Raw genomic sequence first — 56,619 nt, forward strand, 5'->3', positions numbered from 1 at the left:
CTCGCTGTTTCAGTGGGCCGCTCAGCGGCGGCGGCTCACTCCAGGCCCTTGATGACGATCGCGTCGGTCGGCGGCGCCGTGTGGTGCGGATCGACGTAGACGTCCGGCTCGATGTAGATCACCCGGGCCGCCGGAACGGCCTGGCGGATGCGCTGCTCGATGACGTTCGTCGCGGCCGCGACCTCGAGCAGTCGCTGATCGGCGGCGAACCCCAGCTTCGCCGCGACGAGCAGCTCGTCCGGCCCGAGGTACAGGGTCTTCATGTGGATGATCCGCTCGATCTCCGGGCCCGCCGTGATCGCCCGTTCGATCTTCTCGACGTCGGCGTCGTTCGCGCCCTCGCCGACGAGCAGGCTCTTCGTCTCGATGCCGAGCACGATCGCCACGACGATCAGCAGCGTGCCGATCATGAGCGTGCCGATCGCGTCGAACAGCGGGTTGCCCGTGAGGATCGTGAGCCCCACGCCGAAGAGGGCGAAGACGAGGCCGAGCAGCGCCGCGACATCCTCCAGCAGCACCACCGGCAGCTCCGGCGCCTTCGCCCGGCGCACGAACTGCACCCAGCTCTGCCGGCCGCGCAGCGGGTTCGACTCCTTGATCGCGGTGCGCAGCGAGAACGACTCGAGCACGATCGCGATCACGAGCACCAGGATCGGTAGCCACGGCACCTCGAGCGGGTGCGGGTGCTGGATCTTCTCGATGCCCTCGTAGATCGAGAACAGGCCGCCGACGGAGAACAGGATGATCGCGACGACGAAGGCGTAGACGTAGCGCTCCCGGCCGTAGCCGAAGGGGTGCTCCTTGTCGGCCGCGCGCCGCGCCTTGCGGCCGCCGAAGATCAGCAGCAGCTGATTGCCCGAATCGGCGAAGGAGTGCACCGCCTCCGCGAGCATCGAGCTCGAGCCCGAGAACGCCCACGCGATGAGCTTCGTGATCGCGATGCCGAGATTGGCGAGGAAGGCCGCGATGATGGCTTTGGTTCCGCCCGATGCGCTCATGGATCGATTCTAGGAGTGGTGGATGCCGCGAGCGTGATGGGCTCTGCCGATTGCGCCCGATGCGCTCATGGATCGATTCTCGGAGTGGTGGATGCCGCGAGCGTGATGGGCTCTGCCGATTGCGCCCGATGCGCTCATGGATCGATTCTCGGAGTGGTGGATGCCGCGAGCGTGATGGGTTGCGCCACCGACGCCGGCTCTGTGGCGGCGTCAGTCGATCTGCTGGAGGTGCGTGGTCGACGTGCCGAGGTTCTGGGCGAGCCGTTCGAAGCGCTCCGGCTTGGTGCGTCGCCAGTGCCTCGCGAGCAGCACGCCGCCGAGGAACAGCAGCGGCGTCGGCAGGATCAGCGCCCCGTTCACCAGGACGCCTTCCAAGCCGCTGATGATCGAGAAGTTCAGCACCACGACGACCCAGGCGATCGCGAGACCGATCGCGCCGACGAGGGGCGCGACGATCACGCGCCACGGGTGGTGGCCGCGCCGATCCCGCACGAAGTAGGCGACGACGGCGAACCCCGCCACCGCCTGCGCGAAGATGATCGCCGCGACGCCCGTGGCGTACACGACCATCGCGAACACCAGGAACGGGTCGGCCCCCGTCACCGCGCAGAGGGCGATCGGCACCATGGCGATGGCCGAGACCGCGAGGCTCGCGTTCGCCGGCGAGCCGTGCTTCGGGTGCACCCGGCCCAGCACCGCGGGCAGCGCGCCGTCGCGGCCCAGCGAGAACAGGTAGCGCGCCGAGGCGTTGTGGAACGCCATGACGCAGGCGACGAAGCTCGTCACGACGAGCACCGACAGCACGACGGCCGCCCAGTGCCCGAGGTAGGTGTCGGACGCGGCGAAGATCATGTCCTGGAAATCGTCCTGCGCGGCCGCCTCGAGGACCCCCTCGGTGCCGAACGCGACCGTGTACAGCCAGAACGCGAAGGAGTAGAAGATGCCGAGGAAGCCGACGGCGATGTACGTCGCGAGCGGCACGGTGCGCTCGGGGCGCTTCGCCTCCTCGGCGTAGATCGCCGTGCCCTCGAAGCCCACGAAGGCGCCGAAGCCGAGCACGAACAGCGCCGCGGCGCCGGGGACGAAGAGGTGCGCCGGGTTGTACGACTCCGCCGAGGCCGGCTCGGGGCCGCCGGTGACGAGCACCGCGACGGAGAGGAGCACGAGGATCGCGACCTCCGCCGTGAGCAGCACCGCGAGCAGGCGCGCACCCGCCTCGGCGCTGCGCCGACCGAGGAAGGCGACGAGCACCCAGCCGAGCAGGGCGCCGATCGTCCAGTGCACCTCGACGCCGAAGATCGTGCGCACGCCGATGCTCGTGAAGATGCCGATGAAGCCGAAGAAGCTCGCGGTGAGCACGACGTAGGCGAAGGTCGTGACCGCGGCGATGCCGAGCCCGGCGGGCCGGCCGAGCCCGCGTCCGACGTACGCGTAGAACGCGGCGGCGTTCGTGACGTGCTTGCTCATGGCCGTGAAGCCCATCGCGAAGCAGATCAGCACCGCGGCGCAGATCAGCATGGCGAGCGGGCCGCCGAGGCCGCCGAGCCGGAAGTTCGTGGGCCCCGAGCTCGCCGCCACGGTCAGCGGCGCAGCCGCGGATACCACCAGGGACACGACCGCGAAGATGCCGAGCCGACCCGGCCGCAGTCGCTGCGGCGCTCCGGGGCCTGAGGTTTCTTGGGATCGGACTTCGGTCACGGTGGGACTCCTTCGCCGTCGCGCTCGCTCGCGCTCGTGCGCGATGGGACTGAGGGCGACGGTAGCGAGGCGCCGGGATACCAGTCATGCGTTCCAGCGTCACTGCGCGCGATCGGTCAACCGCTGTGCGCGCATCGTCAAGCGATGCGGCTCGCCGGGCCGCTCCTAGGATGGGCGCATGACTGCCGACGCGCCATCCCTTCCCGTCATCGCGTTCCTCGGCGCCGGATCCATGGCGCGCGCCGTGCTGCACGGCCTCCTGCAGCCGGGCGTCGCCGTCGACGGCATCCGCGCCACCAACCGGAGCGCCGTGAAGGCCGCCGAGCTCGCCGAGCTGCCCGGCGTCACCGCCTTCGCGACGGAGCAGGATGCCGAGGCGAACCGCCGCGCGGTCGCCGGAGCCGGCCTCGTCGTCGTCGCCGTGAAGCCCGCGATGGTGCCGGAGCTGCTGCGCGAGATCGCCGATGCGCTCGAGCCGGGCACCGTCGTCGTCTCCGTGGCTGCCGGGGTCACCGTCGCGACGTTCGAGTCGATCCTGCCCGAGCACGTCGCCGTCGTCCGCACCATGCCGAACACGCCCGCCGTCGTCGGCCGCGCCGTGACCGGCGTCTCCGCGGGCACGCGCTCGAGCGACGCGGAGCTCGCCCTCGTCGTGCGCCTGTTCGAGACCGTCGGCGAGGTGCTCGTCGTGCCCGAGGCGCAGCTCGACGCGCTCTCCACGATCTCGGGCTCGGGCCCGGCGTACGTGTTCTACCTCATCGAACAGCTCACCGCCGCCGCCGTCGCGAAGGGCTTCACAGCCGAGCAGGCGGCGACGATGGTGCAGGGCACCTTCCGCGGCGCGTGCGAACTGCTCGCCGCATCGGGGGAGGAGCCCGCCGAGCTCCGCCGCCGCGTGACGAGCCCGAAGGGCACCACCGAACGGGCGGTCGCCGTGCTCGAGTCCGCCGGGTTCGAGGAGATCTTCGCCCGCGCGACCGACGCCGCGCTCGCCCGCGCGCGCGAACTCGCCGCCGGCGCATGAGCGCCGTCGTGCCGCCCGCCGCCGGGCTGCGTTTCCCGGGCGAGCCGCGCTTCGCCTGGCGCGGCGTCATGCTCGACGTCGCCCGGCGGTTCCGGCCGCTGCCGGAGCTCTTCCGCTTCGTCGACCTCCTCGCCGCGCACCGGATCACGGTGCTGCAGTTGCACCTCTCCGACGACCAGGGCTGGCGCTTCGAGGTGCGGGCGTACCCGAGGCTGACGGAAGTCGGCGGGCGCCGCTCCGAGACGCAGCTCGGCCACGGCCCGGCATCGACCCTCGACGGGGTGCCGCACGAGGGCTGGTACCGGCAGTCCGAGCTGCGCGAGCTCGTCGCCTACGCGGCGGAGCGGGGCATCCGCGTCGTGCCGGAGCTCGACGTCCCCGGGCACGCGAGCGCGATCCTCGCCGCGTACCCCGAGTTCGGCGTCGGCGGTGCCGAGGCGGTGGCGCGGCGCGTGCGCGAGCCGTGGACGCGCTTCGGCATCAGCGACGAGGTGCTGAACGTCGAGGACGAGACCCTCGCCTTCGTCGGCACCGTCTTCGACGAGCTCTGCGAGGTCTTCGACGACGAGATCGTCGGCATCGGCGGCGACGAGGTGCGCAAGGACCGCTGGCGCGCCGACCCGCGCACGCAGCGGCTCATGGCCGAGCGGGGCATCGCCGACGAGGAGGAGCTGCAGGCGTGGTTCCTCGGCCGCGTCGCCGACGGGCTCCGCGCCCGCGGTCGGCGCGCCGTCGGCTGGGACGAGATGCTCGAGGGCCGCGACCCGGCGCCCGATGCGATCGTCGCGTCGTGGCGCGGCCCGGTCGGCGCCCGGCTCGGCGCGCGCCTCGGCCACGACGTCGTGCTCTGCCCCGACCTCTGGACCTACTTCGACTACCGCCAATCGGATGACCCGGCCGAGCCGATCCCGGTCGGCACCGTGCTCGCCCTGGAGGACGTGGCGGGCTTCGACCCGGTGCCGGCCGCCGAACCCGCCTGGTTCGCCGAACGGGTCGTCGGCGTGCAGGCGAACGTCTGGGCCGAGCACCTCGACGGGCCGGAGCGGCTCGACTACGCGGTGTTCCCGCGGCTCGGAGCGTTCGCCGAGGTCGCCTGGACGGGGCATCCGCTCGATCCGGCGGACTTCGCCGCGCGGCTGCCCGCGTACCTCGCCTGGCTCGACGAGCGCGGCGTCGGGTACCGGCCGCCGTCCGGGCCTCGGCCCGAGCAGCAGCGGCCCGGAGTTCCCGGCGTGCCGCGCGACCGGGCGTCGCGCATCGCGGAGCTCGAGCGGCTCACCGCGGGGCTCGCGAGCTCCTGAGACGTGGAACGCGGATGGATGTCTCGGCCCCGCGCTGCACGGCAGGCCCGAGCTACGATCGCGCGACAGTCTCGGCGGCGTCGAACGCTGCGGCAACTGCCTGCTGGAACTCGTGGTTAAGCAGGTAGTCCGCCGCCGTCTGGGCGAGCGCGATCGCGGCATCTGCGATCGTATCGTCGGCAGTGCGACTGACTGCGAGCTCCGCGAACTCTGCGGTGTGCAGGGCAGTGCCAGTTGGACCGATCGAGACCATCGGGTGGATGCTCGGTATGCGAATGCTGACGTTGCCCATGTCAGTCGAGCCGGCACCTGTGTCCAGTGCCGCTCCGAAAGAGGCGGCGCCACGTTCCCTGCCCGACAGGTGCGTCATGAACCGGGTAGCGAGCGGGTCGTTGCTCCGCAACGGCAGGCTCGGCGCATCGTCCCACTCTGCGGTCGCGACGGTGCCAGTCAGCAGCGCAGCGCCATCGAACACAGCCTGGGCGCGCCCGATCAGCGCGGTCAGGCCGGGCTCGCTCGGCGACCGAAGATAGAAGCGGGCAGCGGCATGCTCGGGGACGATGTTCGGAGAGTGGCCGCCATCGGTGATGATGCCGTGGATCCGTTCGCCGGGGCGCAGGTGCTGCCGGAGTGCGGCGATTCCCTGGTAGGCGGCCACCACTGCATCGAGCGCATTCAAACCCTCGTCTGGGGACGCCGATGCGTGCGCCGCCCGCCCCCGGAAGGAAACGGCGACCTCAGTCAGACCCAAGACCGGCATCGCCGCAACATCGGGGCCGGCGTGCGGGTGGATCATGAGTGCGGCGTCGACATCATCGAAGGCGCCGGCTCGGGCCATGTGTTCCTTGCCGTTGCCGTTCTCTTCAGCCGGCGTTCCGAGCAGAACGATGGTCCCCGCGAGCTCGTCGGCGACCTTGCGAAGCGCGAGGAAAGCGCCGACGGCGGTGGCAGCGATCACATTGTGCCCGCAGGCATGGCCGAGAACGGGCAGCGCGTCATATTCGGCGAGAATCGCGATAGTCGGCCCTGGGCCGGCGGCTCCATCGAACCGCGCTACGAGTGATGTGTCCAGCCCGAATACGGCGCGGGAGGATTCGATCCCGTGTGCAGCGAGGACGTCGGCGATGCGCGAAACTGCGCCGACCTCGTCGAAGCCGAGCTCGGGGTTCGCGTGGATGGCGTGGCTGAGCGAGATCAGCAGGGGATGCACCGACTCCACCGCGGACTCGATCTGAGGAAGACTAGGGGCCAGGGTCACGGATGCCGATGGTAGGCGCATGACGTAGCGGACGTCAATAGGGTCCGTGCGGATCCAAATTACGGAGGGTGGAGATGGTGCAGCCTGGAATCGGCGAGCTCGGTGATCGCCGGGGAGCCGAATCCTGGCGGCTTGTCGCCGAGATGCTCAGGAAGCGCATCGCGCTTGGTGGCATGGAACCGGGCTCGAAACTACCCACAGAACGCGAACTGTCAGCGATTCTCGGGGTCGGGCGGAACACGGTCCGGCGGGCAGTTCGCCAGCTCGCTCAGGACGGGCTCGTTGTCACCACGCTTGGACGCTCGGGCGGGACCCGCCTGGCGGATGGCGTTCGGCTGGGGGAAGTGAGCGTCGGCGAGCGCGCGGTCGTCGCCGCAGAGTTTCGGGCTGCGATCCGCGACTACATGGAGTACCGGATCATCTTGGAGCCGGCCGTGGCGCGGCTGGCCGCGGAGCGCGGGCCGACTGCGGCGAGGCGTTCGCTGGTGGAGATGTTCGACGAGGAGATCGCGGACGACGCCGATTACCAGCGCATCGATACGCGTTTCCACTTCGCGATCGCGGAGGCCGCCGGCAACGAACCACTCCGGCGGGCCGTCGAGGACGCGCGTATGGAGATGTTCGTGCGTGGGAACGCTCTCTGGCTCGGAACCGAATGGTCACTCGTCTACCGCGAAGGAATCAGTGGGGCGCAGATCTTCGAGCACGAGCACCGCGCGCTCGCGCTGGCGATCCTGGCGGGAGACGGGGATGCGGCTGAGCGGCTGATGCGCGCCCACCTGGTCGAATCGCGTGACGAGTTCTATGCCCTCGTCTCGCATTTTGAACGGCTCGGCGTCTGACGCATCGCATCGTCCCCTGAACCTCGAGTCGAACGATCGGTCGGCACGAATTCGGGCTTGACGCGCCCGGGCGATGGGTCGTAGCTTCCTATTTGGGTTCGTATGGATCCAAATAAGACTCTGGAGATGAAGTGCACACGTCCGACCCCGCTCTGACCGATGTCGTCCTCGAGCACGTGCGCCGCCGCCTCGCCGCAGACCCTGCACCGCTGGGGCGCAGAGGCGACGCCCACGAACTCGCTGCAGGGCTGGACGGCGCGATCGGTGCGGAGCCGCTCGGCCTCGACGCAGCGATGCGCCTCTACGTCCAGCACATCGAACCGACGATCGCCTCGAGCCGCAGCCCCCGCTACCTTGCCTACATTCCGGCGGCGCCGACGCCGGCAGCGACCGCCTTCGACATGCTCGTCTCCGCCTTCGCGCTGCACGGGGACGGATGGGAGGACTGCTCTGGAGCGATCGCCGCTGAGAACCAGGCGCTCCGAGTCATCGCCGACCGTGCAGGACTCCCGGCGGGGGCGGGCGGGTGCTTTGTCAGCGGTGGATCGGCTGGCAATCTCTCGGCGCTGGTGGTCGCTCGCGACAGCCGTCCTCCGGTGACCCGGCCCAGGATCGCCGTCACTGCCGAGACTCATTCCTCAGTCGCGAACACGCTGCGGATCATCGGGGTCGAGCCCTTCCTCGTGCCGGTCGAGGATCATCGGTTGACCGGAGCCGCGCTCCGCGCCGCACTCCTCGAGGACGAAGCGCCCGAGACAGTTATCGCCGTCGTAGCGACCGCCGGAACCACCAACGCCGGCATCATCGACGATCTCGAGGGGATCGCGGAGGTTGCGCGAGAACTCGGGATCTGGTTCCACATCGACGCCGCGTACGGGGGAGGTGCGTTGTTCTCGGATCGACTCCGGCCCGCGTTCGCCGGGATCGAGCATGCGGACGCCGTGGTCATCGACCCCCACAAATGGCTGTTCACTCCGTTCGACTGCGGCGCCGTTCTCTATCGGGACCCCGCCAAGGCGGCGGCGGTGCATACCCAGGAAGCGGAGTACCTCGGGAATCCGAACGCAGGCGAGTGGAATCCGAGCGACTATGCCTATCACCTCACGCGTCGAGCGCGGGGCCTTCCGCTGTGGTTCTCTCTGGCGACCTACGGCATCGACGCATACGGGCGAGCTGTCGACGCCGGCCGCGCCTTGGCGCTGGCGACGGCAGCGCTCATCGAAGCGAGCGACCAGCTCGAGCTCGTGCGCGAACCAGGGCTCTCGGTCGTACTGTTCCGACGCCACGGTTGGGGACAGGGCGAATACGAAGCGTGGGGTGAGTTGCTGTTTGCCCGAGGACTCGCGTATGTCGCGCCGACGAAGTGGGAGGGGCGGCCAGTCGGAAGGCTGGTGTTCATCCATCCCGATCTCACCTTGGACGTGGTCCGCGAGATCCTCGCGACGCTCGAGGAGCCGACACCGACAGTTGCGCGCCGAGGGTCGCTCGCCCAGGTCGCTGAGTAGCGCGACCGACACAACGGTACGAAGGGTAGGAAACACGTGACAATGGAGTCAGAGACGCGAACAGCCGCTGCGCCGCCGCAGGCAGACGCTGTCGGTGGGGTCGTACTGGACCGAGTGAGCAAACGATACGGCGGCCAGGCGGCGGTCGACGACCTTTCCCTTGAGATCAGGCCTGGGGAGTTCCTGTCGTTGCTCGGGCCATCCGGCTGCGGAAAGACGACAACACTACGGATGATCGCCGGATTCGAGCACCCGGATGCAGGAGATATTCGAATCTCGGGGCGTTCGGTGATCGGCCAGGCTCCGTACCGCCGGGACGTGAACACCGTCTTCCAGGCATACGCGTTGTTTCCCCACATGACCGTCGCCCAGAACGTCGCGTATGGATTGCACGAACGTCGGGTGGCTCGAGTCGAGCTGCGCGCGCGTGTCGCTGAAGCGCTGGCGATGGTGCAGATGCGCCGATTCGCGGACCGGAAGCCGTCCCAGCTCTCCGGAGGTCAGCAGCAGCGGGTCGCCTTGGCAAGGGCGCTCGTGAACCGGCCCGCCGTTCTCCTTCTCGATGAGCCATTGGCTGCGCTCGACCGAAAGCTCCGCGAGGAGATGCAGCTCGAACTCAAACTCATTCAGGCGAAGCTCGGTCTCACGTTCGTCTTCGTGACGCATGACCAGGCCGAAGCGCTCTCCATGAGCGATCGGATCGCCGTCATGCGCGACGGACGGATCGAGCAGCTCGACGATGCCACCACGATTTATCGTGCGCCGGTGTCGGCCTATGTCGCATCGTTCGTCGGGCAGCAAAACTTCTTCAGCGGGGTCGTCTCCGCCGTGGGAGGCGAAGTGCAGACGTCGTATGGGCCGATCTCGACCGTGTCGACCGGGCTGAGCGTGGGCCAGCGAGTCAGAGCAGCGGTCCGACCAGAGTTCGTGGAGCTCGCAACGGGCTCGCCTCCCGGCGATACCAACCGGGTTGAGGGGCGGCTGATCGGTGTTTCGCACCTCGGTGAGGCCCAGCAGTACCTCGTTCAGCTCGGCCCGGAGCTGTCGGTGATCGCGAGAGTCGCGACGCCGCTCGCGCCGAAGCTCCAGATCGGCGAGTCAGTTTGGTGCAGTTGGCGAGCCGAGTCGGTGCAGCTGTTCCCTGACGACGAGCCGATTGCCACCGGGTCGTTGAGTGCCCCGACCACAACCGCAATCCCGGCGCAGTGAAGCGCCCGACGAGATCCCGGAGAACCTCAATGTCCGATCAACAGCCCATCCGAATCCTCGCGGAGCGCTCCGCCGTCCCCGGCGTTCTCCGCTCGCTTTCGCGTCGGCAACTGCTTTCGATGACCGCGATCGCCGCGGGCGGCCTGCTTCTCGCCGCCTGCAGCGACGGTGGCAGGCCAAGCCCGGGCGCCGTTGCCCGGCCGACCGGAGGCCCGCTCGAAGACCAGCTCTCGATCTACAGCTGGGCGGACTACGACGACCCCGCGCTTCTCTCGGCCTTCACGAGCGCCAGCGGGCCGAAGATCATCGTCGACTCCTTCGGTTCGAACCCGGAGCTCGTCGCCAAGCTCACTGCCGCCAAGGGCACGAGTGGATATGACGTCGTGGTGCCGAGCAGCAACTACATTCCGCAGATGGCTGCGAACGGCCTGCTGATGAAGCTCAACAAGGAGCTTCTGCCGAACTTGGCGCACATGGACACCCAATTCGCCGTGGAGTCGGATCCCGATTCCGAATACGCGATCTGCAAGGCCTGGGGCACCACCGGCTTCGTCTACGACACAACGGTTATCAATCGGGAGCTCAAGACCTGGGGCGACTTCATGGACGCTGCGGCGAACGAGGCGAGCGGGAAGACGAGCGTGCTCGATGATCCTGGCGAGCTGCCAGGCATCTATTTCTGGGCGAACGGCATCCAGTGGGAGACGAACGACGAGGAGCACCTCGCGGCCGCAGAGGACTATCTCGTCAACACCCTCGCCAAGCACGTGTCCGTGTTCGACTCGAATCCCGCGAATGGGACGATCCCGCAGAGCACTGCGGTGTTGATCCAGGCATGGAACGGCTCCGCCCGCCAGGGCATTATGGCCTCGAGCACTCCGGAGAAGTGGAGGTGGGTGCTGGGTGCTCCGAACACCGAGATCTTCATGGACACGTGGGCGGTCAGCGCGACCGCACCCCACCCTGAGGCTTCGCACGCCTTCATCAATTTCATGCTGAAGCCGGAGAGCCAGCTCGCGAACGTCGCCTACATGGGCTCGCATACAGGCGGGGCCGGTATCGAAGAGCTCGCGCGTGCGGAGGGCCTTCCGTATCTCGACATGATCTTCTACACGCCCGAACAGGTTGCGACGATGCAGCCGAGCACCACTACCGAGGGCATCGCCCGGCGCGTCGACATCTACAACAAGATGAAGGCCGCCGCCAGTGCGTAGAGCCGTAGCGCCCGGCTTCGCGCTGGCACTGCCTGCGTGGATCTGGTTGGCAGCGTTCTTCGTCGCGCCCGTCGGCGTCGTGTTTTGGTACAGCTTCGGCTACAAGCCAGGACTCTTCGGCACACACGCGAACGATGTGCTCTCGCTCGACCGCTACGCCGAAGTCCTCACTCCAACGTTCTTCGACACGTTCGCGAACACGCTTTGGGTCGGCGTGCTCGGGACCGCATTGTGCTTCGTGGTCGGCGCTCCGATCGCCTACTGGATGGCCCTCAAGGCACCAGCGCGCGTGAAGGGTCTCTTGATTGCGCTCGTCATGGTGCCGTTCTGGACGAACTTCCTCGTTCGCACGATAGGTTGGCTGATCCTGCTCTCACCGGAGGGCTGGCTGTCGAGTCTGCTGCAGGACCTAGGGTTCGAACCGCTCGGTGTTCTGCAGACGCGTTCGGCGGTCCTGCTCGGGGTCGTATACAACTACTTGCCGCTCATGATTCTGCCGCTGTTCGTTGCGTTCGACCGTGTCGGCGATGTCGTCCGCGAGGCATCAAGTGACCTCGGAGGCACTCCGCTCCGCACCTTCGCGCGGGTGACGTTCCCGTTGGCTCGGCCCGGCATCATCGTCGGCGTGCTGCTCGTCTACATCCCGCTGATGGGCGACTACCTGACCGCCGTCGTGCTCGGCGGTGCCAAAGGCAACATGGTGGGCCAGATGCTCGCGTCTCAGTTCCAGACCGCGCAGAACTGGGCGCTGGGCTCGGCGATGGCGATCATGCTCGTCTTGATGATCGTTCTCTCGATCGTGGCGCTGGGCGCTCTGGCCCGGCTCATCGCAATTCCCGTCAGAGCGCGGTATCGAGTGGACCTCATGGAGGAAGTCGCATGACGGCACGGGAAATGGCTCGCTCAACGGGAGTGCCCGCCGCGGCGAGCGCTGCGAGGCCCGGTCCGGCCGTGCACCGGCACCGCACGCCGATTAGGCACCGCCTGTTGTTGGCCTGGAGCCTCGTCGGCTTCGCCTTCCTGTTCGCGCCGATCGTCGTGATCGTGGCGTACTCGTTCAACACGGGTCGGTTGCTGGTCTCGTTCGAAGACTTCGGAATCGAGAGTTATCTCGCCCTCTTCCAGAAGCAAGTGCTCAGCGACGCTGTCTCTGTATCGCTGCGGGCGGCAGGTCTCTCGTCACTGATCGCATCCGGCCTCGGGACACTCGCCGGCATCGCGCTGGCGAGGAGGCCCGGCGGCTGGACCGTCTGGTTCGTCGGGATTCTGCTTCTCGTGGCGGTGACGCCCAGCATCGTCGGTGCGGTCGCTCTGCTTCCATGGTTCGTATTCCTGGGGCAGGATCTCGGGTTCGGGGTCTTCAATGACGGCATCGCACGGCTAACGATCGGGAGCTCTTTGTTCTCCGTGGCGGTCGTGGCCTATTTGGTCAGGGCGCGTCTCATCGGCATGCAGGCCAACCTGGAGGAGGCTGCCGCGGATCTCTACTCGACACCGTTGCGGACGCTGCGAAGAGTAACGTTGCCACTCGCGATGCCGGCTATCCTCTCCGGCTTTCTGCTTTCCTTCACCTTCAGCCTGGACGACACGATCGTGGCCGCGTTCGTCCAGGTGTCTGGCACCACCCCATGGCCCGTATATGTGCTGAGCGCGCTTCGCAGCGGGTTGCGGCCGGAGATCGCCGCTCTCTCGACGGGAATGCTCTTGCTGACCCTGTTTGCGCTTCTGGTCGTGGCGATCATTCTGAAGCGGGCCGGTGATTCCACGGCCGACATTGCGAAGACGATGGCTGGAGGTTCGTAGCGAACGTGGAACGCGGGGCCGGCCAGCGATGGCCGACCCCGCGTCCGGGTCTCCCGGGACGATCCCGGGTCTCGGGGCTAGCCCGCGTGCTTCGCGTCGCGCGACCGGGCCGCGCGAGCGGCGGTGCGCACGAGCCGGAACGCGATGAGCATCGCGCCGGCGATGGCGACGGCGGCAGCGCCGGAGAGGAGTCCGGCGAGCGCGGCACCGTCCGTCGCGGGCGCCGTGCCCGAGTCGAGACGGCCGAGGTAGCCGAACGTGAATCCGATGATGAACACCCAGGTCGCGACGATGATGGTCGCGGGGATGGTTCCGATCCTTCGCATGTCACCTCCTTTGCATGACCCGCCAGTATAGCCGATGGATCTGAGGAAAGGCCTGAACAGGGCGAGTTTCGTTCCGGGTGTCGATTTCCGGGGCCCGAGTTCGTCACCATGGTGTGACGATCGTCGTCACGGCCCGCGAGCGGGCTGACAGCTGGGAGACACCATGACCGACACGTACGTCTACCTCATCCACGAGCCCGACTGGGACTCCGACGCCTACCTCTCGGGCACGGGCGTGCCGGGCGGCGACCCGGAGGCGAACTTCCCCGCGCACAAGGCGTTCCAGGAGGCCGTCGCCCGGCTCGGCGCCCGGCTCGTCGGCGGCTCCGCCCTGCAGAACGCGAAGTACGGCGGCCGCGTGACGCCCGGGTCCGGCGACCGCCTCGAGGCCGACGCGGTCTACTCCGACGGGCCGTACCCGGACACGAGCGAGGTCGTCTCCGGCTTCTACCTCGTCGAGACCGACGACGAGGCGCTCGCCCGGCGCATCGCCGCGCTCGTGCCGACCGGCGGCCACGTCGAGTGGCGCAAGGTCTTCCCCACCTCGTGACCGCCTCCGCCGCCGGCCTCGGCGAGGACTTCGCCGACGCCTGGCCGCGCGTCGTCCGCGCGCTCGCCGCGTACACCGGCAGCCTCGACGACGCCCAGGAGTACGCCGCCGAGGCGATGGCGCGGGCCGTCGCCGAGGCCGGCGGCGGGCGGTCCATCGGCTCGCTCGCCGCCTGGTGCACGGCCGTCGGCAAGCGGGCCTTCCTCGACGACCGCCGGCGGCGCGCGACCGAGCAGCGGCACGCCGAGCGCGAGGCCGCCGAGCTCTCGGCCCGCCCGCGCCAGGCGGAGTGGGCGGAGCCCGAGGCATCCGCCGGCGCCCCGCCCGGCGACGCGCTCGACGACCGGCTCGCCCTGCTCTTCGTCGCCTGCGACCCCGCGCTCACCGAGCAGGCGAGGCTCGTGCTCGCCCTCCGCGTCGTCTGCGGCCTCGACGTGCCGCGCATCGCGGCGCACCTCGGCGTGCAGCCCTCGGCCGCCGCGGCCCGGCTGACCCGCGCGAAGCGGGCCCTCGCGGAGGCGCGGGGGAGCTTCCGCGTGCCGGAGGGGCCGGAGCGCCGCGCGCGCCTGCCCGTCGTGCTCGCGAGCGTCGCCGGCATGTTCACCGTCGCCCACCGCGACGTGCTCGATCCCGGCTCGCCGCTCGACGACCTCGGCCGGCAGGCGCTGTCGATCGCCGACGCGCTCGTCGCCGAGTTCCCGGACGACGCCGAGGTGCGCGGGCTGCGCGCGGTCGTGCGGCTCGGCCTCGCGCGGCGAGCGGGACGGGTGGATGCCGAGGGCGCGGCGGTGCCGCTCGACGAGGCCGACCGGCGGCGCTGGGACGCCCGGCTCATCGAGGCCGGTCTCTCGGACGCCGCGGCCGCCGCCGACCGGGGCGACGGGCGCTTCGTGCTCGAGGCCGCCATCGCCGGACTGCACACCGCGGCGCCGAGCTTCGCCGAGACCGATTGGACGCGGGTGGTCGCGTTCTACCGCGCGCTCGAACGGGTGTGGGGTGCGCCCTCGGTGACGGTCGCCCGCCTCGTCGCCGAGCAGCAGCTGGCGCTGTTCAGCCCGCCCTCGGGGGAGCGCACCGCGGCGCTCCGCGCCGTCGAACGGGAGCTGCGGGTGCTCGCCGCGGGCGCCGCGCCGTACGCCGCGCTCGACGCCCGACTCGCGCTCGCCGACCTCGCCCGGCGCACCGGTCGCCGCGAGGAGGCCGCCGAACGCTACGCCGCGCTCGCCGCGGAGGTGCCGACCGAGGCGGTGCGGCGGCTCTGCGAGCGACGCGCGGCGGGCTGAGGCGTCAGCGTTCGAACACCGGCACGCCGTCGACGAAGGTCTGGTCGACGCGCGCCGCGCCGATCTCCTCCGCGGGGATCGCGAGCAGGTCCCGGTCGAGCACGGCGAGGTCGGCGGCGAAGCCGGGCGCGATGCGGCCGGTGTCGTCGAAGCCGTTCACATAGGCGGAGCCGGCCGTGTACGCCTCGAGGGCGGTCGCGACGTCGAGGGCCTGGCCCGGCAGGAACGGCTCCGCGCCGGAGCCGGGATGTCCCGCCGGCAGCGCGCGGTTCACGGCGACGTGGATGCCGGCGATCGGGTCCGGCGTGGAGACCGGCCAGTCGCTGCCCGCCGCGAGCCGCGCCCCGGCCGCGTGCAGCGAGCCGAAGGGGTACTGCTGCCCGGCGCGCTCCTCGCCGAGCACCGGCACGGTGTGCTCGACCATGAGCGGGTCGTTGCAGGCCCAATAGGGCTGGATGTTCGCGGTGACGCCGAGCTCGGCGAAGCGGGGCACGTCGGCCGGGTCGACGAGCTGCACATGGGCGAGGTGGTGCCGGGGATCCGGGCCGCGCCGGGTCGCCCGCGCCGCGGCGACGGCGTCGAGGCTCTCGCGCACGGCGCGGTCGCCGATGCCGTGGAAGTGCAGCTGGAAGCCCTCGGCCTCGAGCCGGACCGCGATCTCGCGGAGCAGTCCGGGGTCGACGAAGGACAGCCCGGACTCGGCGTGCACGGCACGATACGGGGCGAGCAGTGCCGCCGTGCCGGACTCGATGATGCCGTCCTGCATGATCTTCACCGCCGGCGTGCTGAAGCGGCGGCCGCGGAAGCGCTCGCGGCGCCAGGCGAGCTCGGGGATCTGCTCGAGCCCGCGGGTGCGGTCCCACCAGAGCGCCCCCGCGACCTTGGCGGTGAGCCGCCCGGCGCGGTCGGCGCGGAGGTACGCCTCGGCAGGGTCCTCGCCGTCCTCGGCGCGGGAGAGGATGGCGTCCTGCCAGGCCGTGATGCCGAGGGCGTGCAGGTGCTGCTGGGCGCGCAGCACGGCGGCGTCGAGCTGCTCGGGGGTGGCGTCGGGCAGGATCGCGAGCACTGGGGCCACGGCCCCCTCGAGCAGGAAGCCCGTGGGTCGGCCCGAGGCATCCCGCTCGATGCGTCCGTCGGCCGGGTCGGGCGTGCTCGCATCGATGCCGGCGGCCGCGAGCGCGGCCGAGTTCACCCAGGCGCGGTGGCCGTCGTTGCCCCAGAGCAGGAGCGGGCGGTCGGGCACGACGCGGTCGAGCAGCGCGGCGGTCGGCGGGCCGTCGGGGAAGGCGGACTGCATCCAGCCGGCGCCCTGCAGCGTCGCATCGTGGGGATGGCTCGCCGCGTACGTCGCGACCGCGGCGAGGTACTCGTCGACGGTCGTGAGCCCGCCGAGGTGGCAGCTGGAGAGCTCGAGGGCGCCGAAGACGGGGTGCGCATGCGCGTCCTGGAAGCCGGGCACGAGGAGACGTCCGCCGAGGTCGACGGTGCGGGTGCCGGGGCCGGCGAGCGCGAGCAGGCCATCGTCGCCGACCGCGACGATGCGTCCCTCGCGCACGGCGACGGCGGTCGCGGGCGGGGCGCTCGCGGGGGATGCGTCGGGGCCGGCTCCCGTGAAGACGCGGCCGCCGTGGAAGACGAGTTCGGGGGTCATCTGGACGTCGTTGCTCCTCTCCGGACCGCCCGGGAGCGCACTCCGAAGCGCCGAGTCGCGTCGGGTCGAGAATCTGAGCATCGCTCTTGACCGCGCTCGGCGAGGGGCACTACCGTCGGACCGTGCCGGATCGTTCCGGCACGAGTCATCGTAGGGATTTCTGGAGAGGAACACAATGACGTACCCACCCCGCCGGCCGGCCGAACTGCCGCGCTTCCGCGGACTCGACGGCAACCCGCAGCTCGCACCGAGCCCCGTGCCCGGGACCCCGCGGGAACTGGTGGACCACGGCTTCGCCGAGCTCACGGTCGGCACGGCGGAGTACGCCGAGGGGCCCACCGGGGTGACCGTCATGCGGCTGCCCGACCACGCCCGCGTCGCGACCGACTTCCGCGGCGGCTCGAAGGGCATGAGCGGCGGTTACCAGGTCGTCGAGGCGATCTGCTTCGCCGGCGGCTCGGTCTACGGCTTCGGCGCGGCGACGGGCGTCGCCGAGGCGCTGCTCGCCGAGCGGGACAACGACGTGTCCTTCCCGCGGCTCTCGCTCGTGAACGGCGCGATCATCTACGACTTCTCGGCGCGCAACAACGCCGTCATCCCCGACGCCGCCCTCGGCAAGGCGGCGCTCGCGAACGCCGTCGGCGGCACCGTGCCCGTCGGCCGCGTGGGCGCGGGCGTCGCGGCCACCGTGGGCAAGATCGACTGGTCCCGCGCGGAGTTCGCCGGGCAGGGCGCGGCCTACCGCGAGATCTCCGGGATCAAGCTCCTCGTCGTCACCGTGGTGAACGCCGTCGGGGCGATCGTCGACCGCGAGCAGCGCGTGGTGCGCGGCAACTACGACCCGGAGACGGGCGAACGGCGCCACCCGGCCGAGGACTACGCCGCGGCGTTCGCGGGCGCGGCGATGCCGGCGACCGAGCTCGGCAACACGACCATCACCGCGGTGTTCACGAACGTGCGGCTCGACGACCGCCAGCTCGACCAGTTCGCGAAGCAGGTGCACAGCTCGATGCACCGGGCCATCCAGCCGTTCCACACCAGTCAGGACGGCGACGTGCTGTTCGCCGTCACCACCGACGAGCTCGACTTCCCCACCGAGACGAGCGCCGAGCTGGGCGTGCACCAGCTCGCGCCGAGCGCGCTCGGCGCGGTCGCGTCGGAGCTCGCCTGGGACGCCGTGCTGAGCGCCGCCGCATGATCATCCGACGACACGAATCCGAGACCCGCGACCCCGCGATCCGCGGGGCCGAGATCGGCGAGCGCTTCGCCGCCCAGATCGCCGAGTCGCTCGACGGCTACTGGCGGCTGTTCCGCGCGAAGGGGATCGACGAGGGCGCGGCCCGCGACGCCGCCCGCCGCATCCTCGACGACGTCGCCGACTGGTCGCCGAGCCTCGCCAGCGAGCTCGCCGGCCTCGCCGCCGGCGCCGGCCTCGAGGCCTGGGAGGCCGCGCTCATGAGCGGCCGAACCGAGATCATCGCCCTCGCCGAGCCGAGCGGGCCGGGGGAGTGCTCGACCGGGGTGTTCCTGCCGGCCGACGGGCAGGCACCCCGCACGCTGCAGATCTGGGACTGGTACACGCACCTCGCGACGGAGTCGCTCGCCTGGTCGTACGTCACCGACGCCGGGCGGCGGGTGCACGGCTTCACCGAGCTCGGCATCCTCGGCAAGATCGGGATCAACGACGCGGGCGTCGGCAGCCACATGAACATGCTGAACCACCGGGCGGATGGCTCGGTGCCCGGCATCCCGCTGCACCTCGTCGCCCGGCGCATCCACGACGAGGCCGCGTCGCTCGACGAGGCGATCGAGCTCGTTCGCGGCACCCGCTTCGGCGCCTCCACCACCCTCACGGTGGTGAGCTACGACGGCGAGCGGCCGCGGGCCGCGTTCCTCGAGGCGACGCCGGTCGGCGTGGCCGTGATCGAGGGGGCGCCCGGCGAGACGATGCGGCACACGAACCACTTCCTCGACGCCGGGCTCGCGCGCGGGGAACGCAACCCCGACATGAGCGACACGCACGCGCGGCTCGCGATGCTCGACGAGCGGGCGACGGCGTTCCAGGCGATCGACCCGGTGGCGAGGGCCGCGCAGCTCGTCGAGGGACTGCCCGACGGCGGCCCGGTGTGCATCTTCTACCGCGACGAGGTGCACCCGGAGTTCAGCTGCGAGACGAAGGCGACGTTGTCGCTCGACTTCGACGAGCGCGTGCTGCGCTACCGCGCCGGCACGCCGGCCGCGGTGCGCGACGAGGGCTGGGAAGTGATCTGAGCCGGCCTCAGCGCCGCTCGAGCAGCACCATCACCTCGAAGTGACTCGTCTGCGGGAACATGTCGAACACCCGCGCCCGCACGGGCCGGTACGACGGCATCGCCCGCAGGTCCTTCGCGAGCGAGGCCGCGTTGCAGCTCGAGTAGAGCACGTGCGAGATGCCCGCGCTCTGCTCGAGCCAGCCGGCGAGCTCGGCGCCGATGCCGCGCCGCGGCGGGTTCACCACCACGAGGTCGGGCGCGGACGACGCCGCGAGCGCGAACTCGGTGGCGTCGCCGGCGGCGAAGCGCAGCCGGTGGAGCGCGGCATCCGTGCGGCTCAGCTCCGCCGAGGCGACGGCCTCGACGCTCGTCTCGATGCCGGTGATCTCGGGGCCGGTGCCCCCTGAGCCGGCGCCGCCGGGACCGCCGCCGGCGAGGTGCAGCGCGAAGCCGCCGACGCCCGAATAGAGGTCCCAGGCCGAGTCGGGGGCGAGCTCGCGGATCCAGTCCCGCGCCTCCGCGTAGAGCGCCGCCGCGATCGCCGTGTTCGTCTGGAAGAAGCTCTGCGGCCGCAGGTGCATCGTGACGTCGTTGAGCCGCATCGGCAGCGTCTCCTGCTCGGTCAGCACGAGCTCGGCGTCGCCCTCGAGCACCGCCTTGTGCTCGGGCAGCAGGTTGACGGTCACGACGCGGGCCTGCGGCAGCTCGGCGAGGAGCGCGGGCAGGTGCTTGCGGATGCGGGCGACCGGCTCGGTCGAGCGCAGCACGAAGCGCACCATGAGCTCCCCGTCGGGCGACTCGGTGACGATGAGGTGCTTCAGCTCGCCGCGCCGGGCGGCGAGGTCGTAGGGGGCGATGCGCGCGAGCGTGATGAACCTGGCCAGCACCGGGAACGCCGCCCGGTGACCGGGCGAGCAGATGCCGCAGGCCTGCAGGTCGACGCCGTGCCCGTCGGCGTCGAGGATGCCGATCGTGGGCGCGTCGACCGTGCCGCCGACGACCATCTTCGCCTTGTTGCGGTAGTCGCGCTCGCCGGAGGCGACGGGCGGATGCCACGCGCCGACGCCGAACGGCGCGAGCAGCTGCTCGGCGTGCGCCTGCTTCGCGGCGAGCTGGTCCGGGTACGGCTGCCCCATGAGGGCGCACGAGGTGCAGCGCCCGGCGTCGAAGTAGCCGCAGTCCACCCGTCAAGCGTAGGCCGCGCGCGGGCCGTCGCCGGCGCTACGGCTCGAAGCGGTAGCCCATGCCGGGCTCGTTCAGGAAGTGGCGGGGTTCCGCCGGCACCGGTTCGAGCTTGCGGCGCAGCTGGGCGACGTAGAGCCGCAGGTATCCGGCGTCGTTCGCGTGGTACGGCCCCCACACCTCCGACAGCAGCATCTCGCGGGTCAGCAGGCGGCCGGGATGCTTCAGGAAGAGTTCCAGCAGGTGCCACTCCGTCGGCGTCAACCGCACCGCGCCGGTCGAGCCGCCGGTGCCGCCCGCCCCGTCCGCGCGGCGGATCGTCTTCGCCGCGAGGTCCACCTCGAGCTCGCCGATGCGGTGCACCGCGCCGGCGTCGTCCTCGCCCGCCGGGCGGCGGGAACGGGCGCGGATCCGCGCGAGCAGCTCGTCCATCGCGAACGGCTTCGTCACGTAATCGTCGGCGCCCGCGTCGAGCGCCTCGACCTTCTCGCCCGAGTCCGTGCGCCCCGACAGCACGAGGATCGGCACGCTCGACCAGGCCCGCACCGCGCGGATCACGTCGAGGCCGTCGACGCGCGGCATGCCGAGATCGAGCAGGATGAGGTCCGGATGCCCCGAGGCCGCCTGCTCGATCGCCTCCGCACCGTCGCGGGCGTGCAGCACCTCGTAGCCGCGCGCCGCGAGCGTGATGCGGAGCGCGCGCTGCAGCTGCTCGTCGTCGTCCGCGAGGAGGATCCTCATCGCACCGGCCCTTCCTCGCCCGCCGACGTCGTCGGCGCGGCATCCGCCGCAGCCCCGGCATCAGCCGCCGGCAGCGTCACCACCATCGTGAGCCCGCCGCCCGGGGTGTCCTCCACCTCCAGGGTGCCGTCCATCCCCTCGACGAAGCCCTTCGAGAGGGCGAGGCCCAGGCCGAGGCCCGTCTCATTGTCGGTGTCGCCCAGCCGTTGGAACGGCGTGAACACGCCGTCGCGGCGCTCCACCGGGATGCCGGGGCCGCGGTCCACGACGCGCAGCTGCACCCGCCCGCGGAACCCCGACGCCGCGATCCGCACCCGCTCCCCGGACGGCGAATGCCGCACCGCGTTCGCGAGCAGGTTCACCACCACCCGCTGCAGCAGCCCGGCATCGGCGAGCAGCGGCGGCACGCCATCGGCGAGATCCAGCTCGACCTCGCCCGGGCCGAGGCCGAGCTCGTCGAGCGCGGGGAACACCACGTCCGCCGTCTCGACCGGCGCGAGCCGCACCGCGAGCGCCCCCGCCTGCACCCGGCTCACGTCGAGCAGGTTCGTCACCAGCTCGGCGAGCGAGTCGAGGCTCTCCGCCGCGGTGTCGAGCAGCTCCGCGCGCTCATCCGCTGGCAGCCGCAGCTCGGGGGAGCGCAGCGCGCTGATCGCCGCCGATGCCGAGGTGAGCGGTCGGCGCAGATCGTGCCCCACCGCGGCGAGGAGCGCCGAGCGCACCTTGTCGGTCTCGGCCAGTTCGGAGGCCTCCTCGGCCGCGGATGCGAGGGCGCCGTGCTCGATCGCGGCGTCCAGCTGGGTCGCGATCACCTGCAGCAGGCGGCGCTCCGAGGCATCCAGGTCCGGTCCGTGCAGTTCGAGCGTGCCGCGCTCGCCGATCGGCACGAGCGAGACCCGGTCGTCGCGGGTCGGCTCGCCGTCGGCGACCCGCGGCTCCCCGTCGAGGAGCAGGCGGACCCCCGCGAGCCCGAACGCCTCGCGCGTACGGGTGACCATCGCCTGCAGCGCGTCCTCGCCGCGCAGCACGCTGCCGGCCATCGTCGCGAGCAGCTGCGACTCGGCCGCCGCCCGCTTCGCCTCGCGGGTGCGGCGCGCCGCCTGGTCGACGACGTAGCTCACGAGCAGGGCGTTCGCGACGTAGAACACGAGCGCGAGGAACTGTCTCGGATCGGCGATCGTCAGCGTGTGCACTGGCGCCACGAAGAGGAAGTTCAGCGTGATCCCCGAGAGCACCGCCGCGAAGAGCCCCGGCCAGATGCCCCCGATGAGCGCGACGACGATCACGAGCAGCTGGTACGCGAGCACGTCGCTCGTGATCGAGGTCTCCGTGTGGAACTGCAGCAGCACCCAGCTGAGCAGCGGTCCCGCGACGAGCGCGACCGCGAAGCCGATGAGGAGCCGCGTGCGGCTGAGCGCCCCGCCGATCCGCGGCAGCGAGAGGGCCGCGCCGGCCGCCGCGTGCGTCACGATGTGCACGTCGATGTCGCCGGACTCGCGGATCACGGTCGCGCCGATGCCCGGCCCCGAGAACGCGGCGGCCAGCCGCGAGCGGCGGCTCACCCCGATGACGAGCTGCGTCGCGTCGACCGAGCGGGCGAACTCGACGAGCGCGCGGGGCACGTCCTCGCCGACGACCTGGTGGAAGGTGCCGCCGAGCTGCTCGACCAACGTGCGCTGGGCGTCGAGGGCGCCCGGATGCCTCGCCCGCATGCCGTCCGGCCGGGTCACGTGCACGGCGATCAGCTCGCCGCCGGAGGAGCGCGACGCGATCCGCGCCCCGCGGCGGAGCAGGGTCTCGCCCTCCGGGCCGCCCGTGAGCGCCACGACCACGCGCTCGCGCGCCTCCCACTTGTGGCTGATGCCGTGCTCGGCGCGGTACGCCTTGAGCGCCGAGTCCACCTCGTCGGCGAGCCAGAGCAGGGCGAGCTCGCGGAGGGCCGTGAGGTTGCCGAGCCGGAAGTAGTTCGAGAGGGCGGCGTCGATCCGCTCGGCCGGGTAGACGAGCCCGCCCGAGAGCCGGTCGCGGAGCGCCTGCGGCGCCAGGTCGACGACCTCGATCTGATCGGCCGCCCGCAGCACCCGGTCGGGGATCGTCTCCCGCTGCGGCACCCCGGTGATCTGCAGCACGACGTCGCCGAGCGACTCGATGTGCTGCGTGTTCACCGTCGAGATGACGTCGATGCCGGCGTCGAGCAGCTCCTCTACGTCCTGCCAGCGCTTCTCGTGGCGCGAGCCCGGCGCGTTCGTGTGGGCGAGTTCGTCGACGAGCGCGACCTCGGGCCGGCGGGCGAGGAGCGCGTCGAGGTCGAGCTCCTCCAGCGGCATCCCGCGGTGGGTGCTCACCCGGCGGGGCACGAGCTCGAGCCCCGCCGTCATGGCGGCGGTCGCCCGCCGGCCGTGGGTCTCGACGAAGCCGACGACGACGTCGCGGCCCTCGCCGAGCAGCCGCTTGCCCTCCTCGAGCATCGTGTACGTCTTGCCGACGCCGGGCGCGGCGCCGAGCAGTACCCGCAGCCGACCCCGTCGCATACCGGTCAGTCTCCCACCAACTCGGCGAGCGCGAGGTTCAGCCGCAGCACGTTCACCGTCGGGTCGCCGAGGTAGCCGGCGTCGCGGCCCTGCACGAAGCGTTCGACGAGCGTGGCGACCTCGGTCTCGGGCAGCCCGCGCGCCTCGGCCACCCGGGCCACCTGCAGCCTGGCGTAGGCGGGGCTGATGTGCGGGTCGAGGCCGGATCCCGACGCCGTCACCGCGTCGACCGGGATCTCGCCCGGCGCCGCACCGTCGGCCTCGCCGATCGCCGCCTGCCGCTCGCCGATCGCGGCGACGAGGTCCGCGTTCTCGGGGCCGTAGTTGCTGCCGCTCGAGGCGCCGCCGTCGTAGCCGTCGCCCGCCGCCGAGGGGCGCGGCTGAAACCACTCGGGCAGCGCCGCGCCCTCGGCATCCGCGAACGACTGCCCGATGAGGGCCGAGCCGACGACCGCGCCGTCGGCGTCGCGCACGAGCGAGCCGTTCGCCTGCGCCGGCAGGGCGAACTGGCCGATGCCCGTGACGACGGCGGTGTAGCCGACGCCGAGCACGAGGGTCAGCACGAGCATCGCGCGGAGCGCGACCCAGTGGGTGCGGAGGGTGGAGCGGGTGGTGCTCATGGGACGGTCCTTTCGTTCCGGGCGGGTCAGAACCCGGGGATGAGGCTGACGAGGAGGTCGATCAGCTTGATGCCGATGAACGGCGCGATGATGCCGCCGAGGCCGTACACGAGCAGGTTGCGGCTGAGCACGGCGCTCGCTCCGCCCGCCCGGTACTTCACGCCGCGGAGCGCGAGCGGGATGAGGAAGACGATCACGATCGCGTTGAAGATGATCGCCGAGAGCACCGCCGAGGCCGGCGAGTGCAGCTGCATCACGTTCAGCACCGCGAGCCCCGGGAACACGCCCGCGAACATCGCCGGGATGATCGCGAAGTACTTCGCCAGGTCGTTCGCGATCGAGAAGGTCGTGAGCGCCCCGCGCGTGATGAGCAGCTGCTTGCCGATCCGCACGATGTCGATGAGCTTCGTCGGGTCGGAGTCGAGGTCGACCATGTTGCCGGCCTCCTTCGCCGCGGAGGTGCCCGTGTTCATCGCCACGCCGACGTCGGCCTGCGCGAGCGCGGGCGCGTCGTTCGTACCGTCGCCGGTCATCGCGACGAGGTTGCCGCCCTCCTGCTCGCGGCGGATGAGGGCGAGCTTGTCCTCGGGCGTCGCCTCCGCGAGGAAGTCGTCGACGCCGGCCTCCTTCGCGATCGCGGCGGCGGTGAGCGGGTTGTCGCCCGTGATCATGACGGTGCGGATGCCCATGGAGCGCAGCTCCGCGAAGCGCTCGGCGAGGCCGTCCTTCACGACGTCCTTCAGGTGCACGACGCCGAGCACGCGGGTCGCGCCGTCCGGCGCGCGCTCCGCGACGACGAGCGGGGTGCCGCCCGAGGCCGAGATCGCCTCCACCCGTTCGTCGAGCTCGGCGAGCAGGGAGGAGGGCTGGCGCCCGGATGCCTCGACCCACGCGAGCACCGCGGATCCCGCGCCCTTCCGCACGATCCGCCCGTCGGCGAGGTCGAGCCCCGACATCCGCGTCTGCGCCGTGAACGGCACGACCTCGCCGGCCGGCTGCGCGTCGCCCGAGGCGGGGAAGGCGAGGCCGCGCTCCGCCGCGAGCTCGACGATCGAGGCGCCCTCGGGCGTCGGGTCGGCGAGCGAGGCGAGCGCCGCCGCGCGGACGAGCTCGGCCTCCTCGACGCCGGGCAGCGGCACGAAGGCGCTCGCCCGGCGGTTGCCGTAGGTGATGGTGCCGGTCTTGTCGAGCAGCAGCGTGGTGACGTCGCCGGCGGCCTCGACCGCGCGGCCCGACATGGCGAGCACGTTGCGCTGCACGAGCCGGTCCATCCCCGCGATGCCGATCGCCGAGAGCAGCGCGCCGATCGTCGTCGGGATGAGGCAGACGAGCAGGGCGACGAGCACCGGGATCGAGGCGGGCAGCGCCGCGTAGGAGGCGATCGGGTTGAGCGTGAGCACGACGACGACGAAGACGATCGACAGGCTCGCGAGCAGGATGTTCAGCGCGATCTCGTTCGGCGTCTTCTGCCGGGCGGCGCCCTCGACGAGCGCGATCATCCGGTCGACGAAGGTCTCGCCCGGCTTCGAGGTGATGCGCACGACGATGCGGTCGGAGAGCACCCGGGTGCCGCCCGTGACCGCGCTGCGGTCGCCGCCGGACTCGCGCACGACGGGGGCCGACTCGCCCGTGATCGCCGACTCGTCCACCGAGGCGATGCCGTGCACGATGTCGCCGTCGCCCGGGATGAGCTCGCCCGCCGTGACGACGACGAGGTCGCCCAGCTGGAGGGCCGCCGAAGAGACCTCGGCCGTGCGGCTGCGCTCGGCGCCCGGGTCCGCGACCTCGTCGTACCGCTCGACGCGGTGCGCGACGGTGTCGCTGCGGGTGCGGCGGAGCGACTCGGCCTGCGCCTTGCCGCGGCCCTCGGCGACCGCCTCCGCGAGGTTCGCGAAGAGCACCGTGAGCCAGAGCCAGGCGGCGATCGCCCAGGTGAACGACCAGGGCACCTCGCTGCCGCCGGAGGCGTGCGGCCCGCCGAGGAAGGGTTCGGCGATCGCGAGCAGCGTGGTGAGCACGGCGCCGAGCTCGACGACGAACATGACGGGGTTCCGCCACATCCGGCGCGGGTCGAGCTTGCGCAGCGCGCCGGGCAGCGCCTGCCCGAGCTGGGCGGTGGTGATGAGGGACATGGGTCAGTTGAGCCCTTCTGCGAGGGGTCCGAGGGTGAGCACGGGGAAGTAGGTGAGCGCCGTGACGATCACGGTGACGCCGAGGAGGAGGCCGACGAACTGCGGTCGGTGCGTCGGCAGGGTGCCGGCGGTGGCCGGGACCTTCCGCTGCGCCGCGAGCGAGCCGGCGAGGGCGAGCACGAGCACGATCGGCACGAAGCGGCCGAGCAGCATCGCCACGCCGAGCGCGATGTTGAACCACGGCGTGTTCGCCGTCAGCCCGGCGAAGGCCGAGCCGTTGTTGTTCGACGCGCTCGTGAAGGCGTAGAGCACCTCGCTCATGCCGTGGATGCCGGGGTTCCAGATCGAGGTCGACTCCACGTCCTCCCGGACGCCCGGGAGCGCGAAGCTCAGGGCGGTGCCCGCGAGCACGAGCGTCGGCGTGACGAGGATGTACAGGCTCGCGAGCTTGATCTCGCGCGGCCCGATCTTCTTGCCGAGGTACTCGGGCGTGCGGCCGACGAGCAGTCCCGCGATGAACACCGCGATCACGGCGAGCACGAGCATGCCGTAGAGGCCGGAGCCGACGCCGCCGGGGGCGACCTCGCCGAGCATCATGTTCAGCATCGGCAGCATGCCGCCGAGCGCCGTGTACGAGTCGTGCATCGAGTTCACGGCACCCGTCGAGGTGAGCGTCGAGGTCGTGCCGAACAGCGTCGAGCCGAAGATGCCGAAGCGCGTCTCCTTGCCCTCCATCGCACCGCCGGCGAGCTCGGGCGCCGTGCCGCGGCCGGCGGCCTCGAGGGCGCTGAGCGCGACGAGCGAGAGCACGAAGAGCGTCGCCATGACCGCGAGGATCGCGTAGCCCTGCTTGTTCGACCCCACCATGCGACCGAAGGCGCGCGGCAGGGCGAAGGGGATGGCGAGCATGAGCACGGTCTCGAACAGGTTCGTCCATGCGGTGGGGTTCTCGAAGGGGTGCGCCGAGTTCGCGTTGAAGAAGCCGCCGCCGTTCGTGCCGAGGAGCTTGATGACCTCCTGGCTCGCGACCGGGCCGCCGGGCAGCTGCTGGCTGCCGCCGGAGAGGGTCTGCACCTCGGTGAATCCCGCGAAGTTCTGCACGACCCCGCCGGCGAGGAGCACGACGGCGCCGACGATCGCGAGCGGCAGCAGCACCCGCAGGCAGCCGCGCACCAGGTCGACCCAGAAGTTGCCGATCGTGGGTGAGCCGTGCCTGGCGAAGCCGCGCACGAGCGCGATCGCGACGGCGATGCCGACGGCCGCTGAGACGAAGTTCTGCACGGCGAGCCCGGCGAGCTGCACGGTGTAGCCCATCGTCAGCTCGGGGGAGTACGACTGCCAGTTCGTGTTGGCGACGAAGGAGGCCGCGGTGTTGAACGCGAGCCCTTCCGGCACGGCGGGCAGGCCGAGCGAGTACGGCAGCACCGCCTGCGCCCGCTGCAGGGCGTAGACGAGCAGCAGGCCGACGAGCGAGAAGGCGAGCACGCCGCGGAGGTACGCGGGCCAGGACTGCTCGGCGCGCGGGTCGACGCCGATGAGGCGGTAGAAGCCGCGCTCGACGCGCCAGTCGCGGTCGCTCGTGTAGGTGCGGGCCAGGTAGTCGCCGAGGGGGCGGTACAGGAGGGCGAGGATCAGCGCGAGGGTGGCCGCCTGCAGGGCGGCGAAGAGGACCTCCATCAGAACCGCTCGGGCTTCACGAGGGCGATGACCAGGTAGATGACGGCGGCGATGCCCAGCGCGGCGGCGAGGAGCTCGAAGACGATCACAGCTTCTCGACCCCCTTGGCGATGAGGGCGACGACCGCGAACACGGCGAGGATGCCGAGGATGGCGACGACGTCGAGCACGGGGACTCCAGGATCGGGCGCCGCCTGCCGCGGTCGCGGCGGGCGGGCAGCGGTTCGGCTGCACCTGCGATGCAACACCCGCGGCGGCGGCCGAGCGGCGGTCCTCACGGTTCCCTAACGCCCCGCCCGCCCCATCCCTACGCGCCCCTCACGCTCGTGGTTCGCTGAGCCTGCCCTGGTTCGCTGAGCCTGTCGAAGCGCCCCTCGACAAGCTCGGGGAACCATCTGGTTCGCTGAGCCTGTCGAAGCGACGGCCGCACCCCTCGACAAGCTCGGGGAACCACCTGGCCCGCTGAGCCTGTCGAAGCGCCCCTCGACGAGCTCGGGGAACCACCTGGCCCGCTGAGCCTGTCGAAGCGCCCTCGACGAGCTCGGGGAACCACCTGGTTCGCTGAGCCCGTCGAAGCGATCGCACCCCTCGACAAGCTCGGGGAACCACCTGGCCCGCTGAGCCTGTCGAAGCGATCGCACCCCTCGACAAGCTCGGGGAACCAGCCGGCCTACTCCCCGCGGCGCAGCGCCTCGCGCTCGCCCTCCCACTCCTCGAGCAGCTCCGGCATCCGCGCCGCCATGAAGCGGAAGAAGCCGGCCATGTCCCGCCCGCGCGCGGCCGCGGCGTCGTCATGGGCGTCGTCGGCGATCTCGTCGATGAGCTCCGCGAGCCGCGAGTAGATCGGCAGCCCGCTCGTGAGCACCGCGTGCCAGGTGTCGTCGAACAGGCGGTAGCGGTCGCGGCGGCTGTCGGGGCTCGAGATGCGCTGGGCCATCCGCGCCGTCTGCAGGTAGCGCACCGCGCCCGACACCGCGGCGGCGCTCACGCCGAGCCGCTCGGCGAGCTCGGCCGCGGTGGAGCCCTCGGCGGGCGAGGCCACGAGGGCCATCAACACGCGCGAGGGCATCCGCGGCATCCCGGCGGCGGTGAGCATCGCCGCCCCCTCCTCGGCGGCGGCGATCGCGCGGTGCCGGCCGCGATCCTCGGATGCCGTCACGCGTCCCTCCTCATGTCGATCCGCCGCTCAATCGCCCGCCGCGAGCTCGCGGCGCCGCATCAGGCCGAGCGCGAGCACGCCGCCCGCGGCGACGACGCCGAGCAGCCACCACAGCCCCTTGGCGTCGACCCCGTCGGTGGTGGCGACGGGCGTCACGGCGACGGGCGACAGGTTCGTCACCCAGTCGGGCAGCCCGAACAGGGGGCCGAACATCCCCAGCAGCAGCGCGACGAGCACGAGCACCCAGCCGAGCGCGATCGTGAGCCGCGGCGCGAGCACGAAGACGAGCGCTGTCAGCACCAGGAACACCGCCGCCGCGGCGAGCTGCCCCGCCCCGGCGACGAGCGCGTCCCAGGCGAGCGAGGCGTCGGCGCCCTTCGCCTGCACGCCGAGCCAGGCGCCGAGCACGGCCGCCGCGCACACGGCGACCGCGGCGCCGAGGCCGACGAGGAGGAACGCCCAGAGCCAGCGCACCCGGCCGACGGGCGCGGCGAGCACCTGCTCGGCGGTGCCGTGCGTCTCCTCCTGACGGGCGCGCGTGACGGTCTGCACGGCGGCGCACGCGGCGAGCACCCCGACGATCGTGAAGAAGATCACGACCATGCCCTGTTCGAGGCTGCCGCCCTTCGACAGCGCGGCGAAGAGCTCCTCGACCGCGGGGATCTTCGTGCCGATCTCGTCGATCACCGCGCCGAGGCTCGTGGCGAGCACCCCGGTGAGCAGGCCGCCGACGGTCCAGCCGACGACGGAGCCGCGCGCGAGCCGCCAGACCAGGCCGAGCGGCGAGCCGAGGCTCGCGGGCGCCTCCAGCCGGCCGGCGCGTTCGGCGATGAAGCTGCCGTCGAGGTCGCGCAACCGCTGCAGCGCGAAGGCGAGCGCGGTGAGCGCGACGGCGACGGCGGCGCAGAGGGCGAGCGGCCACCAGGCGTCGTCGGCGAAGGGCCGCGCGTTCTCCGCCCAGCCGAACGGCGAGAGCCAGGTGAGCCAGGAGCTCTCGATGCGCTGCAGATCGCTCGACGGCGTGCCGAGGGCGTTGCCGAGCCCGCAGACGAGGAAGCTCCCGAGCAGCACCCAGACGCCGAGCGAGTTCGCGCCGCGCGAGGTGCGCATGAGCTGCGCCGCCACGAGGCCGACGCCGAGGAACACGAGCCCGACGGCGGCCGCGGCGATCCCGGACACGATCGAGCCGAGCGGGGCGTAGCCCGCCCCGGCGAAGCAGGCGGCGACGAGCGCGGCGAGCGCGAGGTTCGCGCCGATGCCGTGCAGCACCGTCGCGACGAGCGGCGCGGTGCGCCCGGCCGGGGTCGCGGCGACGAGCTCCGCCCGGCCCAGCTCCTCGTCCATGCGGCTGTGCCGCACGGCGAGGAAGCTCGACATGAACGCCGCCATCATCGCGAGGAACGGCAGGATCAGGAACAGCGTGAAGGCGTCGAGCTCCGCCCCGGACGGCAGCCCGCGGAAGAGCATGATGACGGGGTTCGCGGCGACCGCGGCGAGCACCTCCTGCCGGTCGGCCTCGGTGCCGTAGGACTGCTGCACCCCGCCGACGGCGGCGAGCGCGAGCAGCGCGGTGCCGCCGACCCAGAGCACGAGCTGCCAGCGGTCGCGGCGCAGGCGCTGGCCGAGCAGCGCGCCGAGGGCGCTCATCGCCGCGCCCCCTCCCTGGCGGTGTGCGAGGACCCGGCGGATGCCTCGACGGCGGATGCCGCGCCGTCGCCGATCTCGTCGCCGTAGTGCCGCAGGAACAGCTCCTCGAGCGAGGGCGGCTCGATGCGCAGGCCGCGCACGTTCCGGCTCGCGAGGGCGGGCAGGATGCCGGCGACGCGATCGCTGTCGACGGTGAACCGGGCCCGCCCGTCGGCGACGGCGGCGTCGTGGATGTCGGGGAGGCCGGCGAACGCGGTGTCGGCCGAGGCATCCGCCGCGCCCGAGGCATCCGTTCCGTCCGCCGCATCCGCCGCGTTCCCCGCGTCGAACGACACCTCCGTGCGGGTGAGGTGGCGGAGTTCGGCGAGCGTGCCGCTCTCGACGACGCGGCCGGCGCGGATGATCGACACCCGGTCGCAGAGCTGCTCCACCTCCGACAGGATGTGGCTCGACAGCAGCACGGTCGCGCCCGAGGCGCGCACGCGCGCGACCTCGCGGCGGAACACGAGCTCCATCAGCGGGTCGAGTCCGCTCGTCGGCTCGTCGAGGATGTAGAGCTCGGCGGGCACTGCGAACGCGGCGATGAGCGCGACCTTCTGCCGATTGCCCTTCGAGTACGCGCGGCCTTTCTTGCGCGGGTCGAACTGGAAGGCCTCGACGAGGCGGGCCTTCTCGGCCCGGTAGCCGGGGTCGCGGTGCGCGGCGCCGCGCAGCCGGGCGAGGAAGTCGACGGCCTCCCCGCCGGAGAGGTTCGGCCAGACGCTGACGTCGCCGGGCACGTAGGCGATCCGCCGGTGCAGGGCGACGGCGTCGCGCCAGGGGTGCGCGTCGAAGACGCTCGCCACCCCCGAGCTCGCGCGGGCGAGGCCGAGCAGGATGCGGATGGTCGTGGACTTCCCCGCGCCGTTCGGGCCGAGGAATCCGTGCACCTGGCCGGCGTCGACCTCGAGGTCGAGCCCGTCGAGGGCGCGGGTGCGACCGTAGCGCTTCACGAGGTCGCTGGTGCGGATGACGGTGGTCATGCGCGCGACGCTACGCCGATTTCACGAATTCGTGAATCTTCCTAACGGAATCCTTACGCCCGAGTCGTGGAGGCCGCCCGCGCGCGTCCGCTATTCGAGCGCCGCGAACTTCTCGATGTCGCCCTCGGTGCCGGTCACGATGATGAGGTCGTGGTTCGACACCACCGTCTTCTCCGTCGCGTAGGTGAACGGCTTGCCCGGGCTCTTCACGCCGACCACGGTGACGTTGTGCTTCGTGCGCACGCCCGACTCGGTCAGGTTCTTGCCGCGGATCGGCTTCGGCGGGTACATCTTCACGAGCGCGAAGTCGTCGTCGAACTCGATGAAGTCGAGCATCCGCCCGCTGACGAGGTGCGCGGTGCGCTCGCCCGCCTCGCGCTCCGGGTAGATGACGTGGTTCGCGCCGATGCGCTGCAGGATCTTGCCGTGCGAGGCGGAGATCGCCTTCGCCCAGATCTGCGGCACGCCGAGGTCGACGAGGTTCGCCGTGATGAGCACGGACGCCTCGATCGAGGAGCCGACCGCGCAGACCGCGGTCGAGAAGTCCTGCGCGCCGATCTGCTTCAGCGCGTCGATGTTCTTCGCGTCGGCGACGACGGCGTGCGTGACCCGCTCGGCCCACTTCTGCACGAGGGACTCGTCGGTGTCGACGGCGAGCACCTCGCGGCCGAGCCGGTCGAGCTGCCCCGCGGTCGCGGCGCCGAAGCGGCCGAGCCCGATCACGAGGACGGGGGCGTTGTGCTTGATGCGATCAACCAACGATGGGCCTCTCTTCCGGTCGTTTGAACAGCTGCCGGCGGGTGCTCGCGGCGAGCGCTGCGGCGAGGGTGACGGTGCCGACGCGTCCCATGAACATCGTGCCCGCCATGACGTAGACGCCCTCCGGCGGCAGTTCGGCGGTGAGCCCGGTCGACAGTCCGCAGGTCGCGAAGGCCGAGATGACGTCGAAGAGCACGTTCTCGAACGGCGCCTTCGTGATCTGCAGGATCGCGATGGAGGCCGCGGCGACGATCGTCGCGCCCCAGAGCACGACCGAGACCGACAGGCGCAGCATGTCGCGCGGGATGCGTCGGCCGAACGCCTCCATCGAAGGGGCGCCGCGCGCCTCGGCGACGGCCGCGAGGAACAGCACCGCGAGCGTCGTCACCTTGATGCCGCCCGCGGTGGACGCGGAGCCGCCGCCGATGAACATCAGCATGCTGCTGACGAGCTGGCTGGAGCCGTAGAGGTCGTGCATGTCGACGGTGGCGAAGCCGCCGGATCTCGTCATCGCGGACATGAAGAACGACTGGAAGATCGTCGGCCCGGCATCGAGGTGGCCGTAGGTCTTCGGGTTGGCATGCTCGAGCAGGATGAACATCGCCGCGCCGGCGATGAACAGGATCACGGTCGTGGTGAGCGTGAGCTTCACGTGCACGCTCCACTTGCGCGGGGTGCGCCACGCCTTCGCGAGCGCGAAGATCACCGGGAAGCCGAGGCTGCCGAGGAACACGCCGACCATGAGCAGCGACTGCATCCAGTAGTCGTGCTCGAAGGGCGCGAGGCCGCCCGGGTTCGGCGAGAAGCCGGTGTTCGTGAACGCCATCGCCGAGTAGTACAGGCTGTACCAGATCGAGTGGCCGACGTCGTATCCCGCGGCGAGCATGCTCGGCATGAGGCCGATCGCGAGCGCCGCCTCGATGACGAGGGCGCTCACCGCGACGGTGAACAACAGCCCGCCGACCTCGCCGAGGCGGATCGCCTGGCGCTCCGCCACGGGGCCGACGTGCAGCCGTGAGGGGTTCGTGTCGCTCGCGGCCATGAGCTTCGCCCGCAGGCCGAGGCGCCGCGAGATCACGAAGCCCAAGGTCGTCGCGAGGGTCAGCACGCCGATGCCGCCGATGTTCACGCCGAGGTAGACGAGCCCGTGCCCGAACGGCGACCAGTAGGTCGCCATGTCCACGGTCGACAGACCCGTCACACAGATGACCGAGACGGCGGTGAACAGCGCGTCGTGCAGCGGCGCGGAGGGTGCCTCGCCGGCCCGCGCGATCGGCAGGGAGAACAGCAGCGTGAAGACGAGGATGAGCGCCGCGAAGACGAGGATGGCGAAGCGGGACGGCGAGTGCTTGACCAGGCCGTCGACGGCGTCGCGGACGACCCCGAGCCAGCTGCGGCTCCCGCGACCGGGGTTCCCGATCGTCGGCCGTGCGTGCATCGAGCCCCCTCCAGCCTTGCGTGACGCGTGTGTCATGGTACTCCCCGGCGCGAGTGGCTACCCTTGCACCATGGCGGACATCTTCGACGTGGTGGCGGATTCGACCCGGCGAGACATCCTCGCCGTGCTTCTCGAGCGCGAGCAGAGCGAACCGTCGTCCGGCGGCGAGATCAGCGTCTCGGAGATCGTCGCCGCCCTCGGCGTGAGCCAGCCGACCGTGTCGAAGCACCTCAAGGTGCTCCGCGAGGCGGGGCTCGTCGCCGTGCGCGAGGAGGGCCAGCACCGCTACTACCGGCTCGACCGGGAGCCGCTCGAGACGATCGAGGACTGGCTCATTCCGTTCACGGCATCCGATGCCGCCGCCGATGCCGCGACCCTCGCGAGCGCCGCGATCTCGCTGAACGACGACCAGCGCGCCTTCGCCTCGCGCCTCGGCGCCGCGTTCGCCGAGACCGCCCAGCGCGTCACGCAGGTGGTCAAGCGCAAGTAGCCCTGGTTCCCCGAGCTCGTCGAGGGGCCTTGGCTCCCCGAGCCTGTCGAGGGGCGCTTGGTTCCCCGAGCCTGTCGAGGGGCCGAGCTCGTCGAGGGGCCGAGCTTGTCGAGGGGCCCGCTGGTTCCCCGAGCTTGTCGAGGGGTCGAGCTTGCCGAGGGCGCTTCCGACAAGCTCAGCGAACCAGGTGGTTCCCCGAGCTTGTCGAGGGGTCGAGCTTGTCGAGGGGCCGCTTCGACAAGCTCAGCGAACCAGATGGTTCCCCGAGCTCGTCGAGGCGCTTCGACCGGCTCAGCGAACCAGATGGTTCCCCGAGCTTGTCGAGGGGCCGGGCTCGTCGAGGGGCCGCTTCGACCGGCTCAGCGAACCAGCTCAGCGCAGCGGCTTGATCATCTCCAGCTCGAGGCCGCCGGGCGCGAGCTCGTACTGGCGGCTGCGGCCGGTGAGCGTGAAGCCGAGCTTCTCGTAGAACCGCCGCGCCCGCGCATTCGTCTCGTGCACCTCGAGCCGCAGGGTGTCGCCGAGGCCGAGCGCCCAGCGCTCCACCCCGTCGAGGAGCGCCCGGGCGACCCCGTGCCCGTCGCCGCGGCGGTCGGGGGCGACGAAGACGCCGACGAGCATCGGTCCCGTGGCGGCATCCGGCACGTACCCGCCCATCGTGCCGATCCAGCGCGCGCCCTCGATCGCGACGAGCGCGGTCTGCCCGGCCGTCTCGCCGCGGCGGGCGCGGAGCCGCCAGCCCGCCTCGTCGACGTCGAGCGCGTGCTCGAGCGTCTCGGCGTAGGCGATCGGCTCGTCGCGGAGCATCTCGAGGCGGAGGGCGCGCACTTCGCGCCAGTCGTCCTCGCGGGTGGAACGGACGGTGAACGGCGTGCCGGGCATCCTCCGACGCTACCCGAGGCCCGCGGTCGGGGCATGCGGATGGATCGGGTAGACTACCCCGAGGCTCTTTGGGCCCTCGGCTGCGGCACGCGCGGCCGACACGATCTTCAGTGAGGTTTCGATGGGTTCCGTCATCAAGAAGCGTCGCAAGCGCATGGCGAAGAAGAAGCACCGCAAGCTTCTTCGCAAGACGCGCCACCAGCGTCGCAACAAGAAGTAGTCGTTCCGACTACGGCTGAGCGTCAGGTCTGCGGACCTGGCGCTTTTCGCTGTCTCCGGATGGGTCGCTGAGCCTGTTCCCGGATGGTTCGCCGGGCCTGTCTCCGGATGGTTCGCTGAGCCTGTCGAAGCGCCCCTCGACGGGCTCGGGGAACCACCTAGCTCGCTGAGCTTGTCGAAGCGCCCTCGCCCCTCGACGAGCTCGGGGAACCACTTGGTTCGCTGAGCCTGTCGAAGCGCCCGTCGCCCCTCGACAAGCTCGGGGAACCATCGGGCCCCCTCGACGGGCTCGGGGAACCAGCGGGCCCCTCGACAAGCTCGGGGAACCAGCGCGCCCCTCGACGGGCTCGGGGAACCAGCGCGCCCCTCGACGGGCTCGGGGGACCAGGGCGGCGCGTAGGCTGAGGGGATGGCCCGAGACCTCCGCCTCACCCTCGTCGGCAAGCCCGGCTGCCACCTCTGCGACGATGCCCGCGAGGTGATTCGGGCCGTGCGCGAGGAGCTCGCGGCCCTCCCCGACGGGCCGACGATCGCGTTCGACGAGCAGTCGATCCTCGACGACGAGGCCCTCGCGCAGCGCTTCGCCGAGGAGATCCCCGTCGTGCTCATCGACGGCGAGGTGCACACCTACTGGCGGGTCGATCCGGTGCGGTTGAAAGCGGCGCTCCTCGGCTGACCGCGCGTTCCCCCTCTAGCCAAACTCCGGTCGGGCTGGCTAGGTTGGCCCAGAGAGGGCGGCCGACAACGTCCGCCCATGGTGATCTGGGGGGAGCATCGTGGCACGAGAATTCCGTGGACGCATCGAGCTGGACTTTCGGGACTCGCAGGCGGACTGGGACGCCTTCCTGCCGAACCGCGCACCGAAGGGCTCGCCGAACGTGCTCGTCGTGCTGTACGACGACACGGGCATGGCGGCGTGGTCGCCGTACGGCGGGCGGATCCAGATGCCGACGATGGAACGGCTCGCGAAGAACGGCCTGACGTACTCGCAGTGGCATACGACGGCGCTCTGCTCGCCGACGCGCTCGACGTTCCTCACCGGCCGCAATCACCACCTCAACGGCTTCGCGACGATCTCCGAGTCCTCGACCGGGTTCCCCGGCTACAACTCGCACATCCCGCCGTCGAACGCGACGATGGCGAACGTGCTGCGGGATGCCGGCTGGTCGACGTTCTGGGTCGGCAAGAACCACAACGTGCCGATCGACGAGTGGACCGCGGGCGCCTCGAAGAAGAACTGGCCGCTCGCCCAGGGCTACGACCGCTTCTACGGCTTCATCGGCGGCGAGACGAACAACTGGTACCCCTCGCTCGCCGAGGACAACCGCTACATCGACCAGCCCTACCTGCCCGAGGACGGCTACCACCTGTCGAAGGACCTCGCCGACCAGGCGCTGAAGATGATCCGCGACGTCAAGCAGACGGAGCCGGACAAGCCCTGGTACCTCTGGTTCTGCCCCGGCGCGAACCACGCCCCGCACCACGCGCCCGAGGAGTACATCGCCAAGTACAAGGGCAAGTTCGACGACGGCTACGAGGCCTACCGCGAGTGGGTCCTGCCGCGCATGATCGAGCGCGGCATCCTGCCGGAGGGCACCGCCCTCACCGAGCTCAACCCCATGCCCGACGGGACCTTCTCGCAGACCGACGAGGTGCGCCCCTGGGCGTCGCTGAACGACGAGGAGAAGGCCATGTTCTCGCGCATGGCCGAGGTCTACGCCGGCTTCAGCGAGTACACCGACGCGCAGGTCGGCCGCATCATCGACTACCTCGAGGAGTCGGGCCAGCTCGACAACACGATCGTCATCTACTGCGCCGACAACGGCGCGTCCGGCGAGGGCAGCCCGAACGGCTCGGTCAACGAGGGCAAGATCTTCGGCGGCTACCCCGACGACGAGGCCGAGAACCTCCGCATGGTCGACAAGCTCGGCTCGCCCGAGACGTACAACCACTACCCGACCGGGTGGGCGGCGGCGTTCTCGACGCCGTACAAGATGTTCAAGCGCTACACGTACCAGGGCGGCGTCGCCGACCCGCTCGTGATCTCGTGGCCGAAGGGCATCGCCGCGCGCGGCGAGGTGCGCCACCAGTACCACCACTCGACCGACATCGTGCCGACCATCCTCGAGGCCTGCGGCGTCGCGTTCCCCGACACGTACAACGGCATCGAGCAGACGCCGCTGTCCGGGGTGTCCATGGTGCCCTCCTTCGACGCGGCGCCCGACGCCCCCTCGAACAAGCAGACGCAGTACTACGAGATGTTCGGCCAGCGCGGCATCTGGCACGAGGGCTGGAAGGCCGTCACCGTGCACGGGCCGGTGAGCGGCAAGGGCAACTTCGACGACGACGTGTGGGAGCTGTACCACACCGAGGTCGACCGCTCGGAGTCGAACGACCTCTCGGCCGAGCACCCCGAGAAGCTCGAGGAGCTGAAGGCGCTGTGGCTCGAGGAGGCGAAGAAGAACAACGTGCTGCCGCTGAACGACCTGCAGATCATCGGCAACCCGAAGGACTTCGAGACCTTCGTCGCGATGGAGTTCCATCAGCCGGCGCCGCCGTCCGGGCGATTCGTCTACTACCCGGGCACGAGCGAGGTGCCCGAGCGCAGCGCGGCGAACGTGCACGGCGGCTCCTACAAGATCGCCGCCGAGATCGAGTTCACGCCCGAGACCGAGGGCGTCATCTTCGCGCACGGCTCCCGCTTCGGCGGCCACGCCCTCGTCGTGAAGGACGGCCAGGTGCACTACGTGTACAACTTCCTCGGCATCCCGCCGGAGGACCGCGTCTCCGCGCCCGTGCCGACCTCGGGCAAGCACATCATCGGCGTCGAGTTCGTGAAGGAGGGCGTCGGCGACTACCGCGAGCCGAAGGGGCCGGTGAAGCTCTACATCGACGAGCAGCAGGTGGGCGAGAAGCAGATCCGCACCGTGCTCGGCCACTTCTCGCTCTGCGGCGAGGGGCTCACGATCGGCCGCGACAGCGCCGATCCGGTGTCGTCGCTGTACGGCTACGGCTTCGACTTCACGGGCGGCGAGATCTCCCGCGTGGTCTTCGACATCGCCGACGACACGTACGTGGACCTGGAGGCGCACCTCGCCGCGGCGTTCGCGCGGGACTGAGCGGATGGCGGAGCGGCTGGCCTCCTGGGCCGACACCCCGACCCGGGAGGCCATCCTGTCGTTCATCGACCGCGTCGCGCACGGCCCGGACGCCGTGCCCGAGGCCGAGCGCGTCGCGGTCTTCGACAACGACGGCACGCTGTGGACCGAGAAGCCCATGCCGACGCAGCTGCACTACATCGTGGAGCAGTGGAAGCAGCAGGCCGCCGCCGACCCCTCGCTCGCCGAGAAGCAGCCCTACCGGGCGGCCGTCACCGGCGACTTCGCCTGGCTCGGCGGCGCCCTCGACCGGCACTACCAGGGCGACGACACCGATCTGAAGCTCCTGATCGGCGCCGTCGTCGGGGTCACCGACGGCATGAGCGTCGAGGACTACGCCGCCTCGGTGTCGCGCTTCTACGAGGAGGCGAAGCACCTCACGCTCGGCACCCCGTACGCCGACGCCGTCTACGCGCCGATGATCGAGCTGCTCCGCGAGCTCGAGGCGAACGGCTTCACCGTGTACCTGGTGTCGGGCGGTGAGCGCGACTTCATGCGGCCGATGACGGAGCAGTACTACGGCATCCCGCCGGAGCGCGTCATCGGCTCGGCGCTCGGCCTGCGCTTCGACGAGGACTCGGGGGAGGTGCGCTACACCGCCGGCCTCGACTTCTTCGACGACGGGCCCGAGAAGCCGGTGCGCATCTGGAGCCGCATCGGCCGTCGCCCGCTGCTCGCCGGAGGCAACTCCAACGGCGACCTCTCGATGCTCGGCTACGCGCGCGCCGGCGGCGGCCTCGCCCTGCTCGTGCACCACGACGATGACAGCGGCCGGGGCGACGCCCCGTACGACGCGGGCGCCGAGCGGGCGCTCGCCGAGGCATCCGATCGCGGGATCACCGTGGTGAGCGTGAAGCGCGACTGGTCGCGCATCTTCCCGGAGGGCTGAGCGGATGGCCCGTGCCGCCGTCGCCCGCCGCGGGCGCCTGCTGCTGCCGACCCTGGAGGGGTACCGGCCCGCATCGATCCCGCGAGACCTGCTGGCCGGGCTGACGGCCGGCGCCGTCGTCGTGCCGCAGGCGATGGCGTACGCGACCATCGCGAATCTGCCCGTGCAGCTCGGGCTCTACACCTGCATGGTGCCGATGTTCGTCTACGCCATGCTCGGCGGATCCCGGGCGATGAGCGTGTCGACGACGTCGACGATCGCGACGCTCACCGCGACGACGCTCGTGAGCGCGGGCGTCGCCGCCGGCTCCGACGACCCGGTGCCCGACCTCATGGCGCTGACGCTCCTGGTCGGCGTGCTCCTGCTGCTCGCCCGGCTGCTGAAGGCCGGCTCGGCCGTCGAGTACATCTCGAAGGCCACCATCATCGGCGTACAGGTGGGCGTCGGCGCGACGGTCGCCGTCGGCCAGCTGCCGAAGCTGCTCGGCGAGGACGCCGAGTTCAGCGGGCACGGCTTCCTCCGCTCGATGGTCGCCGCCGTCGAGGCGCTGCCGGGCGCGAATCTGCCGACCGTGCTGCTGTCGGCGGGCTCCATCGTCGTGCTGTTCCTGCTCAAGCGCTTCGCGAAGCGGGTGCCCGGGCCGCTCGTCGTGGTGGTGGCCGGCATCCTGCTCGTCTGGCTCGCCGGCATCGACCGGCTCGGGGTCGAGCTGATCGCGGCGGTGCCGCAGGGCTTCCCGCCGTTCGAGCTGCCCTCCTTCGCGCACCTCGGCGGCATGCTGCCCGGCGCGCTGGCGATCGCCGTCATGGCGTTCCTCGAGTCGGCGGCGGTGGCGCGCGGCATCCGCAAGCCCGGCGAGCCGCAGATCGACAGCAACCGGGAGCTGTTCGCGACCGGCGCGGCGAACACCCTCGGGGCCTTCTTCCAGACGCTGCCGGCCGCGGGCGGCTTCTCGCAGAGCGCCGTGAACCAGGGGGCGGGCGCGCGCTCGCAGCTCGCCTCGCTCACCACGGTCGTGCTCGCGGTGCTCGTCGCCCTGTTCCTCGGGCCGGTGCTGAGCCTCCTGCCGCAGGCGACGCTCGCCTCGCTCGTCTTCGTCGCCGTCATCGGGCTCATCGAGATCGGGGCGATCGTCGAGCTCTGGCGCACGAGCCGGAACGACTTCTGGATCGCGACGCTCACCGCGGTCGTCGGGCTCACCACCGGGCTGCTCTACGCCGTGCTCGTCGGCCTCGTCGCGACCTTCGTCGTGATCCTCCGGGAGCTCAGCCGGGTGCGCATCGAGGCGGGGGAGCCGCGGGGCGGGGTGCTGCCGGTGCGACTCCTCGGCGGCATGTTCACCGCCAACGCGCTCGCCTACGAGCAGGCGGTGCTCGCGCGGGCGGGCGAGGCCGTGCCGGGGGAGCCTCCCATCCGCGCGGTCGCGCTCGAGCTCACGCGGCTCGAGACGACCTCGATCACCGTGCTCGACATGCTCGCCGACCTCGATCGTGAGCTCGACGGCATGGGCGTCGAGCTGCGGCTCGCCGCGGTGCCGGAGTCCGGGGCGGCGATGGCCCGGCGCGGTGCGTGGTTCGCGGGGATGGAGCGCGCGGGGCGGGTCTACCCGACGCTCGAGGCGGCGACGGCGGGGTAGCCGCCCCGATGCGCGCGCCGTCGTTCAGGTGGTGCGGTCGTTCAGCGCGCGCAGCGGAAGCCGATGTGCGTCGTCGCGGAGTCGTCGGCCTGCGGCGAACGGGCCGAGGGGCGGTAGCGCAGGCAGTAGTCCGGCGAGCAGAGGTGCGAGCCGCCCTTGAGCACCCGCCGCGGGATGCGCGAGCCGGGCTCGGCGGAGGCGGCGGCGAGCAAGTTCGGTCGGGCGCCCGCGTCGACGGCGGCATCGGCCGCGCCGGGCACGACGTGCCGCTCGGTGTAGTAGTCGCTCGTCCACTCCCAGACGTTGCCGGTCACGTCGAAGAGGCCGTAGCCGTTCGCCGGGAACGTCTTCACCGGGCTCGTGCCCACCCAGCCGGCCGCACCGGTGTTGCGGTAGGGGAAGGAGCCCTGCCAGCGGTTCACCATCAACCGGCCGTCGGGGTGCTCCGCGTCGCGCGGGAATTCCTCGTCGCCCCAGGCGAAGCGGGCGCCGTCGAGGCCGCCGCGCGCGGCGAACTCGAACTCGGCCTCGGTGGGCAGGCGCTTGCCGGCCCAGGCCGCGTAGGCCGAGGCATCCTCGAACGACACCTGCACGACCGGATGCGTCGGCCGCTCGACGAGGGCGTCGAAGCTCGGCTCGCCCTCGGGGGCCGCGCCGAAGGGATGCCGCCAGCTCGCGCCGGGGCCCCAGCGCCACCACTGCCGCCAGTCCCGGAGGTCGACCGGGCCGGCCGTGGGCGTGAAGACGAGGCCGCCGGGCACGAGCTCGGCCGGGTCGGCGCCGGGGAAATCGGCCGGGTCGAGCGGACGCTCGGCGACCGTCACGTAGCCGGTGTCCTCGACGAACGCGGCGAACTGCTCGGTCGTGACCGGGTGCAGGTCGAACTCGAAGCCGTCGACGGTGCGCTCGTGCACGGGCGACTCGTCGGCGTAGAACTCGTTCGAGCCCATGCGGAACGTGCCGCCCTCGATCCGGAGCATGGGCGTGGTCGCGACGGTCATGCTCCGAGCCTACGGCCGGCGCGGGCCATCCGCCCCTCTGGAGCCCCCACCCGGCAAGCGGTCAGTATCTGCGGGTGCGCGGCGATCGGGACCCGCGAATAGTGACCGCTTGCCGGGAGTGTGCGTCGGTGCGCCTAGGGCAGCAGGCGGGTCGGGCCGCGGAAGAGGTACGTGGTCTCGCGGATGGACGACTCGCCCAGCATCAGCATCAGCACGCGCGCGAGGCCCATGCCGAAGCCGCCGTGCGGCGGCACGCCGTAGCGGAAGAAGTCGAGGTAGAACGAGAGCTCCTCGGGCTCGAGCCCCTTCTCGCGGGCCTGCGCCTCGAGCACCTCGACGCGGTGCTCGCGCTGCGCGCCGGTCGAGATCTCGACGCCGTTGAAGATCAGGTCGTACGAGTTCGTGAGCGACGGGTCGCCCTCGTGACGCATGTGGTAGAACGGCCGGATGCTCGACGCGTAGTCGGTGAGGAACACGAACTCGTGGCCGTAGGTCTCGCGCACGTACTGCGAGATGCGGCGCTCGCCCTCGGGGTCCATGTCGTCGTCGGCGCGGGGGATGACGTAGCCCTGCTCGGCGACGATGCGCTTCGCCTCGGCGAGCGGGATGCGCGGGAACGGGCGCTGCGGCACCGTCACCTCGACGTCGAAGAACTCGCGGATCTCGTCGCCGTGCGTGTCGGCGACCGCCTGGAAGCCCGCGGCGAGGAGCTCCTCGTGGAGCGCCATGACGTCCTCGTGCGAGTCGATCCAGCTGAACTCGGTGTCGATCGAGGTGAACTCGGTCGCGTGCCGGGAGGTGAACGACGGGTCGGCGCGGAACGCCGGCCCGACCTCGAAGATGCCGCCGAAGCCGGCAGACTGCGCCATCTGCTTGAAGAACTGCGGGCTCTGTGCGAGGTACGCGACGGTCTCGAAGTACTCGAGCTGGAACAGCTCGGCGCGCGACTCGGACGCGCTCGCCATGAGCTTCGGGGTCTGGATCTCGATGAAGCCCTTCTCGACCCAGACGGTGCGCAGCGCGTGCAGGAAGGTGGTCTGCACCCGGAAGATGAGGCTCTGCTTCGGCTGGCGCAGGTCGAGGAAGCGCCAGTCGAGCCGCTTGTCGAGCGAGGAGTCGGCGGCGATGGGCGTCTCGAGCGCCTCGCTCACGACCTCGAGCGTGCCGATCTTCACCTCGAGCCCGCCGAGCTTCACGCGCTCGTCGTGCTTCAGCTCGCCCGTGACGCGCACGAAGGTGCCGTGCGAGAGCGCCGAGATGGACTCGGTCAGCGCGAGCGCGGCGGCGGAGCCGGGGCCCTCGGCGGGCGCCTCGCTCGGCTCCTGGGCCCCTGAGTCCGTCGAAGGGCGCGTCGCCGGGTTCACGAGCTGGGCGGCGCCCGACTCGTCGCGCAGGATGATGAACTGCACCTTCTTCTGATCGCGGACGGTCTCCACCCATCCGGCGACGGTCACGGGGCCGTCGGGAAGCGCGGCCAGGTCCTGGATGAGGGTGCGGTGAGTCACCGCACTATCCTACCGGCGTGCCGCCGAAGGCGGAGTCTCGGCGGATTCAAAGGGAGCGCCAACCTAGACTTGGACCCGTGCCGGCCGAGCAGATCCATCTCGTGCGCCATGGCGAGGTGTCGAACCCCCAGGGCGTGCTCTACGGTCGGCTGCCCGGCTACGGGCTCTCGGATCTCGGCCTCCGCATGGCCGAGGCGGCCGCGGCCGACCTCGTCTCCCGCGGGCGTCCGGTCAGTGCGCTCGTCGTCTCCCCGCTCCAGCGCACCCGCGAATCCGCCGCGCCCATCGCCGCGGCCTTCGAGCTCGAGCCGATCATCGACGAGCGGGTCATCGAACCGACGAACCGCTTCGAGGGCACGCGCATGCGCGGCCCCGGCGGCTCGCTCCGCAGGCCCGCGAACTGGCCGGCGCTGATGAACCCGTGGCGTCCCGGCTGGGGCGAGCCGTACCGCGCCGTCGTCGCGCGGATGGTGGCGGCGATCGTGGATGCCTCGGCCTCCGTCGACGGCGGCGACGTCGTCGTCGTGAGCCACCAGATGCCGATCTGGATGACCCACCTGCACCTCGCCGGGCAGCCGCTCGCGCACGACCCGAGGCGGCGCCGCTGCGCGCTGTCGAGCATCACGACGCTCGAGCCCTCCTCGTCGGCGGCGCGCGGCCTCGTCGAGATCGGGTACCGGGATCCGGCCGCAGCCCTCGCGGCCGGTGCGAGCGATGTAGGAGCAGTCTGATGAAGAAGCTGGTGGCCGCCGCAGCCCTCGCGGCGGCCTCGATCGTGGTGCTGGCCGGCTGCTCGAGCGATCCCCTCGCCGAGCAGTACCGCGAGGGCAGTGGCAAGAACTACATCGCCGGCGACGGCACGATCTCCGAGTTCGACGAGGCCTCGCGCGGCGAGCCCGTGTCGTTCTCCGGCCCCACGGTCGACGGCGGCGGCTTCGACTCGGCCGACATCGCCGGCGACGTGACGGTCGTGAACTTCTGGTACGCCGGCTGCGCGCCCTGCCGGGCCGAGGCGCCCATCCTGCAGGAGGTCTACGAGGGCTACGGATCGGGAGCGGACGAGGTGAGCTTCGTCGGCGTGAACGTGCGCGATCAGGCCGGCACCGCGAGCTCCTTCGAGCGCGACTACGGCGTGCACTACCCCTCCATCCTCGACGTCGACTCCGGCGACGCCCAGCTCGCCTTCGCGGGCGACGTGCCGCCCGCGGCGGTGCCCACCACGCTCGTGCTCGACCGCGAGGGCCGGGTCGCCGCGCGCGTGCTCGGCGAGCTGCAGGACGCGTCGATCCTGCGCGGCCTCGTCGACAAGCTCCTCGAGGAGCAGTGACGCACGTGAGCGATCCCGGAGGCCGGCGATGACGCCCGGCGAGCTCGTCTTCAGCGGGCAGTTGCTCGTGGCGATCCCGATCGCGATGGCGGCCGGCATCATCTCCTTCCTCTCGCCGTGCGTGCTGCCGCTCGTGCCCGGCTACCTCGGCTACCTCGGCGGCTTCACCGACGCCTCCGCCGACGCCGCCGCCGAGCGGCGCAACCGGCGCCGGCTGCTGCTCGGCGTGCTGCTCTTCATCGCGGGCTTCACCGTCGTGTTCCTCGTCTACACCTCGCTCGCCGGCGCGGCGGGCGCGTGGCTGCGGGCCTGGCAGGACCCGATCACCCGCGTGCTCGGCGTCGTCATGATCGTGATGGGGCTCGTCTTCGTCGGCCAGTTCACCTTCCTGCAGCGGCAGCTGAAGCCGAGCTGGCGGCCGGCCACCGGCCTCGCCGGGGCGCCGCTGCTCGGCGTCGTGTTCGGCATCGGCTGGACCCCGTGCATCGGCCCCGCGCTCGCGGCCGTGCTGAGCCTCAGCCTGAACGCCGAGTCCGCGTGGCGCGGGGCGCTGCTCGGCCTCGCGTACTGCATCGGCCTCGGCATCCCGTTCCTCCTCGTCGCGTTCGGCTTCGGCTGGGCGACCGGGGCGCTGGCGTTCCTCCGCCGGCACATCCGCACCATCAACCTCATCGGCGGCGGCCTGCTCATTCTGATCGGCGTGATCATGGTGTCCGGGCTCTGGACCGCGTGGATGAGCGATCTGCAAGGGGTGATGAGTGGTATCGACCTCGTCCTCTGACCGCGACGGCGGCGTCGACCCGCTGCGGCCGGCCGACCACGTCGACTCGCCGGAGCCCGCCCCGGGCGACGGCCCCGGCGTCGCCCAGCCGAAGCTCGGCTTCGTCGGCTGGCTGCGCTTCGGCTGGCGCCAGCTCACGAGCATGCGCACGGCCATCCTGCTGCTCCTGCTGCTCGCGATCGCGGCGGTGCCTGGCTCGCTCGTGCCGCAGCGCTCGAGCGACCCGAACGGCGTCACGCAGTACTTCACCGACCACCCCGACACGGCGCCGGTCCTGGACTCGTTCCAGATGTTCGACGTGTACACCTCGGCGTGGTTCTCCGCGGTGTACCTGCTGCTGTTCGTCTCGCTGATCGGCTGCATCATCCCGCGCACGAAGCACCACTTCGAGGCGATGCGCGCGCGTCCGCCGCGCACGCCGGTGCGACTCGGCCGGCTCGCCGGCTACACGACGCGGCCGCTCCCGGACGGGGTGGATGCCGAGACCGCCGTCGCCGAGGCCACGAAGCTGCTGAAGCAGGCGCGGTACCGGGTCGAGCGCTACGAGTTGCGCGGCGAGCCGAGCGTCTCGGCCGAGCGCGGCTACCTGCGCGAGACCGGCAACCTCGTGTTCCACACCGCGATGCTCGGCATCCTGGTCGCGGTCGGCGTCGGCGGCGGCTTCGGCTTCGCGGGCCAGCGCGTCATCGTCGAAGGGCAGTCCTTCGTGAACACGCTCGCGGCCTTCGACTCGTTCAACCCGGGCCGCTTCTTCGACCCGAACTCGCTCGCGCCGTACAAGCTCTCCCTGAACGAGCTCGGCGTCGTCTACGAGACGCAGAACCAGGACGCGCTCGGCCAGCCGATCGACTTCACCGCCCACGTGACGATCACCGACCAGTCCGGCCCGGCCGAGGACGGGCAGGTCAAGGTCAACGAGCCGTTGCGCACCCACGGCACCGACGTGTTCCTGCTCGGCAACGGCTACGCGCCGCACATCGTGGTGCGCGACCCCGACGGGGAGATCGTCTTCGACGACGCGGTGCCCTTCCTGCCGCAGGACGCGAACCTCACCTCGATCGGCGTCGTGAAGGTGCCCGACGGCCTCGACGCGCAGCTCGGCATGGTCGGCTTCTTCTACCCGACGCAGGACGTGCTCGGCTCGGGCGCGTACGCCTCGACCTACCCCGACCTCGTGCTGCCCGTGCTCACGCTGAACGTGTACGAGGGCGACCTCGGCATCGACTCGGGCGTCCCGACCTCGGTCTACACCCTCGACCCCTCGGGCATGGACCAGCTGACCGGCGGCGAGACCGGCGTCGACTCGATCGAGCTGAAGCCGGGCGAGCGCACGGAGCTGCCGGGCGGCCGCGGCACCGTCGAGTTCGTCGACGACAGCCCCGACGCGCCGGCCGCGGTGCCGGCCGGGAGCGCCGCCGACCGCGACTACGCGCAGTCCGTGAAGCGCTTCGCCTCCTTCGACATCCACCACGACCCGACGCAGGGCTGGGTGCTGGTGTTCGCCATCCTCATCCTCGCCGGCCTGCTCGCCTCGCTCTTCGTGCCGCGCCGCCGCATGTGGGTGAAGGTGGCGACCCGACGCGACGGCAGCCGGGTGATCGAGTTCGCGGGCCTCGCCCGCGGCGAGGACCCGGGGCTCGAAGCGGCGGTCGCGGCCTTCGCCGACAAGCTCGCCGGCCCCGTGGCCGGCGCCGAATCCACCCACGACACCGCGAAGCCCACGACGTAAGGTAGAACCGTGCCCAGTCTCGATGAAATCTCAGTGCTCAGCGTGTACTCGGCCATGGCCGTGTACGCCATCGCCTTCATCGCCTTCTCGATCGACCTGGCCAGGCGCGGGGCCGTCGCGGCGAAGGCCGCCGACGCCGATGCCGGGCTGACGGGCACCGCGGACGGGCAGCCGGCGGCCGAGCGCGAGCCGGTCGGCGTGCTGCAGGCCGCCGCGACGACGAAGGCGGCCGCGAGCACCGCTGCTGCGAGCGCGGGCGGCGCTGGCGGCGCCGAGGCATCCGGCCGCGGCTCGCGCTGGCGCAGCGCGACCGCCGACGGCGCGAGCGTGGCGTACGGACGCTCGCCGGCGCTCCGGGTCGGCGTCGCGATGACCGTGCTCGCCTGGCTGCTGCACCTCACGGCGACCCTGCTGCGCGGCTTCGCCGCGGGCCGCGTGCCGTGGGCCAACATGTACGAGTTCGCCCTCACCGGCACGCTCATCATCACGACGGTCTTCCTCATCGTGCTCGTCGTGGCCAAGCACGACCTCCGCTTCCTCGGCACCTTCGTCACCGGCCTCGTGCTCGTACTGCTCGGTGCGGCGACCGTGAACTTCTACGTCTCGGTCGTGCCGCTGCCCCCGGCGCTGCAGTCCGCCTGGCTCGTGATCCACGTGTTCGTCGCCACGGCGTCGGTCGGCTTCTTCGCCCTGAGCTTCGCGCTCTCGGTCGTGCAGCTCATGCAGTCGCGCCGCGAGTCGCTCGTGGCGTCGGCGAAGGCCGCGAAGAAGTCGTTCCTCGCGACCCTCCCCGACTCGAACACGCTCGAGAACCTCGCCTACCGGGTGACGATCGTCGGCTTCATCCTGTGGACCTTCACGCTCATGGCCGGCGCCATCTGGGCCGAAGCGGCCTGGGGTCGCTACTGGGGCTGGGACACCAAGGAGGTGTGGACCTTCATCATCTGGGTGGTCTACGCCGGCTACATCCACGCCCGGGCGACGCGCGGCTGGCGCGGCTCCCGCTCGGCGTGGCTCGCGATCATCGGCTTCTCGACGGTGCTGTTCAACTTCACGGTCGTGAACCTGTTCTTCAAGGGCCTGCACGCCTACTCCGGCCTGCTCTGAGCCGCGGCGCCTTCGCGGCCGCCCGCCCCTGCACCTGCACCTCGAGGGGGTCGCTTTCCAACATCCCGCCGGCTTTTCGGGCGTGCGGATGTCGGAAAGCGACCCCCTCGGCGGTGCTCCGCGGTGATCAGTCGCGGGGGAGGCGGGCGAAGGCGGTCCGCACGGTCCCAGCGATGAGCGCGGCGACCGCGACGAGCCCGAGCGCGAGCCACGGCAGCGAGCCGATGCCGAGGGTGTCGAGCGCGAGCCCGCCCAGCAGGGCGCCGATGGCGATCGAACCGTTCCACGAGGCGACGACCATCGACTGGGCGACGTCGGCGGCCTCGCCGGCGATCCGGGCGGGCGCGGCCTGCAGCAGCGTGGGCGCACCGCCGTAGGCGAGGCCCCAGAGCGCGATCGCGACGAGCACGATCACGGGCTGCGCCGCGGCGAGCCCGATCGCGACCATGGCGACGCCGAGCACGGCCGAGGAGATCAGCACCATCGCCCGCAGGTGCCGGTCGACGAGGGCGCCCGCGGTCAGCACGCCCGCGACCGCGAATCCGCCGAAGAGCAGCAGGGCGAGATCGAGGTGCGCGGCGACGCCGGAGGCGACGGTGAGCGGGGCGATGTACGTGTAGGCCACGTTGTGCGCGAGCACGAAGGCGGCGGTCGTCGCGAGCACGGCGGCGAGGCCGGGCAGGCGCAGCACCTGCCGGAGCCCGGGCCGTTCGGCGGCGCGCTCGCCGCGGAAGGCGGGCAGCGCGAGGACGGCCCAGATCGCGAGGCCGGCGGCGAGGGCCGCCATCAGCGCGAACGCGGCCCGCCAGCCGAGCGCGGTGCCGAGGCTCGTCGCGATCGGCAGCCCGAAGGCGAAGGCGAGCGGGGTGCCGACCATCGCGACGGACAGCGCCCGACCGGAGTGGGCCGGCGGCACCATGCGCATCGCGTAGCCCGCGGCCATCGCCCAGAGCAGCCCGGCGAGCATGCCGCCGACGACGCGGGCGACGAGGATCGTGAGGTAGTCGCCCGCGAGCGCGGTCACCGCGTTCACGAGCACGAAGCCGGCGACGAGGGCGAGCAGCAGCGGCTTGCGGGGGATGCCGCGGGTCAGCGCCGTGAGCGGGATGGCCGTGACCGCGGTGGTCAGCGCGTACACCGCGACGAGGGAGCCGATCTGCGATTCAGAGACGCCGAGCTCGGCGCTCATGAGCGGCAGCAGGCCGGCCGGCATGATCTCGGTCACGACGCCGGTGAAGACGATCGCGGCGAGGGCGAGCAGCCCGTTGTAGGGCAGGCGTCGGCCGGAGCGGGCGGATGCCTCGGCCGCCCGCCGCGGCTCGACGGCGGGGGTGGAATCGGTGATCGGAGCGGTCATGTCGCAAGTCTGAAACCTTGACACTAGTGTGAAGGTCAAGCCGGATGAACGGAGGACGTCATGCGCATCGGCGAACTCGCGGAGCGCACCGGGGTGTCGACCCGGCTGCTCCGCTACTACGAGGAGCAGGGGCTCGTCTCCTCGAGCCGGGAGTCGAACGGCTACCGCGACTACCCGGAGCCCGCCGTCGAGCGGGTGAACCAGGTGCGCGGGCTGATCGAGGCGGGCATCCCGACCGCCGTCATCCTCGACATGCTGCCCTGCCTCGCGAGCACCTCGGTGGTCGAGGCACCCGTCATCGCGCAGGCGCTCGCGGAGACGCTCGCCGAGCGGCGCGCGCAGCTCGAGCAGCGCATCGGCTGCCTCGCGCGGAACCGCGACGCGATCAGCGCCTACCTCGACCGCGCGACGATCACCCGCTGAGCAGCGCGGCGCAGCGTTCGAGCCGGGCCAGCCACCAGCCGGTGCGTTCCGCGTCGGCCGCGTACCGGTCGAGCAGCACCGGATCCGGCACGACCCGCCGCACCGGCACGGCGCCGTCCTCGGGGGCCAACGGCGCCGCCGTGACATCCGCCGCCAGGAGCGAGGCGGTGCCGAGCCCGCAGTCGAACGGGAGCTCCGGAACCGCCGCGGCGAGGTGCGCGCCCATCGCGAGCCCGACGCTCGTGTCGAGCGCGCTCGACACGTTCACCGGCAGGCCGGCGCGCTCGACGATCTCGAGCGCGCGGCGGATGCCGCCGAGCGGCGCCGCCTTGACGACGAGGAGGTCCGCAGCGCCCGCCTCGGCGACGGCGAGCGGATCGGCCGCCCGGCGCACGCTCTCGTCGGCGGCGACCGGGATGTCGAGATAGGCGGTGCGCTCGCGGATCTCGGCGAGCTCCTCGACCGTCGCGCACGGCTGCTCGAGGTACTCGAGGTCGTACTCGGCGAGGGCGTGCACCGCCCGTTCGGCCTCGTCGACCGTCCAGCCGCCGTTCGCGTCGAGCCGCACCCGCCCCTCGGGGCCCAGCGCCCGGCGCACGGCCGCGACCCGCGCGATGTCCTGCGCGAGGGTCTGATCGGCCGCCGCGACCTTCACCTTCGCCGTGCGGCAGCCCGGGAAGCGGGCGAGCACGGCGGGCACGCTGTCGGGGTCGACGGCGGGCACCGTCGCGTTCACCGGGATCCGGTCGCGCAGCGGGGCGGGCGGCGCCGTCCAGCCGAAGTCGATCGCGGCGGCGAGCCAGACGGCGGCCTCCTCGTCGTCGTACTCGGCGAAGGGGCTGAACTCGGTCCAGCCCTCCGGGCCCTCGAGGAGCAGCGCCTCGCGCACGTCGATGCCGCGGAAGCGGGTCACGAGCGGCAGGGCGACGACGCGGGCGGTGGCGAGGAGCTCATGCAGCGACGGCTGGACCATGCGCCCAGTCTCGCGCACCCCGGCGCGGCCCGCAGCGGGAATAGGCTGGGAGGCATGAGCGCCGAGGTGTCCGAGCTGTTCGATCCGAGCGAATGGGTGGATGCCGCACCCGCCCTCGCGGGCCCCGACGGCTTCACCGATCTGACGTACCACCACTCGAAGGACGGCCGCATCGCCCGGGTCGCCTTCGACCGCCCCGAGGTGCGCAACGCCTTCCGGCCGCACACCGTCGACGAGCTGTACCGCGCCCTCGAGGACGCCCGCACGAACCCGCGCATCGGCGTCGTGCTGCTCACCGGCAACGGGCCGAGCGCGAAGGACGGCGGCTGGGCCTTCTGCTCCGGCGGCGACCAGCGCATCCGCGGCCGCGACGGCTACAAGTACTCCGACGCCGAGACCGCGATCGTCGACGGCGCGGGCGGCACCGCCGATCCGCACGGGCACGCGGCCGTCGGGCGCCTGCACATCCTCGAGGTGCAGCGCCTCATCCGCTTCATGCCGAAGGTCGTCATCGCGGTCGTCCCGGGGTGGGCGGCCGGCGGCGGGCACTCCCTGCACGTCGTCTGCGACCTGACCATCGCGAGCCGCGAGCACGGCCGCTTCAAGCAGACGGATGCCGACGTCGGCTCGTTCGACGCGGGCTACGGCTCCGCCTACTTCGCCCGCCAGATCGGGCAGAAGTTCGCCCGCGAGGTGTTCTTCCTCGCCGAGGAGTACTCGGCCGAGCGGGCGTACGAGATGGGCGCCGTGAACCGGGTCGTGCCGCACGCCGAGCTCGAACGCGAGGCGATCGCGATGGCACGCACGCTCCTCACCAAGTCGCCGACGGCGATCCGCATGCTGAAGTTCGCGTTCAACGCCGTCGACGACGGGATGGTCGGCCAGCAGGTCTTCGCGGGCGAGGCGACGCGGCTCGCCTACGGCACCGACGAGGCCGTCGAGGGCCGTGACGCCTTCCTCGAGAAGCGCGCGCCCGACTGGGGGCCGTACCCGTGGCACTTCTGAGCCGCCGCGCGGCGGAGCCGGCGCCGTGAAACCGCTGCATCGGGTTCCGTCGGGCGAGCTGTCGCGGCTGCGATCCGCGCTCGCCGCGGCACTCGACGGCGGCCCGGCGGTCTGGCCGGTGGCGGATGCCGACGCGGCCGGTCCGGCCGGCGCGCGCGACGAGGCATCCGCCGTCGATCCCGCGCTCCGGGAGGTGGCCGACGAGGTCGCCCTCGTCGTCGAGACGAGCGGCTCGACCGCCGCGCCGAAGCGGGTGGCCCTGAGCGCCGATGCGCTCGTGGCCAGCGCGGAGGCGACGCACGACGCCCTCGGCGGCCAGGGGCAGTGGCTGCTCGCGCTGCCCGGGCACTACATCGCGGGCGCGCAGGTGCTCGTCCGCTCGTTCCTCGCCGGGCTCGACCCCGTGCCCGTGCCCGACGGGCCGTTCACCGCGGCGGGCTTCGCGGCCGCCGCCGCGACGATGCTGCCCGAGGTGCCGCACTACGCCTCGCTCGTGCCCGTGCAACTCGCCCGCCTCGTCGAGGGTGCCGACCGCGACCCCTTCGTCGCCGCGGCTCTGCGCTCCTTCGACGCCGTGCTCGTCGGCGGCCAGGCGCTCGGCGCCGAGCTCGCCGAGCGCGCCGAGGCGCTCGGCGCGAGGATCGTGCGCACCTACGGCTCCAGCGAGACGGCCGGCGGATGCGTCTACGACGGCCGGCCGCTCGACGGGGTCCGTCTGCGCATCGTCGACGGCGAGGTGCAGCTCGGCGGTCCCACGCTCGCGAGCGGCTACCTCGGCGATCCGGAGCGCACCGCGCGGGCGTTCCTCATCGAGCGGGGCGAGCGCTGGTACCGCACCGGCGACCTCGGCGAGCTGACGGCCGAGGGGCGGCTGCGCATCCGCGGCCGCGCCGACGACGTCATCGTCTCCGGCGGCGTGAAGGTCGCGCTCGGCGAGGTCGAGCGCGCGGTGCGGGGGCTGCCCGGCTTCGCGGAGGCGGTCGTCGTCGCCGTGGCCGACGCCGAGTGGGGGGAGCGGCCGGGGGTGGCCGTCGAGGCGGCCGCGTTCGCGGGGCTCGGCGACGACGCCGTGCAGCGGCAGCTCGCCGCGATCGCGAGCGCCGACGACGCCGCCGGGCTGCCGCCGGCCGGCCGGCCGGTGCGGCTCGCGGCCCTGCAGGCGATGCCCCGCCTCGACTCCGGCAAGCCCGACCGCAAGGCCGTCGCCGCCCTGCTCGCGGCCGGCGCATAGCGTGCGGAACTAGGCTGAGGGCCGTGGTACGCCAGAAGCCCGATCGCCCCGATTCCGCCGCCGCCCGTCGCGCCAAGCGCCCCGGCCCGAGCGGCAACCCCGCCCGCGCCGCCCAGGGGCCGGCCGTCTCGCGCGGGCCGGCCACCGTCGGCGACTGGATCTCGGGCGCCCGGCTGCGCACCCTGCCCCTCGCGATCGCGCCGGTCGCGCTCGGCACGGGCGCGGGCGTCGTCGCCATCGCGGACGGCCCGTGGCATCCGACCCGCGCCGTGCTGGCGCTCATCGTCGCGCTCGCGCTGCAGATCGGCGTGAACTACGCGAACGACTACTCGGACGGCATCCGCGGCACCGACGACCACCGGGTCGGCCCCGCGCGGCTCACCGGCTCGGGGCTCGCGAAGCCGAAGCACGTGCTCGCGGTCGCGCTCGCCTTCCTCGGCCTCGCCGCCCTCGCCGGCCTCGCCCTCGTCGTCATCACGCAGCAGTGGTGGCTGCTCGCCGTCGGCGCGGCCGCGATCGTGGCCGCCTGGTTCTACACCGGCGGCAAGCGCCCCTACGGCTACGCGGGCCTCGGCGAGCTCTTCGTCTTCGTGTTCTTCGGTCTCGTCGCGACCGCCGGCTCGGCGTTCGTGCAGGCCCTCGACGTGAATCTCGAGGCGTGGTCGGGCGGCGTCGGCGTCGGCCTCCTCGCCTGCGCCGTCCTCATGGCGAACAACCTGCGCGACGTCGAGCAGGACCGCGCCTCCGGGAAGCGCACGCTCGCGGTGCTCGTCGGCGCCCCCGTCGGGCGCGCGCTGTTCTGCGTGTTCATGCTCGTGCCGTTCGGCATCGCCGCCTTCTGGGCGCTGCTCTACCCGACCGGATGGCTCGTGCTGTTCGCCCTGCTCGCGGCGCTGCCGGCGTGCGTCATCGTCGTCTCGGCGCGCACGGCGAAGGAGCTGCTCATCGCGCTGCAGCTCGCGAGCCTCACGGCGCTCGTCTACGGCGTCGGTCTGGGGCTCGTCTTCGCGCTCTGAGCGGTGAGCGTGGCCGGGGCTACTCGGCGCGCTTCGCGTCGGCCGGGTGCGCGGATGCCTCGTGCTCGACGGCCTCGACGGCCGCGTCCTCCGCGGCGTCGTCGTCGCGCACGAGCGGCTGCTCGCGGTGGCGGGCGGCGTACAGATCGCCCGAGAGGGCTTCGCGCGGCTTGCGCAGGAACAGGAGCGAGGCGCTCAGCCCGAACACCGCCGCGACGAGGGTCGAAACCCAGACGTTCACGTTCGCGATGAGCAGCACGGCGAGCGGCACCGCGAAGAGCAGGATGCGCAGCGCGGTGTACCAGATCCAGACGGGCACCGATTTCACCCTGCCAGTGTAGGCGCGGCGGCTGAGCGCGGGCTGCGGGGCCGCGGTGCACCGGGCTCTCCCAGCCTGCCGTGATCTGGCGCGCCTAGACTGGGGGCATGCCGAGGCTCGCTGTCATCGTCGTGGCAGCCGCGATCGTCTTCTGGATCTATACGATCGTCGATTGCGCGCTGTTCGATCGGCTGCGCGTGCGCGGCCTCCGCAAGGGCTGGTGGGTCGCCCTCGTGATCCTCGTGCCGGTCGTCGGCGGGGTGCTCTGGTTCGTGATCGGCCGGGGTCGCCGCAGCCGCAGCGGCCGTTCGCTCGCGCCCGACGACGACGCGGAGTTCCTGCGCCGGCTCGGCTCCGACGCCGTGCAGGAGGAGCGCATCCGCCGCCTCGAGCAGGAGCTCGCCGACCTCGACGACGACCCGGGCGCGGGCGACGACGGGCACGACTCCGGGGCGGGCCATCCGAGCCGCGGCGACCGCGGCCCGCACGACCCCGAGGCGCCGGGAGAGCCCGGCCAGCCCGGTCGACCGCATGACTGACCCGGGTGCCGCGGGCGCTGCGCCCGAGGCATCCGAGCACCGGCGGAGCCCCGCGAGCGAGTTCGCCGTGGCCCTCATCGCCGAGCTCGAACGGCTCGGCGTGCGCGACGTGGTCGTCGCCCCCGGATCCCGCTCCCAGGCGCTCGCGATCGCGGCCGCCGAGTTCGAGCGCGCGGGCCGGCTGCGGCTGCACGTGCGCATCGACGAGCGCAGCGCGGGCTTCCTCGCGCTCGGCCTCGGCGTCGAGTCGGGGCATCCCGCCGCGGTCGTCGCCACCTCGGGCACGGCCGTCGCGAACCTGCACCCCGCGGTGCTCGAGGCGCACCACGCCGGGGTACCGCTGCTCGTGCTCGCCGCCGACCGGCCGGCGGAGCTCCGCGGCATCCGCTCGAACCAGACCACCATGCAGCCCGGCATCTTCGCCGGAGCGGTGCGCCTCGAGCGCGACGTCTCCGCGCCCGAGGGCGCACCCGGCGAGACCGAGACGGCCGCCGAGCTCGCGCGGCTCGCGGTCGCCGCGGCGGAGGGACGGGATGGCACGGGCGAGCCGGTGCCGCACCCCGGTCCCGGCCCCGTGCTGCTGAACCTGCAGCTGCGCGAGCCGCTGTCGGCGGTGGCGGCGCTACCGCCCGCCCCCGGCGAGCCGGTGCCGCCGGTGTCGCCCGGTGCTGGTGGCCCTGTCCCTGGCGGGCAGGCGGGAGCGCTCGCCCGCGGACCGCGCACGGTCGTGGTCGCCGGTGCCGGCGCGGGTGCCGCCGCCGAGGCGCTCGCCCGCGCGGGCGGCTGGCCGCTCATCGCCGAGATCACGAGCGGCGCCCGCTTCGGGCCGAACCTCGTGCCCGCCTACCGCGAGGTGCTCGCCGAGCCCGGCCTCGGCGACGCCGTCGAGCGGCTCATCGTCTTCGGGCACCCGACGCTGTCCCGGGAGCTGCCCGCGCTCGTGCAGCGCGAGGGCGTCGAGACCGTCGTCGTCGCGCCGAGCGGCGTCGAGTGGTTCAACCCCGGCCACCGGGCCCGGCGTTTCGAGCGCGCCGTGCACGTCGAACCCGGTGCGCCGGCCGAGGGGGAGCGCGCCTGGCTCGGTCGCTGGCTGCAGACGGGCCGGGCGCTGGCCGCCGCGAGCGCGCCCGCCGAGCCGGACGCCGTCCGCACGGGCGTCGACGAGACCGGCCACGTCACCGACTTCGCCGCGCAGCGGGCCTTCCTCGACG

The 56,619-nt window shown here is 71.9% G+C and carries 52 protein-coding genes (1 of these 52 only partly in view); 29 read left to right on the top strand and 23 right to left on the bottom strand.

All coding sequences use genetic code 11. The annotated features are described in order from the left end of the window. Window positions 1-35: 35 nt before the first annotated feature. Together IEY71_RS11465 and IEY71_RS11470 are read right to left on the bottom strand one after the other, a co-directional pair. Window positions 36-998: a cation diffusion facilitator family transporter gene (locus tag IEY71_RS11465; RefSeq protein WP_189085463.1), complete on the bottom strand. Its 963-nt coding sequence runs from the start codon at window positions 996-998 to the stop codon at window positions 36-38. 210 nt (window positions 999-1,208) lie between these two features. After that, window positions 1,209-2,696 (bottom strand): APC family permease, encoded by a 1,488-nt coding sequence (locus IEY71_RS11470; RefSeq protein WP_189085464.1) that lies wholly within the window; start codon window positions 2,694-2,696, stop codon window positions 1,209-1,211. A gap of 178 nt (window positions 2,697-2,874) precedes the next feature. Here IEY71_RS11470 and proC point away from each other — a divergent pair, with 178 nt between their 5' ends. Together proC and IEY71_RS11480 are read left to right on the top strand one after the other, a co-directional pair. Continuing rightward, window positions 2,875-3,720, top strand: a complete 846-nt coding sequence (gene proC, locus IEY71_RS11475) for a pyrroline-5-carboxylate reductase (RefSeq protein ID WP_189085465.1) — start codon at window positions 2,875-2,877, stop codon at window positions 3,718-3,720. After that, window positions 3,717-5,021 (top strand): beta-N-acetylhexosaminidase, encoded by a 1,305-nt coding sequence (locus IEY71_RS11480; protein ID WP_189085466.1) that lies wholly within the window; start codon window positions 3,717-3,719, stop codon window positions 5,019-5,021. The genes proC and IEY71_RS11480 overlap by 4 nt, the downstream gene beginning before the upstream one ends. 52 nt (window positions 5,022-5,073) lie before the next feature. Here IEY71_RS11480 and IEY71_RS11485 read toward each other — a convergent pair whose 3' ends face one another. Beyond that, complete coding sequence (locus tag IEY71_RS11485; RefSeq protein WP_229781701.1) at window positions 5,074-6,279, bottom strand: M20 family metallopeptidase; 1,206 nt, start codon at window positions 6,277-6,279, stop codon at window positions 5,074-5,076. Between the two features lie 74 nt (window positions 6,280-6,353). Between IEY71_RS11485 and IEY71_RS11490 the strand changes: the two genes are divergently transcribed. The 6 genes from IEY71_RS11490 to IEY71_RS11515 all read left to right on the top strand — a co-directional run bounded on the left by IEY71_RS11490 (window position 6,354) and on the right by IEY71_RS11515 (window position 12,852). Further along, on the top strand, window positions 6,354-7,121 hold the full coding sequence (locus IEY71_RS11490; protein ID WP_229781748.1) for a FadR/GntR family transcriptional regulator: 768 nt from the start codon (window positions 6,354-6,356) through the stop codon (window positions 7,119-7,121). 131 nt (window positions 7,122-7,252) lie between these two features. Then, window positions 7,253-8,626, top strand: a complete 1,374-nt coding sequence (locus IEY71_RS11495; RefSeq protein ID WP_189085469.1) for a pyridoxal phosphate-dependent decarboxylase family protein — start codon at window positions 7,253-7,255, stop codon at window positions 8,624-8,626. Window positions 8,627-8,740: 114 nt separating this feature from the next. After that, window positions 8,741-9,835, top strand: a complete 1,095-nt coding sequence (locus IEY71_RS11500; protein ID WP_229781702.1) for an ABC transporter ATP-binding protein — start codon at window positions 8,741-8,743, stop codon at window positions 9,833-9,835. 119 nt (window positions 9,836-9,954) lie between these two features. Then, window positions 9,955-11,049, top strand: a complete 1,095-nt coding sequence (locus IEY71_RS11505; protein WP_229781703.1) for a polyamine ABC transporter substrate-binding protein — start codon at window positions 9,955-9,957, stop codon at window positions 11,047-11,049. Window positions 11,050-11,095: 46 nt separating this feature from the next. Further along, window positions 11,096-11,932 (top strand): ABC transporter permease, encoded by an 837-nt coding sequence (locus IEY71_RS11510; protein WP_229781704.1) that lies wholly within the window; start codon window positions 11,096-11,098, stop codon window positions 11,930-11,932. Continuing rightward, window positions 11,929-12,852 (top strand): ABC transporter permease, encoded by a 924-nt coding sequence (locus IEY71_RS11515; protein ID WP_229781705.1) that lies wholly within the window; start codon window positions 11,929-11,931, stop codon window positions 12,850-12,852. The genes IEY71_RS11510 and IEY71_RS11515 overlap by 4 nt, the downstream gene beginning before the upstream one ends. Window positions 12,853-12,929: 77 nt before the next feature. Here the strand turns inward: IEY71_RS11515 and IEY71_RS11520 are convergent, their stop codons facing one another. Beyond that, window positions 12,930-13,178, bottom strand: coding sequence for a hypothetical protein (locus IEY71_RS11520; protein WP_189085473.1), 249 nt, complete (start codon window positions 13,176-13,178; stop codon window positions 12,930-12,932). 163 nt (window positions 13,179-13,341) lie between these two features. Between IEY71_RS11520 and IEY71_RS11525 the strand changes: the two genes are divergently transcribed. Together IEY71_RS11525 and IEY71_RS11530 are read left to right on the top strand one after the other, a co-directional pair. Further along, complete coding sequence (locus IEY71_RS11525; protein WP_189085474.1) at window positions 13,342-13,728, top strand: YciI family protein; 387 nt, start codon at window positions 13,342-13,344, stop codon at window positions 13,726-13,728. Beyond that, window positions 13,725-15,011, top strand: a complete 1,287-nt coding sequence (locus IEY71_RS11530) for a DUF6596 domain-containing protein (RefSeq protein ID WP_189085475.1) — start codon at window positions 13,725-13,727, stop codon at window positions 15,009-15,011. The genes IEY71_RS11525 and IEY71_RS11530 overlap by 4 nt, the downstream gene beginning before the upstream one ends. A 4-nt stretch (window positions 15,012-15,015) precedes the next feature. Here IEY71_RS11530 and IEY71_RS11535 read toward each other — a convergent pair whose 3' ends face one another. Further along, entirely contained in the window at window positions 15,016-16,662 is a 1,647-nt protein-coding gene (locus IEY71_RS11535; protein ID WP_189085476.1) for an amidohydrolase, read from the bottom strand. 175 nt (window positions 16,663-16,837) lie between these two features. Here IEY71_RS11535 and IEY71_RS11540 point away from each other — a divergent pair, with 175 nt between their 5' ends. Both IEY71_RS11540 and IEY71_RS11545 read left to right on the top strand, forming a co-directional pair. Continuing rightward, a complete protein-coding gene (locus tag IEY71_RS11540) occupies window positions 16,838-17,860 on the top strand; it encodes a P1 family peptidase (protein ID WP_189085477.1) in 1,023 nt (340 codons plus the stop codon). Continuing rightward, window positions 17,857-18,933 (top strand): C45 family autoproteolytic acyltransferase/hydrolase, encoded by a 1,077-nt coding sequence (locus tag IEY71_RS11545; protein ID WP_189085478.1) that lies wholly within the window; start codon window positions 17,857-17,859, stop codon window positions 18,931-18,933. Before IEY71_RS11540 ends, IEY71_RS11545 begins: the two co-directional genes overlap by 4 nt. Window positions 18,934-18,940: 7 nt before the next feature. On the opposite strand, the gene rlmC is transcribed toward IEY71_RS11545, so the two are convergent. The 12 genes from rlmC to IEY71_RS11605 form a co-directional block, all read right to left on the bottom strand. After that, window positions 18,941-20,098: a 23S rRNA (uracil(747)-C(5))-methyltransferase RlmC gene (gene rlmC, locus IEY71_RS11550; RefSeq protein ID WP_189085479.1), complete on the bottom strand. Its 1,158-nt coding sequence runs from the start codon at window positions 20,096-20,098 to the stop codon at window positions 18,941-18,943. A gap of 37 nt (window positions 20,099-20,135) precedes the next feature. Further along, window positions 20,136-20,837: a response regulator gene (locus IEY71_RS11555; protein WP_189085480.1), complete on the bottom strand. Its 702-nt coding sequence runs from the start codon at window positions 20,835-20,837 to the stop codon at window positions 20,136-20,138. After that, on the bottom strand, window positions 20,834-23,368 hold the full coding sequence (locus IEY71_RS11560) for an ATP-binding protein (protein WP_189085481.1): 2,535 nt from the start codon (window positions 23,366-23,368) through the stop codon (window positions 20,834-20,836). The genes IEY71_RS11555 and IEY71_RS11560 overlap by 4 nt, the downstream gene beginning before the upstream one ends. 5 nt (window positions 23,369-23,373) lie before the next feature. Further along, window positions 23,374-23,988 (bottom strand): potassium-transporting ATPase subunit KdpC, encoded by a 615-nt coding sequence (kdpC, locus tag IEY71_RS11565; protein WP_189085482.1) that lies wholly within the window; start codon window positions 23,986-23,988, stop codon window positions 23,374-23,376. Window positions 23,989-24,014: 26 nt separating this feature from the next. Then, complete coding sequence (gene kdpB, locus IEY71_RS11570) at window positions 24,015-26,120, bottom strand: potassium-transporting ATPase subunit KdpB (protein ID WP_189085483.1); 2,106 nt, start codon at window positions 26,118-26,120, stop codon at window positions 24,015-24,017. A gap of 3 nt (window positions 26,121-26,123) precedes the next feature. Further along, complete coding sequence (gene kdpA / locus IEY71_RS11575) at window positions 26,124-27,797, bottom strand: potassium-transporting ATPase subunit KdpA (RefSeq protein ID WP_189085484.1); 1,674 nt, start codon at window positions 27,795-27,797, stop codon at window positions 26,124-26,126. After that, window positions 27,797-27,886, bottom strand: coding sequence for a potassium-transporting ATPase subunit F (locus IEY71_RS11580; RefSeq protein WP_189085485.1), 90 nt, complete (start codon window positions 27,884-27,886; stop codon window positions 27,797-27,799). Before IEY71_RS11580 ends, kdpA begins: the two co-directional genes overlap by 1 nt. A 580-nt stretch (window positions 27,887-28,466) precedes the next feature. Next, window positions 28,467-28,955 carry a GbsR/MarR family transcriptional regulator gene (locus IEY71_RS11585; protein WP_229781706.1) on the bottom strand — a complete coding sequence of 163 codons (489 nt, stop codon included), beginning with the start codon at window positions 28,953-28,955 and terminating at the stop codon, window positions 28,467-28,469. Between the two features lie 27 nt (window positions 28,956-28,982). After that, window positions 28,983-30,602, bottom strand: a complete 1,620-nt coding sequence (locus tag IEY71_RS11590) for an ABC transporter permease (RefSeq protein WP_189085486.1) — start codon at window positions 30,600-30,602, stop codon at window positions 28,983-28,985. Further along, window positions 30,599-31,624 (bottom strand): ABC transporter ATP-binding protein, encoded by a 1,026-nt coding sequence (locus IEY71_RS11595; RefSeq protein ID WP_189085487.1) that lies wholly within the window; start codon window positions 31,622-31,624, stop codon window positions 30,599-30,601. Before IEY71_RS11595 ends, IEY71_RS11590 begins: the two co-directional genes overlap by 4 nt. Window positions 31,625-31,714: 90 nt before the next feature. Then, a complete protein-coding gene (locus IEY71_RS11600; RefSeq protein ID WP_189085488.1) occupies window positions 31,715-32,383 on the bottom strand; it encodes a potassium channel family protein in 669 nt (222 codons plus the stop codon). Beyond that, a complete protein-coding gene (locus IEY71_RS11605; RefSeq protein ID WP_189085489.1) occupies window positions 32,376-33,821 on the bottom strand; it encodes a TrkH family potassium uptake protein in 1,446 nt (481 codons plus the stop codon). Before IEY71_RS11605 ends, IEY71_RS11600 begins: the two co-directional genes overlap by 8 nt. Before the next feature lie 70 nt (window positions 33,822-33,891). On the opposite strand from IEY71_RS11605, the gene IEY71_RS11610 reads away from it, so the two are divergent. Further along, window positions 33,892-34,311, top strand: a complete 420-nt coding sequence (locus tag IEY71_RS11610; RefSeq protein WP_189085490.1) for an ArsR/SmtB family transcription factor — start codon at window positions 33,892-33,894, stop codon at window positions 34,309-34,311. A 372-nt stretch (window positions 34,312-34,683) separates the two neighbouring features. On the opposite strand, the gene IEY71_RS11615 is transcribed toward IEY71_RS11610, so the two are convergent. Next, a complete protein-coding gene (locus IEY71_RS11615) occupies window positions 34,684-35,193 on the bottom strand; it encodes a GNAT family N-acetyltransferase (RefSeq protein WP_189085491.1) in 510 nt (169 codons plus the stop codon). Window positions 35,194-35,314: 121 nt separating this feature from the next. Here IEY71_RS11615 and IEY71_RS11620 point away from each other — a divergent pair, with 121 nt between their 5' ends. The 5 genes from IEY71_RS11620 to IEY71_RS11640 all read left to right on the top strand — a co-directional run bounded on the left by IEY71_RS11620 (window position 35,315) and on the right by IEY71_RS11640 (window position 41,095). After that, window positions 35,315-35,413: a 30S ribosomal protein bS22 gene (locus IEY71_RS11620; protein WP_003792170.1), complete on the top strand. Its 99-nt coding sequence runs from the start codon at window positions 35,315-35,317 to the stop codon at window positions 35,411-35,413. A 408-nt stretch (window positions 35,414-35,821) separates the two neighbouring features. Beyond that, entirely contained in the window at window positions 35,822-36,088 is a 267-nt protein-coding gene (locus IEY71_RS11625; RefSeq protein WP_189085492.1) for a glutaredoxin family protein, read from the top strand. Between the two features lie 100 nt (window positions 36,089-36,188). Then, window positions 36,189-38,531, top strand: a complete 2,343-nt coding sequence (locus tag IEY71_RS11630; RefSeq protein ID WP_189085493.1) for an arylsulfatase — start codon at window positions 36,189-36,191, stop codon at window positions 38,529-38,531. A 4-nt stretch (window positions 38,532-38,535) separates the two neighbouring features. Next, entirely contained in the window at window positions 38,536-39,459 is a 924-nt protein-coding gene (locus IEY71_RS11635) for an HAD family hydrolase (RefSeq protein WP_189085494.1), read from the top strand. Between the two features lie 4 nt (window positions 39,460-39,463). Next, window positions 39,464-41,095: a SulP family inorganic anion transporter gene (locus IEY71_RS11640; protein WP_189085495.1), complete on the top strand. Its 1,632-nt coding sequence runs from the start codon at window positions 39,464-39,466 to the stop codon at window positions 41,093-41,095. Window positions 41,096-41,136: 41 nt separating this feature from the next. Here IEY71_RS11640 and IEY71_RS11645 read toward each other — a convergent pair whose 3' ends face one another. After that, window positions 41,137-42,096, bottom strand: a complete 960-nt coding sequence (locus tag IEY71_RS11645) for a formylglycine-generating enzyme family protein (protein WP_229781707.1) — start codon at window positions 42,094-42,096, stop codon at window positions 41,137-41,139. 134 nt (window positions 42,097-42,230) lie between these two features. Beyond that, entirely contained in the window at window positions 42,231-43,601 is a 1,371-nt protein-coding gene (gene aspS / locus IEY71_RS11650) for an aspartate--tRNA(Asn) ligase (protein ID WP_189085496.1), read from the bottom strand. A gap of 77 nt (window positions 43,602-43,678) precedes the next feature. Here aspS and IEY71_RS11655 point away from each other — a divergent pair, with 77 nt between their 5' ends. From IEY71_RS11655 to ccsB, 5 genes are read left to right on the top strand one after another with little or no spacing between them, the layout of a single operon-like run. Beyond that, entirely contained in the window at window positions 43,679-44,332 is a 654-nt protein-coding gene (locus IEY71_RS11655) for a histidine phosphatase family protein (RefSeq protein ID WP_189085497.1), read from the top strand. Then, window positions 44,332-44,928, top strand: a complete 597-nt coding sequence (locus tag IEY71_RS11660) for a TlpA family protein disulfide reductase (protein WP_189085498.1) — start codon at window positions 44,332-44,334, stop codon at window positions 44,926-44,928. Before IEY71_RS11655 ends, IEY71_RS11660 begins: the two co-directional genes overlap by 1 nt. 28 nt (window positions 44,929-44,956) lie before the next feature. Continuing rightward, window positions 44,957-45,709 (top strand): cytochrome c biogenesis CcdA family protein, encoded by a 753-nt coding sequence (locus IEY71_RS11665; RefSeq protein ID WP_189085499.1) that lies wholly within the window; start codon window positions 44,957-44,959, stop codon window positions 45,707-45,709. Continuing rightward, window positions 45,687-47,438, top strand: coding sequence for a cytochrome c biogenesis protein ResB (gene resB / locus IEY71_RS11670; protein ID WP_189085500.1), 1,752 nt, complete (start codon window positions 45,687-45,689; stop codon window positions 47,436-47,438). Before IEY71_RS11665 ends, resB begins: the two co-directional genes overlap by 23 nt. Before the next feature lie 54 nt (window positions 47,439-47,492). Continuing rightward, complete coding sequence (gene ccsB, locus IEY71_RS11675) at window positions 47,493-48,545, top strand: c-type cytochrome biogenesis protein CcsB (RefSeq protein ID WP_189085961.1); 1,053 nt, start codon at window positions 47,493-47,495, stop codon at window positions 48,543-48,545. A gap of 127 nt (window positions 48,546-48,672) precedes the next feature. On the opposite strand, the gene IEY71_RS11680 is transcribed toward ccsB, so the two are convergent. Further along, window positions 48,673-49,902, bottom strand: coding sequence for an MFS transporter (locus IEY71_RS11680; protein ID WP_189085501.1), 1,230 nt, complete (start codon window positions 49,900-49,902; stop codon window positions 48,673-48,675). A gap of 60 nt (window positions 49,903-49,962) precedes the next feature. Between IEY71_RS11680 and IEY71_RS11685 the strand changes: the two genes are divergently transcribed. After that, window positions 49,963-50,325: a MerR family transcriptional regulator gene (locus IEY71_RS11685; protein WP_189085502.1), complete on the top strand. Its 363-nt coding sequence runs from the start codon at window positions 49,963-49,965 to the stop codon at window positions 50,323-50,325. On the opposite strand, the gene IEY71_RS11690 is transcribed toward IEY71_RS11685, so the two are convergent. Beyond that, entirely contained in the window at window positions 50,315-51,298 is a 984-nt protein-coding gene (locus IEY71_RS11690; RefSeq protein ID WP_189085503.1) for an o-succinylbenzoate synthase, read from the bottom strand. The two genes, IEY71_RS11685 and IEY71_RS11690, sit on opposite strands and share 11 nt — an antisense overlap. A 54-nt stretch (window positions 51,299-51,352) precedes the next feature. Between IEY71_RS11690 and IEY71_RS11695 the strand changes: the two genes are divergently transcribed. From IEY71_RS11695 to IEY71_RS11705, 3 genes are read left to right on the top strand one after another with little or no spacing between them, the layout of a single operon-like run. Continuing rightward, window positions 51,353-52,303, top strand: a complete 951-nt coding sequence (locus tag IEY71_RS11695) for a 1,4-dihydroxy-2-naphthoyl-CoA synthase (RefSeq protein WP_189085504.1) — start codon at window positions 51,353-51,355, stop codon at window positions 52,301-52,303. Window positions 52,304-52,328: 25 nt separating this feature from the next. Then, a complete protein-coding gene (locus tag IEY71_RS11700) occupies window positions 52,329-53,534 on the top strand; it encodes an AMP-binding protein (RefSeq protein WP_229781708.1) in 1,206 nt (401 codons plus the stop codon). A gap of 23 nt (window positions 53,535-53,557) precedes the next feature. Continuing rightward, on the top strand, window positions 53,558-54,550 hold the full coding sequence (locus IEY71_RS11705) for a 1,4-dihydroxy-2-naphthoate polyprenyltransferase (protein WP_189085505.1): 993 nt from the start codon (window positions 53,558-53,560) through the stop codon (window positions 54,548-54,550). Between the two features lie 19 nt (window positions 54,551-54,569). On the opposite strand, the gene IEY71_RS11710 is transcribed toward IEY71_RS11705, so the two are convergent. Further along, window positions 54,570-54,878 (bottom strand): DUF4229 domain-containing protein, encoded by a 309-nt coding sequence (locus tag IEY71_RS11710; protein ID WP_189085506.1) that lies wholly within the window; start codon window positions 54,876-54,878, stop codon window positions 54,570-54,572. A gap of 98 nt (window positions 54,879-54,976) precedes the next feature. Here IEY71_RS11710 and IEY71_RS11715 point away from each other — a divergent pair, with 98 nt between their 5' ends. Continuing rightward, window positions 54,977-55,408 carry a PLD nuclease N-terminal domain-containing protein gene (locus IEY71_RS11715; RefSeq protein ID WP_189085507.1) on the top strand — a complete coding sequence of 144 codons (432 nt, stop codon included), beginning with the start codon at window positions 54,977-54,979 and terminating at the stop codon, window positions 55,406-55,408. Continuing rightward, on the top strand, window positions 55,401-56,619 hold the 5' portion of the coding sequence (menD, locus tag IEY71_RS11720; protein WP_229781709.1) for a 2-succinyl-5-enolpyruvyl-6-hydroxy-3-cyclohexene-1-carboxylic-acid synthase. The gene runs 761 nt beyond the window's last position; 1,219 of the gene's 1,980 nt are visible here — the first part of the coding sequence; the start codon lies at window positions 55,401-55,403; its stop codon lies off the right edge, out of view. Before IEY71_RS11715 ends, menD begins: the two co-directional genes overlap by 8 nt.

This window comes from Agromyces mediolanus, assembly GCF_014648575.1.
GTDB lineage: Bacteria > Actinomycetota > Actinomycetes > Actinomycetales > Microbacteriaceae > Agromyces > Agromyces mediolanus.

Coding starts and splice junctions, on each gene's coding strand:
- IEY71_RS11560 (WP_189085481.1), bottom strand. CDS start 23,368: ATGCGACGGGGTCGGCTGCGGGTACTGCTCGGCGCCGCGCCCGGCGTC.
- IEY71_RS11595 (WP_189085487.1), bottom strand. CDS start 31,624: ATGACCACCGTCATCCGCACCAGCGACCTCGTGAAGCGCTACGGTCGC.
- IEY71_RS11505 (WP_229781703.1), top strand. CDS start 9,955: ATGACCGCGATCGCCGCGGGCGGCCTGCTTCTCGCCGCCTGCAGCGAC.
- IEY71_RS11610 (WP_189085490.1), top strand. CDS start 33,892: ATGGCGGACATCTTCGACGTGGTGGCGGATTCGACCCGGCGAGACATC.
- IEY71_RS11625 (WP_189085492.1), top strand. CDS start 35,822: ATGGCCCGAGACCTCCGCCTCACCCTCGTCGGCAAGCCCGGCTGCCAC.
- IEY71_RS11590 (WP_189085486.1), bottom strand. CDS start 30,602: ATGAGCGCCCTCGGCGCGCTGCTCGGCCAGCGCCTGCGCCGCGACCGC.
- IEY71_RS11645 (WP_229781707.1), bottom strand. CDS start 42,096: ATGACCGTCGCGACCACGCCCATGCTCCGGATCGAGGGCGGCACGTTC.
- IEY71_RS11520 (WP_189085473.1), bottom strand. CDS start 13,178: ATGCGAAGGATCGGAACCATCCCCGCGACCATCATCGTCGCGACCTGG.
- IEY71_RS11695 (WP_189085504.1), top strand. CDS start 51,353: ATGAGCGCCGAGGTGTCCGAGCTGTTCGATCCGAGCGAATGGGTGGAT.
- IEY71_RS11615 (WP_189085491.1), bottom strand. CDS start 35,193: ATGCCCGGCACGCCGTTCACCGTCCGTTCCACCCGCGAGGACGACTGG.
- IEY71_RS11555 (WP_189085480.1), bottom strand. CDS start 20,837: ATGAGGATCCTCCTCGCGGACGACGACGAGCAGCTGCAGCGCGCGCTC.
- IEY71_RS11620 (WP_003792170.1), top strand. CDS start 35,315: ATGGGTTCCGTCATCAAGAAGCGTCGCAAGCGCATGGCGAAGAAGAAG.
- IEY71_RS11665 (WP_189085499.1), top strand. CDS start 44,957: ATGACGCCCGGCGAGCTCGTCTTCAGCGGGCAGTTGCTCGTGGCGATC.
- kdpA (WP_189085484.1), bottom strand. CDS start 27,797: ATGGAGGTCCTCTTCGCCGCCCTGCAGGCGGCCACCCTCGCGCTGATC.
- IEY71_RS11605 (WP_189085489.1), bottom strand. CDS start 33,821: ATGCACGCACGGCCGACGATCGGGAACCCCGGTCGCGGGAGCCGCAGC.
- IEY71_RS11685 (WP_189085502.1), top strand. CDS start 49,963: ATGCGCATCGGCGAACTCGCGGAGCGCACCGGGGTGTCGACCCGGCTG.
- IEY71_RS11545 (WP_189085478.1), top strand. CDS start 17,857: ATGATCATCCGACGACACGAATCCGAGACCCGCGACCCCGCGATCCGC.
- kdpC (WP_189085482.1), bottom strand. CDS start 23,988: ATGAGCACCACCCGCTCCACCCTCCGCACCCACTGGGTCGCGCTCCGC.
- kdpB (WP_189085483.1), bottom strand. CDS start 26,120: ATGTCCCTCATCACCACCGCCCAGCTCGGGCAGGCGCTGCCCGGCGCG.
- IEY71_RS11515 (WP_229781705.1), top strand. CDS start 11,929: ATGACGGCACGGGAAATGGCTCGCTCAACGGGAGTGCCCGCCGCGGCG.
- IEY71_RS11490 (WP_229781748.1), top strand. CDS start 6,354: ATGGTGCAGCCTGGAATCGGCGAGCTCGGTGATCGCCGGGGAGCCGAA.
- IEY71_RS11525 (WP_189085474.1), top strand. CDS start 13,342: ATGACCGACACGTACGTCTACCTCATCCACGAGCCCGACTGGGACTCC.
- IEY71_RS11480 (WP_189085466.1), top strand. CDS start 3,717: ATGAGCGCCGTCGTGCCGCCCGCCGCCGGGCTGCGTTTCCCGGGCGAG.
- IEY71_RS11690 (WP_189085503.1), bottom strand. CDS start 51,298: ATGGTCCAGCCGTCGCTGCATGAGCTCCTCGCCACCGCCCGCGTCGTC.
- IEY71_RS11660 (WP_189085498.1), top strand. CDS start 44,332: ATGAAGAAGCTGGTGGCCGCCGCAGCCCTCGCGGCGGCCTCGATCGTG.
- IEY71_RS11535 (WP_189085476.1), bottom strand. CDS start 16,662: ATGACCCCCGAACTCGTCTTCCACGGCGGCCGCGTCTTCACGGGAGCC.
- IEY71_RS11715 (WP_189085507.1), top strand. CDS start 54,977: ATGCCGAGGCTCGCTGTCATCGTCGTGGCAGCCGCGATCGTCTTCTGG.
- IEY71_RS11635 (WP_189085494.1), top strand. CDS start 38,536: ATGGCGGAGCGGCTGGCCTCCTGGGCCGACACCCCGACCCGGGAGGCC.
- IEY71_RS11640 (WP_189085495.1), top strand. CDS start 39,464: ATGGCCCGTGCCGCCGTCGCCCGCCGCGGGCGCCTGCTGCTGCCGACC.
- IEY71_RS11540 (WP_189085477.1), top strand. CDS start 16,838: ATGACGTACCCACCCCGCCGGCCGGCCGAACTGCCGCGCTTCCGCGGA.
- IEY71_RS11465 (WP_189085463.1), bottom strand. CDS start 998: ATGAGCGCATCGGGCGGAACCAAAGCCATCATCGCGGCCTTCCTCGCC.
- ccsB (WP_189085961.1), top strand. CDS start 47,493: ATGGCCGTGTACGCCATCGCCTTCATCGCCTTCTCGATCGACCTGGCC.
- proC (WP_189085465.1), top strand. CDS start 2,875: ATGACTGCCGACGCGCCATCCCTTCCCGTCATCGCGTTCCTCGGCGCC.
- IEY71_RS11680 (WP_189085501.1), bottom strand. CDS start 49,902: ATGACCGCTCCGATCACCGATTCCACCCCCGCCGTCGAGCCGCGGCGG.